General features: G+C 45.8%; 52 protein-coding genes and 1 other RNA gene (2 of these 53 running past the window's edge). 47 read left to right on the top strand and 6 right to left on the bottom strand.

The features are described 5' to 3' along the window. From QNO02_RS21095 to rnpB, 13 genes are all read left to right on the top strand, one after another. A protein-coding gene (locus QNO02_RS21095) for a diacylglycerol kinase family protein (protein WP_017687246.1) crosses the window boundary here: on the top strand, positions 1–320 show its 3' portion. The gene continues 52 nt to the left of window position 1, outside the view; only the last 320 of its 372 coding nucleotides appear in the window; the start codon falls outside the window, past its left edge; the stop codon is at positions 318–320. 302 nt (positions 321–622) lie between these two features. Next, positions 623–1,036, top strand: a complete 414-nt coding sequence (locus tag QNO02_RS21090; RefSeq protein WP_076211616.1) for a cytidine deaminase — start codon at positions 623–625, stop codon at positions 1,034–1,036. A gap of 37 nt (positions 1,037–1,073) precedes the next feature. After that, on the top strand, positions 1,074–1,973 hold the full coding sequence (era, locus tag QNO02_RS21085) for a GTPase Era (protein ID WP_062835494.1): 900 nt from the start codon (positions 1,074–1,076) through the stop codon (positions 1,971–1,973). Between the two features lie 104 nt (positions 1,974–2,077). After that, entirely contained in the window at positions 2,078–2,218 is a 141-nt protein-coding gene (locus QNO02_RS21080; RefSeq protein ID WP_074095877.1) for a YqzL family protein, read from the top strand. Between the two features lie 33 nt (positions 2,219–2,251). After that, positions 2,252–3,004, top strand: a complete 753-nt coding sequence (gene recO / locus QNO02_RS21075; RefSeq protein ID WP_091028417.1) for a DNA repair protein RecO — start codon at positions 2,252–2,254, stop codon at positions 3,002–3,004. Positions 3,005–3,414: 410 nt separating this feature from the next. Continuing rightward, the gene (gene glyQ / locus QNO02_RS21070) at positions 3,415–4,302 is read left to right on the top strand and encodes a glycine--tRNA ligase subunit alpha (protein ID WP_017687252.1); all 888 of its coding nucleotides are present in this window, start codon (positions 3,415–3,417) and stop codon (positions 4,300–4,302) included. Next, entirely contained in the window at positions 4,295–6,370 is a 2,076-nt protein-coding gene (gene glyS / locus QNO02_RS21065; RefSeq protein WP_289389887.1) for a glycine--tRNA ligase subunit beta, read from the top strand. The genes glyQ and glyS overlap by 8 nt, the downstream gene beginning before the upstream one ends. A gap of 229 nt (positions 6,371–6,599) precedes the next feature. Next, positions 6,600–7,067, top strand: coding sequence for a YaiI/YqxD family protein (locus tag QNO02_RS21060; RefSeq protein WP_017687254.1), 468 nt, complete (start codon positions 6,600–6,602; stop codon positions 7,065–7,067). A gap of 47 nt (positions 7,068–7,114) precedes the next feature. Beyond that, a complete protein-coding gene (gene dnaG / locus QNO02_RS21055; protein WP_036615029.1) occupies positions 7,115–8,935 on the top strand; it encodes a DNA primase in 1,821 nt (606 codons plus the stop codon). A 43-nt stretch (positions 8,936–8,978) separates the two neighbouring features. Then, positions 8,979–10,118: an RNA polymerase sigma factor RpoD gene (rpoD, locus tag QNO02_RS21050; protein ID WP_017687256.1), complete on the top strand. Its 1,140-nt coding sequence runs from the start codon at positions 8,979–8,981 to the stop codon at positions 10,116–10,118. Between the two features lie 184 nt (positions 10,119–10,302). Continuing rightward, the gene (locus tag QNO02_RS21045; RefSeq protein WP_289389886.1) at positions 10,303–11,061 is read left to right on the top strand and encodes a tRNA (adenine(22)-N(1))-methyltransferase; all 759 of its coding nucleotides are present in this window, start codon (positions 10,303–10,305) and stop codon (positions 11,059–11,061) included. After that, positions 11,037–12,152, top strand: a complete 1,116-nt coding sequence (locus QNO02_RS21040) for a Nif3-like dinuclear metal center hexameric protein (RefSeq protein ID WP_076328102.1) — start codon at positions 11,037–11,039, stop codon at positions 12,150–12,152. Before QNO02_RS21045 ends, QNO02_RS21040 begins: the two co-directional genes overlap by 25 nt. An 82-nt stretch (positions 12,153–12,234) precedes the next feature. Beyond that, positions 12,235–12,644: RNase P RNA component class A (gene rnpB, locus QNO02_RS21035), an RNA gene on the top strand. Between the two features lie 257 nt (positions 12,645–12,901). Here rnpB and QNO02_RS21030 read toward each other — a convergent pair. Beyond that, complete coding sequence (locus QNO02_RS21030) at positions 12,902–14,131, bottom strand: aminotransferase-like domain-containing protein (RefSeq protein ID WP_036615022.1); 1,230 nt, start codon at positions 14,129–14,131, stop codon at positions 12,902–12,904. A gap of 107 nt (positions 14,132–14,238) precedes the next feature. Here QNO02_RS21030 and pdxR point away from each other — a divergent pair, with 107 nt between their 5' ends. Both pdxR and QNO02_RS21020 read left to right on the top strand, forming a co-directional pair. Beyond that, on the top strand, positions 14,239–15,759 hold the full coding sequence (gene pdxR, locus QNO02_RS21025) for a MocR-like pyridoxine biosynthesis transcription factor PdxR (RefSeq protein ID WP_036615019.1): 1,521 nt from the start codon (positions 14,239–14,241) through the stop codon (positions 15,757–15,759). A gap of 86 nt (positions 15,760–15,845) precedes the next feature. After that, on the top strand, positions 15,846–16,103 hold the full coding sequence (locus tag QNO02_RS21020; RefSeq protein ID WP_036615016.1) for a hypothetical protein: 258 nt from the start codon (positions 15,846–15,848) through the stop codon (positions 16,101–16,103). Positions 16,104–16,205: 102 nt separating this feature from the next. Here QNO02_RS21020 and QNO02_RS21015 read toward each other — a convergent pair whose 3' ends face one another. Next, on the bottom strand, positions 16,206–18,080 hold the full coding sequence (locus tag QNO02_RS21015) for a S8 family peptidase (RefSeq protein WP_289389885.1): 1,875 nt from the start codon (positions 18,078–18,080) through the stop codon (positions 16,206–16,208). A 283-nt stretch (positions 18,081–18,363) separates the two neighbouring features. Here QNO02_RS21015 and QNO02_RS21010 point away from each other — a divergent pair, with 283 nt between their 5' ends. From QNO02_RS21010 to thiI, 6 genes are all read left to right on the top strand, one after another. Further along, entirely contained in the window at positions 18,364–18,870 is a 507-nt protein-coding gene (locus tag QNO02_RS21010; RefSeq protein WP_062835484.1) for a YpuI family protein, read from the top strand. A 165-nt stretch (positions 18,871–19,035) separates the two neighbouring features. Beyond that, positions 19,036–19,254, top strand: coding sequence for a DUF1540 domain-containing protein (locus QNO02_RS21005; protein ID WP_074095869.1), 219 nt, complete (start codon positions 19,036–19,038; stop codon positions 19,252–19,254). Positions 19,255–19,289: 35 nt separating this feature from the next. Continuing rightward, positions 19,290–19,703 (top strand): MFS transporter, encoded by a 414-nt coding sequence (locus tag QNO02_RS21000; protein ID WP_091028434.1) that lies wholly within the window; start codon positions 19,290–19,292, stop codon positions 19,701–19,703. A 190-nt stretch (positions 19,704–19,893) separates the two neighbouring features. Continuing rightward, positions 19,894–20,646, top strand: coding sequence for a lytic transglycosylase domain-containing protein (locus QNO02_RS20995; RefSeq protein ID WP_289389884.1), 753 nt, complete (start codon positions 19,894–19,896; stop codon positions 20,644–20,646). Positions 20,647–20,817: 171 nt separating this feature from the next. Beyond that, positions 20,818–21,966 carry a cysteine desulfurase family protein gene (locus tag QNO02_RS20990; RefSeq protein ID WP_289389883.1) on the top strand — a complete coding sequence of 383 codons (1,149 nt, stop codon included), beginning with the start codon at positions 20,818–20,820 and terminating at the stop codon, positions 21,964–21,966. A 5-nt stretch (positions 21,967–21,971) separates the two neighbouring features. Then, complete coding sequence (thiI, locus tag QNO02_RS20985) at positions 21,972–23,213, top strand: tRNA uracil 4-sulfurtransferase ThiI (protein WP_133386013.1); 1,242 nt, start codon at positions 21,972–21,974, stop codon at positions 23,211–23,213. 122 nt (positions 23,214–23,335) lie between these two features. On the opposite strand, the gene QNO02_RS20980 is transcribed toward thiI, so the two are convergent. Next, entirely contained in the window at positions 23,336–24,046 is a 711-nt protein-coding gene (locus tag QNO02_RS20980) for a TerC family protein (RefSeq protein ID WP_133385548.1), read from the bottom strand. Positions 24,047–24,133: 87 nt separating this feature from the next. Between QNO02_RS20980 and QNO02_RS20975 the strand changes: the two genes are divergently transcribed. From QNO02_RS20975 to QNO02_RS20950, 6 genes are all read left to right on the top strand, one after another. Continuing rightward, on the top strand, positions 24,134–24,793 hold the full coding sequence (locus QNO02_RS20975) for a TerC family protein (protein WP_133385547.1): 660 nt from the start codon (positions 24,134–24,136) through the stop codon (positions 24,791–24,793). Between the two features lie 297 nt (positions 24,794–25,090). After that, positions 25,091–25,585: a hypothetical protein gene (locus QNO02_RS20970; RefSeq protein ID WP_289389882.1), complete on the top strand. Its 495-nt coding sequence runs from the start codon at positions 25,091–25,093 to the stop codon at positions 25,583–25,585. A 176-nt stretch (positions 25,586–25,761) separates the two neighbouring features. After that, positions 25,762–27,606, top strand: coding sequence for a translational GTPase TypA (gene typA, locus QNO02_RS20965; RefSeq protein ID WP_091028450.1), 1,845 nt, complete (start codon positions 25,762–25,764; stop codon positions 27,604–27,606). Positions 27,607–27,904: 298 nt separating this feature from the next. Next, positions 27,905–28,201, top strand: coding sequence for a YlaH-like family protein (locus tag QNO02_RS20960; RefSeq protein WP_036614990.1), 297 nt, complete (start codon positions 27,905–27,907; stop codon positions 28,199–28,201). Positions 28,202–28,291: 90 nt separating this feature from the next. Further along, positions 28,292–29,353 (top strand): LCP family protein, encoded by a 1,062-nt coding sequence (locus QNO02_RS20955; RefSeq protein ID WP_289389881.1) that lies wholly within the window; start codon positions 28,292–28,294, stop codon positions 29,351–29,353. A gap of 98 nt (positions 29,354–29,451) precedes the next feature. Then, entirely contained in the window at positions 29,452–29,904 is a 453-nt protein-coding gene (locus QNO02_RS20950) for a pyridoxamine 5'-phosphate oxidase family protein (protein ID WP_289389880.1), read from the top strand. Positions 29,905–29,911: 7 nt separating this feature from the next. Here the strand turns inward: QNO02_RS20950 and QNO02_RS20945 are convergent, their stop codons facing one another. Beyond that, positions 29,912–30,607, bottom strand: coding sequence for a YhcN/YlaJ family sporulation lipoprotein (locus QNO02_RS20945; protein WP_091028458.1), 696 nt, complete (start codon positions 30,605–30,607; stop codon positions 29,912–29,914). 152 nt (positions 30,608–30,759) lie between these two features. Between QNO02_RS20945 and QNO02_RS20940 the strand changes: the two genes are divergently transcribed. Together QNO02_RS20940 and QNO02_RS20935 are read left to right on the top strand one after the other, a co-directional pair. Next, on the top strand, positions 30,760–32,094 hold the full coding sequence (locus tag QNO02_RS20940; RefSeq protein ID WP_024628438.1) for a PhoH family protein: 1,335 nt from the start codon (positions 30,760–30,762) through the stop codon (positions 32,092–32,094). Between the two features lie 221 nt (positions 32,095–32,315). Next, a complete protein-coding gene (locus QNO02_RS20935) occupies positions 32,316–33,587 on the top strand; it encodes an ABC transporter substrate-binding protein (RefSeq protein WP_289389879.1) in 1,272 nt (423 codons plus the stop codon). Positions 33,588–33,685: 98 nt separating this feature from the next. Here QNO02_RS20935 and QNO02_RS20930 read toward each other — a convergent pair whose 3' ends face one another. Together QNO02_RS20930 and QNO02_RS20925 are read right to left on the bottom strand one after the other, a co-directional pair. Beyond that, positions 33,686–34,765 carry a coiled-coil domain-containing protein gene (locus tag QNO02_RS20930; protein WP_289389878.1) on the bottom strand — a complete coding sequence of 360 codons (1,080 nt, stop codon included), beginning with the start codon at positions 34,763–34,765 and terminating at the stop codon, positions 33,686–33,688. Between the two features lie 184 nt (positions 34,766–34,949). After that, complete coding sequence (locus QNO02_RS20925) at positions 34,950–35,186, bottom strand: DUF2626 domain-containing protein (protein WP_017687281.1); 237 nt, start codon at positions 35,184–35,186, stop codon at positions 34,950–34,952. 314 nt (positions 35,187–35,500) lie between these two features. Here QNO02_RS20925 and QNO02_RS20920 point away from each other — a divergent pair, with 314 nt between their 5' ends. From QNO02_RS20920 to murD, 18 genes are all read left to right on the top strand, one after another. Next, the gene (locus QNO02_RS20920) at positions 35,501–36,151 is read left to right on the top strand and encodes an RsfA family transcriptional regulator (RefSeq protein WP_076211575.1); all 651 of its coding nucleotides are present in this window, start codon (positions 35,501–35,503) and stop codon (positions 36,149–36,151) included. Between the two features lie 150 nt (positions 36,152–36,301). After that, the gene (locus QNO02_RS20915; RefSeq protein ID WP_289389877.1) at positions 36,302–37,261 is read left to right on the top strand and encodes a ketopantoate reductase family protein; all 960 of its coding nucleotides are present in this window, start codon (positions 36,302–36,304) and stop codon (positions 37,259–37,261) included. Further along, positions 37,261–37,635: a DUF3397 domain-containing protein gene (locus QNO02_RS20910; protein ID WP_091028465.1), complete on the top strand. Its 375-nt coding sequence runs from the start codon at positions 37,261–37,263 to the stop codon at positions 37,633–37,635. The genes QNO02_RS20915 and QNO02_RS20910 overlap by 1 nt, the downstream gene beginning before the upstream one ends. A 153-nt stretch (positions 37,636–37,788) precedes the next feature. After that, positions 37,789–39,486 (top strand): peptide ABC transporter substrate-binding protein, encoded by a 1,698-nt coding sequence (locus QNO02_RS20905; RefSeq protein ID WP_091028467.1) that lies wholly within the window; start codon positions 37,789–37,791, stop codon positions 39,484–39,486. A 189-nt stretch (positions 39,487–39,675) separates the two neighbouring features. Continuing rightward, complete coding sequence (locus QNO02_RS20900; RefSeq protein WP_076211567.1) at positions 39,676–40,608, top strand: ABC transporter permease; 933 nt, start codon at positions 39,676–39,678, stop codon at positions 40,606–40,608. Positions 40,609–40,655: 47 nt separating this feature from the next. Further along, positions 40,656–41,537 (top strand): ABC transporter permease, encoded by an 882-nt coding sequence (locus QNO02_RS20895; RefSeq protein ID WP_371129057.1) that lies wholly within the window; start codon positions 40,656–40,658, stop codon positions 41,535–41,537. Positions 41,538–41,554: 17 nt separating this feature from the next. Continuing rightward, complete coding sequence (locus QNO02_RS20890; protein ID WP_124116013.1) at positions 41,555–43,324, top strand: ABC transporter ATP-binding protein; 1,770 nt, start codon at positions 41,555–41,557, stop codon at positions 43,322–43,324. A 157-nt stretch (positions 43,325–43,481) separates the two neighbouring features. After that, positions 43,482–45,113 (top strand): bacillithiol biosynthesis cysteine-adding enzyme BshC, encoded by a 1,632-nt coding sequence (bshC, locus tag QNO02_RS20885; RefSeq protein ID WP_249912152.1) that lies wholly within the window; start codon positions 43,482–43,484, stop codon positions 45,111–45,113. Positions 45,114–45,158: 45 nt separating this feature from the next. Then, positions 45,159–46,424 (top strand): adenosylhomocysteinase, encoded by a 1,266-nt coding sequence (locus tag QNO02_RS20880; RefSeq protein WP_047843755.1) that lies wholly within the window; start codon positions 45,159–45,161, stop codon positions 46,422–46,424. Between the two features lie 273 nt (positions 46,425–46,697). Next, positions 46,698–47,135, top strand: coding sequence for a division/cell wall cluster transcriptional repressor MraZ (gene mraZ, locus QNO02_RS20875; RefSeq protein WP_017687291.1), 438 nt, complete (start codon positions 46,698–46,700; stop codon positions 47,133–47,135). A gap of 18 nt (positions 47,136–47,153) precedes the next feature. Further along, positions 47,154–48,104 carry a 16S rRNA (cytosine(1402)-N(4))-methyltransferase RsmH gene (gene rsmH / locus QNO02_RS20870; RefSeq protein WP_091028473.1) on the top strand — a complete coding sequence of 317 codons (951 nt, stop codon included), beginning with the start codon at positions 47,154–47,156 and terminating at the stop codon, positions 48,102–48,104. 27 nt (positions 48,105–48,131) lie between these two features. Further along, positions 48,132–48,560: a hypothetical protein gene (locus QNO02_RS20865; RefSeq protein ID WP_076211549.1), complete on the top strand. Its 429-nt coding sequence runs from the start codon at positions 48,132–48,134 to the stop codon at positions 48,558–48,560. A 12-nt stretch (positions 48,561–48,572) separates the two neighbouring features. After that, a complete protein-coding gene (locus QNO02_RS20860; RefSeq protein WP_133385539.1) occupies positions 48,573–50,924 on the top strand; it encodes a penicillin-binding transpeptidase domain-containing protein in 2,352 nt (783 codons plus the stop codon). A gap of 94 nt (positions 50,925–51,018) precedes the next feature. Continuing rightward, on the top strand, positions 51,019–52,971 hold the full coding sequence (locus QNO02_RS20855) for a stage V sporulation protein D (protein ID WP_076211545.1): 1,953 nt from the start codon (positions 51,019–51,021) through the stop codon (positions 52,969–52,971). Between the two features lie 140 nt (positions 52,972–53,111). Then, positions 53,112–54,599, top strand: a complete 1,488-nt coding sequence (locus tag QNO02_RS20850; protein ID WP_091034802.1) for a UDP-N-acetylmuramoyl-L-alanyl-D-glutamate--2,6-diaminopimelate ligase — start codon at positions 53,112–53,114, stop codon at positions 54,597–54,599. Next, positions 54,599–56,011 (top strand): UDP-N-acetylmuramoyl-tripeptide--D-alanyl-D-alanine ligase, encoded by a 1,413-nt coding sequence (locus QNO02_RS20845; RefSeq protein ID WP_289392831.1) that lies wholly within the window; start codon positions 54,599–54,601, stop codon positions 56,009–56,011. The genes QNO02_RS20850 and QNO02_RS20845 overlap by 1 nt, the downstream gene beginning before the upstream one ends. A gap of 12 nt (positions 56,012–56,023) precedes the next feature. After that, positions 56,024–56,992 carry a phospho-N-acetylmuramoyl-pentapeptide-transferase gene (gene mraY, locus QNO02_RS20840; RefSeq protein ID WP_047843751.1) on the top strand — a complete coding sequence of 323 codons (969 nt, stop codon included), beginning with the start codon at positions 56,024–56,026 and terminating at the stop codon, positions 56,990–56,992. 3 nt (positions 56,993–56,995) lie between these two features. Beyond that, positions 56,996–57,671: the beginning of a UDP-N-acetylmuramoyl-L-alanine--D-glutamate ligase gene (gene murD, locus QNO02_RS20835; RefSeq protein WP_289389876.1), read on the top strand. It continues 746 nt past the right edge of the window; the window shows 676 of its 1,422 coding nt (coding positions 1–676); the start codon lies at positions 56,996–56,998; its stop codon lies beyond the right edge, outside the window.

Raw genomic sequence — 57,671 nt, 5'->3', positions numbered from 1 at the left:
CATATGGGTTGCGGACTCAGCGTAATGTGAGAGTTCACACGGGAGTGGCTATTTTGATGTGTGTAGCCGGCTTTTTTTTCAGAATCTCAAGAACGGATTGGATGTTTGTGCTGACCGCTGTCTTTTTGGTGCTGGTGACTGAATTGATGAACACGGCTGTAGAGGCAGCGGTTGACTTGGCACACCCCCATATCCATCCGCTGGCAAAAGCGGCAAAGGATACCGCGGCCGGGGCAGTTCTGCTGGCTGCGGTATTCGCCGTCATCATCGGTTGTATCGTTTTCATTAAGCCGGTGATGAGCTGGCTGGGTTTGTACTGATTTTGTTTTGATTTTGATTCGTTTTTTGATTTTAATACTACACAACTTTGTAAAGTTAGACCTTTTTTAAGTTGAACTTATAGACGTTACACGATAACGAAGAAGACAGAAATAAACCTGTAGAAGCGAAGCGTTCGCCTTTATCCCCGGATTTTTACTTTGAAAAAGTGGATCAAAAAATCTGGGGATAACAGCGATCGAAGGGTTATTCTGGACTCGGAGTGGCTAGTGTAAAATTGGCTTTGGTTGAACTTAATTCGTAGGTACTAACTTTATATTGCACCCTAAGGGAGAGAATAATGATGGATAACGGTTTGTTAATGCAAGAAGCAATTAAGGCACGTACGAAGGCGTATACGCCTTACTCCCATTTTGGTGTAGGCGCGGCTTTGCTTGACAGTGAAGGTCATGTGCATCATGGTTGTAATATTGAGAATGCTGCTTATACCCCAGGTAACTGTGCTGAGCGTACAGCGATGTTCAGTGCCATTGCAGGTGGGCAGAAGCCTCGCAGCTTCAAAGCGATTGCCATTGTGGGAGACACGGATGGTCCGATTGCTCCATGTGGCGTATGTCGTCAGGTCATGTACGAACTGTGTGAACCAGATATGAAAGTTATCTTGGGGAACATGAAAGGTGATCTGCAAGAGACCACCGTTGCTGAACTGTTACCTTGGGCTTTTGGGCCTTCTGATCTGAATTCTGCCAAAAAATAAACCAATATTCCAGGCCTAGGCGCCTGAGGAGGAACATATGAAAAAACAAGCATTTAAATCCGGTTTTGTAGCTATTATTGGACGTCCAAACGTAGGTAAATCCACATTGATGAACCAGGTGATCGGACAGAAAATTGCAATCATGTCGGACAAGCCACAAACCACACGTAATAAAATTCATGGTGTATATACATCCGAACATCAGCAAATCGTATTCTTGGACACACCGGGTATTCACAAACGTCAATCCAAACTTGGCGATTACATGAACCAGACTGCTCTGAACACACTTGGAGAAGTAGAAGCAGCGCTGTTCCTGATTGACGCTTCGGAAGGCATGGGTGGCGGTGACCGTTATATTGCGGAACAGTTGAAAAATATTCGTACGCCTGTCATTCTTGTCATGAATAAAATTGACAAAATTGAGCCGGAAGCGCTGCTGCCCCTTATTGAGGAGTATCGCAAACTGCATGATTTCGCTGAAATCGTGCCTGTATCAGCCATGCTCGGCAGTAATGTAAGCACACTATTGGAACAGCTCGGCAAGTATTTACCAGAAGGTCCACAGTACTATCCTGATGACCAGGTTACTGACCATCCGGAGCAGTTTGTATGTGCAGAGTTGATCCGTGAGAAAATTTTGCAGATGACTCGTGAAGAAGTGCCACACTCCATTGCTGTAACGATTGAGGATATGAAAGTGCAAGATAACGGTGTCGTTTATATCTCAGCTGTCATTTTTGTGGAACGGGATTCGCAAAAAGGAATCATTATCGGGAAGCAGGGTGCCCTTCTGAAAGAAGTGGGTAAACGAGCTCGACACGATATTCAGAACTTGCTCGGCTCCAAAATTTTCATGGACCTGTGGGTTAAAGTGAAAAAAGACTGGAGAAATCAGGATAGAGTTCTGCGTGACCTTGGCTTTGGCCGCGACTGATCGTCGGAATTGTATCCAGTAATTGCAACACATAGTTTACCTTGCAAGACTCCATCCTATTTGGTAGATGCAGACGTCATTTCCGAAGAGAGGATGAAATTCCGATGCGAGATTTTTCGTGGAAGGTTTTTGCGATGACGGGGGATGTAGAGTCCTATTTGTTATATACCGAGGCATGTAACTCGTTAGGACAGGAGTCGGATAACGCAAGGGAAGTGATTGAAGATGAAGAAGCCGAAGGATAATTGGCTGATTCGGGAATGGTTAGGTGACGAGGCATGCTATACAGGGTGGAAGGGATTGTCATCCGCAGCATGGACTACGGCGAAGGGAACAAAATCATTACGCTTTGCACCGAAAGCGGCGGGAAAGTAGGAGTACTCGTCCGCGGTGCCAAAAAGCCCAAGAGCCGACATGCTGCACTGGTGCAGCCGTTTACGTATGGTCAATATGTATATTTTCGAAATACAGGTCTAGGCACACTGAACGCTGGAGAAATTGTTGAATCTTATCATGAGTTGCGTGAAGATTTGGTCAAGGCCTCTTATGCCTCTTATGCGTGTGAACTATTGGATCGTGTGCTTCAGGATGAAGAGACGGGGACATTTTGGTTCAAACAGTTAAAGGCGTGTTTGCAGGCGTTGAAGGAAGAGAAAGATCCGGTTGTTATTACAAGTCTGTACGAAATGAAAATATTACAGGCATCTGGATATGGTCCACAGTTTGATGAGTGCATCTCCTGCAACCAGGAGCGACCAGATGAGCAGTTGTTTATGAGTCCCAGACTTGGTGGCGTCTTGTGTCGAGCATGCAAACATTTCGATCCTCCAGCGATGTCAGTAAGTCCAAAGGCTCTGAAGTTGTTGCGTTTGTTCGCGCAGTTGGATCTGCAGCGCTTGGGGAATATATCAGTGAGTGAGTCTACCCGTGATGAGATCAAAAAGTTGATGCGTGCCTTTATGGATCATCAGCTCGGTCTGAATCTTAAATCCCGTTCTTTCCTCGATCAGATGGAGAAGTACGGGATTTGAGGCGTTTTGGTGGAAGCGAAACTATATCTTGACTTCATACTAGATTTTATATATTATGAAATATAATTTCTCTTTATGAGACATGCATTGAACGAGAAAGTAAAAGACTGGATTTATTGCATTCATGGACACAAGTCGTTGTATAACACTTGGTAATCATGAATGAGCGAGCCGGGGATGGTGGGAGCCTGGCTGAATCGGTCTTTGAAACGGCACTCGGGAGCATGAATGGACACGGAAAAGTGGGCTGGAACGAACAGGATCATCCTGTTTGATCTAAGCCAAGTAGGGTGGAACCGCGGGAATAGCTCTCGTCCCTACGTCTGTACAACAGGCGTAGGACGGGGGCTATTTATTGTTGTCTTCACCGTCCTAAGCTTGCTAACAAACCATTGAAAAGGAGCATGATTATGAATTTTCAGCAGATGATTCTAACGCTGCAACAATTCTGGGCCGAGCATAACTGTATTATTGTCCAGCCATACGATACGGAAAAAGGGGCAGGTACGATGAACCCGATGACCTTTTTACGCTCGCTTGGACCCGAACCTTGGAAAGTGGCCTATGTGGAGCCTTCCCGTCGTCCTTCGGACGGACGTTATGGTGAGAACCCTAACCGGCTGTACCAGCATCATCAGTTCCAGGTCATCATCAAGCCTTCTCCGGACAATATTCAGGAAATTTACCTGGAAAGTCTGAAACGTCTTGGCATTGATCCGCTCAAACATGATATTCGGTTTGTTGAAGATAACTGGGAGAATCCTTCCCTTGGTTGTGCAGGTCTTGGTTGGGAAGTATGGTTGGACGGAATGGAAATTACGCAATTTACGTATTTCCAACAGGTTGGTGGGATCGAGACAAATCCGGTAGCTGTTGAAATTACGTACGGTATGGAGCGTTTGGCTTCTTACATTCAAGATAAAGAGAATGTGTTTGATCTGGAATGGGTGGAAGGTATCACTTATGGTGATGTATTCCGTCAGCCAGAATTCGAACACTCTAAATATACATTTGAAGTATCTGATGTCAAAATGCTGTTTACACTCTTCAACATGCATGAAGAAGAAGCAAACAAGGCCATGGCGCAGCATCTGGTATTCCCGGCATATGACTATGTGCTGAAATGTTCCCACACGTTCAACCTGTTGGATGCACGTGGAGCCATCAGTGTAACGGAACGTACGGGTTACATCACACGTGTTCGTAATCTGGCTCGCCAAGTCGCTGCAACATATATGGAAGAGCGTGAGAAGCTAGGCTTCCCGCTGATCAAGAAAGGGGGAGCCGAGCATGTCTAAGGATTTGTTGTTTGAAATCGGGCTGGAAGAAGTACCTGCACGCTTTATGCGCGCAGCAATCGCACAGCTGCAAGAGCGTCTCGTGAAATGGCTTGACGCATCCCGCATTGCTTATGGTGAAGTGAATGCATATGCTACACCACGCCGTCTGGCTGTTTTGATTCACAATGTGGCTGAAAAGCAGGAAGATATCGAGGAAGAAGTGAAAGGTCCTTCACGCAAAATTGCCCTGGACGACAGTGGCAATTGGAGCAAAGCTGCACTCGGATTCGCCCGCAGTCAAGGTGTTGAACCCGACCAGTTCACGTTCAAGGAACTGAACGGTGTGGAATATATCTATGCAACAAAGAGCAGCAAAGGTGTGGAAACAGCTTCTGTAGTTGGTGAAGGATTACTTTCTGTATTACATGCCATGACGTTCCCGAAATTCATGCGTTGGGCTTCCTATGATTTCAAATTTGTACGTCCAATCCGCTGGATTGTGGCTATGCTCGGCAGTGAGGTTATCGATCTGGAAGTGACAGGTGTTAAGTCGGGTAATGTAACTCGCGGACATCGTTTCCTCGGTAAGGAGGCTGTGATCTCCACTCCGTCTTCATACGTGGAAGTGTTGCGTTCCGAACATGTCATTGCTGATATCCAGGAACGTGAACAGATGATTGTATCCCAGATTCAGGCACTGGCTGCGGAGAAAAAATGGGATATTGCGATTAAGGAAGACTTGCTGGAGGAAGTTCTGTTCCTGGTGGAAACACCTACCGTATTGTTCGGGACATTTGACTCCTCATTCTTGAATATTCCACAAGAAGTATTGATTACTTCCATGCGTGAGCATCAGCGTTATTTCCCTGTACTGGACAATGAAGGACAATTGTTGCCATTCTTCGTGACGGTACGTAACGGTGGAAGTGATTCACTGGACGTTATTGCCAAAGGGAATGAAAAAGTTCTGCGTGCACGTCTGTCTGATGCCAAGTTCTTCTATGAGGAAGATCAGAAGCTACAGATTAAGGATGCATTGTCGAAGCTGGAAAGTATCGTCTTCCAGGAAGAATTGGGAACGGTTGGAGATAAAGTGCGTCGTATTCGCAAGATTGCCGATGGACTTGCTACCAAACTGCAAGTATCCGGTGATGTTGCTGAATCCGTTAGCCGCTCAGCAGATATCTGCAAATTCGATCTGGTGACACTGATGGTGGGAGAATTCCCGGAACTGCAAGGTGTGATGGGTGAGGATTACGCTCGTAAAGCTGGCGAAAAAGAAGAGGTGTCCAAAGCGGTATTTGAACACTATCAGCCACGTTTCGCTGGAGATCAATCTCCTGCTTCTCTTGTTGGTGCCATTGTGAGTGCTGCGGACAAAATGGATACAATCGTGGGTTGTTTCTCCATCAACATTATTCCAACGGGGTCTCAGGATCCGTATGCGCTGCGCCGTCAGGCTGCAGGTATTGTACAGATTTTGCTGGATCACAAGCTTCCGCTGACATTGTCAGATGTGTTCGGAGTGGCACTTCAAGTGCATGCCCAGATGAACCTGTTGAAACGTGCAGATGAAGAGGTTCGTAAAGATCTGCAAGACTTCTTTGGTCTTCGTGTGAAAAAATTGTTGTCCGAAACAGTTCGCTACGACGTAGTGGATGCCGTAATTTCTTCGGGATTCGATGATATCAGCGCTGTGGTTCCAAAAGGTGAAGCGTTGATGGCGGCTGTTCTGACAGGAGACGCATTCAAAACAACGGTTGAATCGTTCAACCGTGTGGGCAATCTGGCTGCCAAAGCATCCAATGCTTCCGTACATCCAGAATTGTTCACAGAAGATGGAGAACGTCAGCTCCATGAGGCATGGAGCAAAACGAATGCAGAATATCGTCAGGCGTTGACTCAGCATCATGCTGCTGAAGCACTGGCTATTGCATCTGCCTGGAAGGATGGTATTACCTCATTCTTCGATTCGGTCATGGTTATGGCCGAAGATGAGGCTGTCCGTGCGAACCGACTTGCCTTGCTCGCGGCGATTGATCGTGACTTAAAAGGATTTGCTGATTTTTCCAAGTTGGTTTGGTAATTGAGCGTATTTAATGAGTCCTTTTCCACAGACTTTGCGCAAAGCTAAAATTCAGTATTAAAGAAGGATATATGAGGGTATAAATATACGGAACGGGTTGTGAAATGTATTTTTTACAACCGCTCCGTATTTTAGCCTTTGATTTCCCTCGTTCCGGCAGAAGGATTTTGCCTGGCCGGGGTCGTATATAACAATATGCAGCTATTTTATGAAACCGGGTGGTCTGGGTTTGAGTGAGTTAAATATACGCCACATTGTTGTGGATGGTGATGCTTGCCCGGTCAAAACCGAGATTGCGCAAACCGCTCGCCTTTTCAACATCCCCGTATTGTTAGTCTCTTCATTTGATCATTTGCTTCAAGGAGGAGAAGGGGTACGAACCGTGCAAGTGGATCGCAGTGATCAGAGCGCAGACCTGTATATTGCTAATCATATTAAGCCATATGATGTGGTTATCACTCAGGACTATGGACTTGCGGCACTTGCGCTTGGCAAACGTTGTTATGTTTTGTCCTTTCGTGGTCGTGAGTTCAACGATCGTGACATTGATTTCATGTTGGATTCTCGTCATACTGCGGCCAAAGCACGAAAAAGAGGCCATTACGGGAAAGGCCCAAAGCCTTTCACAGAGCAGGATCGAGAAATGTTTCAACATAAACTGACAAAACTTTTAAAAGATTTGCAGGAGAATGTGTAAGTTTATCGAATTATATTTACGTGTTGAAGAGATGAAGGTGGCCAGAGATGAGTACCGGACAAGGCGGTATACCCGAAAGTATTATTGAATCGGTGTTACAGCAGAATGATATTGTCGATACGGTGAGCCGATTTGTGCATCTGACCAAACAGGGGAAGTATATGAAAGGCCTCTGTCCTTTTCATTCCGAGAAGACGCCTTCGTTCACCGTTACACCTGAGAAACAAATTTTCTACTGCTACGGTTGCGGCACGGGTGGAAATGCCATCAAATTCAGGATGGAAATCGAAGGGTTATCCTTTCCCGAGGCTGTCAAGACGATGGCAGAAGAAAGTCACATCTCTATGGGGGACTGGCAAGGGCGTGAATCTGCTCATGTGAATCCGGAGACAGAACGTCTGTTGGAGGCTTATGAGCTTACCGCGAAGCTGTATCATTTTTTGTTGAAAAATACAGAGCACGGCAAGTCAGCCATGGAGTATTTACGCTCAAGAGGTTTTGGCGACAAGTTGATTGACCAGTTCCAGATTGGTTTCGCACCAAATCGTTGGGACACACTGGTACAATTTCTTGAGAAACGTAACTATCCACTCGAAGAGATGGAAAAGGGTGGACTTCTGTCACCCCGAAATGAAGGTCAGGGATATGTGGATCGATTCCGAGACCGGATTATGTTCCCGATTAATGGTAGGAGCGGTAAGCCGATTGCATTTGCAGGACGCATATTGGGAGATGGGCAACCGAAGTATCTAAATTCACCGGAAACCCGGTTATTTAACAAAAGCCGTGTTCTCTATAATCTGCATCATGCCAAGAATGCAATTCGCAAACAAAGACAAGCCATTTTGTTCGAGGGATATGGTGATGTCATCTCCGCATGGGACCAGGATATCCAGAATGGTGTAGCGGCAATGGGCACTGCGTTAACCGAGAATCAGGCACTGATGCTCAAAGGGATGTGCGACGAAGTCATCATATGTTATGACGGCGACAGAGCAGGACAGGCTGCTGCACTCAAAAACTTCCCTATTCTTGAGGAAGCTGGATTGCAGGTCAAAGTGGCTCTCATTCCCGAGGGACTTGACCCGGATGATTTTATCCGGAAGCATGGTGGTGAACGGTTCCGAAACCAGATTGTGGACGGTGCCGTGACAACTACAAAATTTAAACTTATAAACTTAAAAAAAAGCCATATACTGCTAGAGGGTGGCGGACAAATCGCCTATTCGAAAGAAGCAGTAAAGTTGATTGCACCCTTACCTTCTCCAACAGAAAGGGAAGTGTATCTTCGTGAACTGGCTGCAGAAGTGGACGTATCGTTCGAAACATTGAAGCAGGAGTGTAATGAAGAACGGGAGGCGATGAAAAATAACCTCCAGTTTGGGGATAATAACCCGAAAAGGTGGAATAATGGTAGGCAACAAAATAGGCAGGTGCCTACACCCAATCTGTTGCCGGCTTATCACGCTGCCGAACGCAAACTGATTGCCTGGATGTTGCAGGATGATGAGGCTGCCCAGTACGTGAATGAGCATCTTGGTGAAGCTTTTAACTTGGATGATCATGCAGCTATTGCTGCTTATCTATATGCCTACTATGCGCAAGGCAAACCGTCGGATACAAGCCGTTTTATGTCTTCACTGCATGACGATCGTCTGGAAAAAACGGTCAGTTCAATCTCGATGATGGATGGTCCAGGTGAATGGAGTATTCAAATGCTCGATGATTGCATCAGGGAAGTGCTGAAGCATCCGCGTAAGAAAGAGTACGATTTGAAAAAAGAAGAAATGATTGCTGCAGAGCGGGCAGGTGATTCTGTACGCGCGGCACAGATTGCAATTGAAATGATTGCCCTAGAGAGACAGTGAACGTCTGATGATTAGATGTTTCTAGGGAGGAGGGAGTCGAATTATGGCGAATGATCAGCATACTGAACTAGAAACAGAATTGACACTGGATCAGGTTAAAGATCAATTGATTGAATCAGGTAAGAAAAGAGCTTCGCTGAATTACAAGGAAATTATAGAGAAACTCTCTCCTTTTGAGCAGGATGCAGAGCAAATGGATGAGTTCTATGAGCAACTGAGCGATCTGGGTATCGATGTAGTGAATGAAAATAATGAAGAGGTTACACTTCGTCCTAGTGAAGATTCCGAGAACAACACCAGAGAGGGAGAGGACGAATTCCACTTTGATGATGATCTGAGCTTGCCGCCAGGTATCAAAATCAATGACCCTGTCCGTATGTACCTCAAGGAAATTGGTCGTGTGCCACTGTTGTCGGCAGATGATGAAGTACAACTGGCTAAACGGATTGAGAACGGGGATGAAGAAGCCAAGCGTCGTCTGGCTGAAGCTAACTTACGACTCGTTGTCAGTATCGCCAAGCGTTACGTTGGACGTGGAATGTTGTTCCTTGATTTGATTCAGGAAGGTAATATGGGTCTGATCAAAGCGGTTGAGAAGTTCGACCACAAAAAAGGATACAAGTTCAGTACGTATGCAACATGGTGGATTCGCCAAGCGATCACTCGTGCTATTGCTGACCAAGCGCGTACCATTCGTATCCCTGTGCACATGGTGGAGACGATTAATAAGCTGATCCGGGTATCCCGTCAGCTGTTGCAAGAACTTGGGCGTGAACCGACACCAGAAGAAATCGCTGCTGAGATGGATCTGAGTGTAGAGAAAGTTCGTGAAATTACGAAGATTGCACAGGAACCGGTTTCTCTGGAAACACCGATTGGTGAGGAAGATGATTCCCATCTGGGTGACTTCATTGAGGATCAGGAAGCACTTGCTCCGGCGGATGCTGCTGCGTATGAGTTGCTGAAAGAACAGCTCGAAGATGTATTGGATACATTGACTGAACGTGAAGAGAACGTGCTTCGTCTACGTTTTGGTCTGGACGATGGACGGACGAGAACGCTGGAGGAAGTCGGCAAGGTATTTGGTGTTACGCGTGAGCGTATTCGTCAGATCGAAGCTAAGGCTCTTCGTAAGTTGCGTCACCCGAGTCGTAGTAAACGACTCAAGGATTTCCTCGAATAATCGAACTATGGGAGACTTTCCGCAAGACGCTTTAGCGGCGGCGGGGTCTCCTTTATTTTTAATTTAAACGTCTTGATTTCTTGGTTTTGGAAATTCATCCTTGAAATGTTTTATTGGATTTTATTTTATCGCTTTTCCTTGTTCAATGCAAATCAATAAATTAAATGAATGGTGTAGGTGCTTCATGAAACTTTCGAATCGATTACAGCGAATACATGATCAAATTCCCGATGGCAGCCGCATGGCTGATATCGGTTCAGACCACGCGTTGCTGCCAGTAGCCGCAATCCGCAGTGGGAAAGCTGCAAGTGCAGTAGCCGGGGAAGTCAATCCTGGCCCTTATGATGCTGCATGCAAACAAGTCAGTGATGCTGGCCTGAAAGAAAAAATCACGGTGCGTCGTGGAGACGGTCTTGATGTGATCTCTGCGGGTGAAGTGGATGTCATCACCATCGCAGGCATGGGCGGTGCCTTGATTGCTTCTATTTTGGACAGAGGTTTATCCAAACTGGAAGGAGTCCAGTTACTTATTTTGCAACCAAATGTGGGTGAGGATATCCTCAGACGCTGGTTACTGGAGCATCACTGGGTGGTTGTAGCAGAACAGTTGCTCGAAGAAGAGGGCAAGATTTATGAGATTATAACGGCGATGCCACAATCTGTAAGCCCGATTGCCAATGTAGAGGTGTATCGTGCACGTCCGCTTCAAGGCGGGACAGAATTGACGGAAGATTTGCTGCTACGGATGGGGCCTTATTTGGTTGATCGACCGACGGATGTATTTTTTTCCAAATGGGAAAGTGAGATCGTCAAACTGCAAGGGGTTGTTAACTCCATCTCCAAATCCGATCAGGATTCTTCCCGGGACAAGGCGGCTGAGGTAGAGCGTCTTATCGCAAACTTGAAGGAGGTTTTGGCATGTTTGCCAAAGGTCAAACTGTAATTCAACTGATGGAGCAACTCGCTCCCAAACATCTGGCTGTACCGGATGACCGCATTGGTCTCCAGCTTGGCAGTTTGCAAAAAGAAATCCGTCACGTGTTAGTAGCTTTGGACGTGACGGATGAGGTGGTGGACGAAGCGATTCGTATCGGTGCCAACCTGATTATCGCTCATCACGCGATCATTTTCCGTCCGGTTAAGTCACTGAGTACAGATACACCTATGGGTAAATTGTATGAAAAGCTGATTAAGCATGATATTGCTGTCTATATCAGTCATACAAACCTGGATGTGGCCGAGGGTGGGATGAATGACTGGATGGCCGATGCACTTGGCATCGAGAGTAAAGAATCGCTGGAAGATGTACACACAGATCATCTGTACAAGCTGGCTGTCTTTGTGCCTCGTACCCATCATGAACAGGTTCTTCAGGCCATTCTGGAAGCCGGAGCGGGGAGTATCGGTCAATACAACAAGTGCAGCTTTAACACGGAAGGTACAGGAACGTTTGTACCTGGTGAAGGGACTCAACCGTTTATCGGTACCCAAGGGCAGATGGAACGTGTGGAAGAAATGCGTATTGAGACCATCGTACCCCAAAGTCTGAGAAGTAAGGTCGTTCAGGCGATGCTTAAGGCTCATCCGTATGAGGAAGTGGCCTATGACCTCTATGCAATGGATTTAAAGGGCCGTACGCTCGGTCTGGGACGCTTGGGACCCCTTAGGGATCCTAAGACATTAGGTGAGCTAGTGGAGGTCGTGAAGACCCAATTCAATGTGCCTCATGTGCGGGTAGTAGGAGATCTGAACAAGCAGATCAAAAAAGCAGCGGTTCTTGGCGGCTCTGGCAGCCGTTACGCGCTGACTGCCCGCTTCAAAGGTGCGGATGTTATTGTGACCGGAGATATTGATTATCACACGGCTCATGATGCGTTAATGGCAGGTATGTGTATCATCGACCCGGGACATAATTCCGAGAAGATTATGAAACCAAAAACAGCGGATTGGCTTCGTTCCCGTTTGGAAGAAAAACGATATGATACGCAAGTTACAGCTTCAGAGGTAAATACGGAAGTATTCCAGTTTATCTAAAAAGATCGTTGCTGTGCAGCTCCCAGTAATATTAAGCTTGTCTGGGAACCTAAATGCCTGTATACTATGTAATGTTGTTCGGAAAGCTTGACAGACAATCGCTGGTGGCCTTTGTTGCCACGAGAGGAAAGTCCGGGCTCCACAGGGCAGGATGCTGGATAACGTCCAGTCAGCGCGAGTTGAAGGATAGTGCCACAGAAATGGACCGCCGATGGCCGGATTTTCCGGCACAGGCAAGGATGGAACCGAGGTGTAAGAGACCCCGAGGAACGCTGGTGACTTCGTTCCTGGTAAACCCCATCTGGAGCAAGACCTAATGGGACACAGCCGCCTCTTCGGAGGAGGCAACCTTAGCCCGAGGTGTGTCTAGGTTGGTCGCTTGAGCTGTGCAGCAATGTATGGCCTAGATAGATGATTGTCGCTTCTGGTGGGAGGGTAGTTCCCGTATGAACCACGAAGAGCACAGAACCCGGCTTACGGTAAGCTTTCCTAACTGCAACAACAACACTATTGCAACACAATGTAGTCCACCTATCAGTCGAGGACAACTCGTATGAATTATCCGATGGCCTGACTGATCAGAAGGACCCATGAACATCTAAAAAAACTTAACTCCTGTTGATAACAGGTTCTATAAAAATAAGGCGGCAGTTCCGATATTCTCGGGCCTGCCGCCTTATTTTTGTTTCTCATATCAAGTTATTAATCTTCATATGCTAATGGAATAGTCAAACGTTTATGACAGTTCATTACAGTGTAACAACACTGTCCGATGTTAAGGAAGCATGCCAACGTTGGATGGCGCGATCCATTCTTTCCACGGCTTCCGGAAGGAGCTCAGGGTCCGTATGAGTAAAGTTGATCCGCATGCGGTTTAACTCTGGTGTACCTGCATAGAAGGAATCACCAGGGACAATGCACACTTTCTCCTGGATTCCATAAGTGAACAGATTGCTTGCAAGCATGCCTTCAGGCAATTGCAGCCACAAGAACATGCCACCTTGAGGTGAATTCCACGAGATACCTTCCCAAGCTTTGGCTGCCATAAGAGTAGTCAGTGTTTTCATGCGTTGTTCGTAATCCTCTGAAATATGGCGGATATGCGCATCCAGATCGAAAGATTCAAGTAGTGCATGAAGCGCTCTTTGGTCAATGCTGCTGGAGTGCAAGTCAGCACCTTGTTTGGCTCGTGCTGCCATTTTGACAATATCGGGGGCAGCCAGTATCCAGCCCGTACGAAGGCCAGGTGCTACCGTTTTGGAGAATGTACTGGTGTAGATAACGTTGGAAGGGCCGTCATAGGATACTGCATCCAGTTCTGCGAGAGCAGGGACATCCAATTGCTCCGGATTAAACCGAATTTCACCATAGGGATCATCTTCCAGAATGAGTACACCATACTTGCGGCACAGATCCACAGCCTGCTGTCTTCTTTCTCGCGACCATACTTTTCCCGTAGGATTGGAGAACGTGGGATTAATATAGACAAGTTTTGGACGATGCAACTGGAGCTGTTCCTCCAGAGATTCAGGCAACATGCCGTGATCATCACAGGCTACGCCGTGAGATTCAGCCTGATAGGAATGAATGACTTGCAGAGCAGCGAGGTAGGTTGGTGATTCAACCAATACGCGGTCACCTGGGTCGAGAAGGATGCGGCAAACCAAGTCAATGGATTGCTGTGAACCCGTAGTGAGAAGCATGTGATCGGGTGAAGCGGGAATGCCCTTGGATTCAAGACGTTCGGCGATTTTGGCGCGAAGAGGACGGTAACCCTCAGTCTCCGCATATTGAAGAGCGGCTGCTCCGCTCATAAATACTTTTTCATATGCAACGCGTATGGCTTCCAGCGGGAATGAAGTCTGGGCTGGTAATCCACCGGCTAGAGAGATCATTCCAGGTGCCTGAGCGGCCTGGAGCATGTCGCGAACGACAGAGGACGGGGTGTTTTGTGCCATTTTGGACCAAGGGATACTCATGTTATTCTCATCTCCTGTTATTCACTGTTATACTGATATTATAAACTATAATAGACGGACTACACTATAACAGTAAAATGAAGATCATAACAGTTGGGGGAGCACATATGCATATTGAATTAAAGCGGGGAAGCAGTACCAAATTGTACGTGCAGATTGCGCTAACGATTGCCGATCGCATCAGATCAGGACTCATTGAACCCGGAACCCGACTTCCTTCTGTTCGCAAAATGACCGCGGATTTGGGTGTCAGCCTGGTCACTGTATCCAAAGCGTATGCTGAACTTGAAGCGATTCAATTGATCACCTGCTCCCAGGGGAAAGGTTGTTATGTGAGAGGTACATTGAACGTGGATCAGATGGAGGATGTGGACCGAACGCAACGAAACAATGCCAACAGTGAATCCAGTACGTCATGGAATTGGCAGATGGCACTGGTGGATTATTTACCGCGAGCCCAGCTCTGGAGACATTTTGATACGTCACCTCAAGTGCGGTATGAACTTCATATGTCAGCGATTCAGCCTGAACTGTTGCCTACACGAGAGATTATCGACAGCGCCTACCGACTCTCCTCTGATCATACAGAGCGTATGGCAGCTTACGGATCTTTTCAGGGGGATCGGGAGCTTAGACAGATCTTGGCCGAACACTTTGCCGAGCGTGGACTACAGGCTGCACCTGAACGCATGTTAATTACAAGTGGTGCTCAGCAGGGGATCGATCTTGTGGCACGAACTTTTGTCGGACCTGGGGATGTTGTATACATGGAGGCACCAAGCTATACCGGAGCCATTGATGTATTTACGAGTAGAGGCGCGAAGATCATTACGGTCCCGATGGATGACGAAGGCATGCGTATTGATCTGTTGACCCGATTATGTGATACCTATCCACCCAAGCTGATCTATACGATCCCGACCTATCACAATCCAACAGGTATCACGATGAGCGCAAGAAGACGAGCACAACTTCTTAATCTCGCGCAAAGTTACCACTGCCTCATTCTGGAGGACGATCCGTTTGCAGATCTTTATTTTCGGGACCCTCCCCCGGCCTCAATTAAATCGATGGATGGGACAGGTCATGTCGTATATATCAAAAGCTTCAGCAAGGTGTTGTCTCCCGGTTGCCGTATAGCCTGCGCCATCGCAGACGGAAGTGTATTGACCCGGCTTGTGGCCGCGAAATCTACGGCGGATCTGGGGAGTCCGCTGCTTACACAAAAGGCACTGCAATCTTTCATTCAGAATCAGTACGGTGCCTATGTATCCCGATTGAGGGATGAATTGTATTCTCGCTTGTGCGCAGCATCTGAAGTGCTGGAAGAGCATGCTACTATGGGCATGCAATGGCGCTTGCCAGAGGGAGGACTCAATCTGTGGCTCCAACTTCCGAGTAACTTGGATATGCGTGAGTTGCATCATCAGTCACTTGCTGCAGGGGTCTCTTTCCTCCCCGGTTCCGCCTGTTATGTAGGGGAGATGGATACACCAAGTCTGCGTATCTGCTTCACTGTAACAAACGTTGAGCTTTTGTGTGAAGGACTTCGTGTACTGTGCCAAGTCATTGACAGAGTAACACCTGGGCAGGGTGGGACAGTGGCGGACAGGCTACCGCTCATATAATTTTTCGGACTATGGACATACATCCAATCCACTTTCGATCTGTTGCAATAGGTTATAGTATCACCAGAAAGGGAGTTGGTTTTGAAATGAACCATTACTGTCCACCGCTTTGCCCGATTGTCTGTGACCCGATCCAGGTTGTTGAGGATTATTACATCCCACAAATCGTGCCTGTAATCCACCCGATTGAAGTGATCAAAAAACATCACTGTGTTCCGATTCATCACCACATGTATCCTGTTGTTGTCAAAGAAGAAGACCCTTGTTATGTATCCAGCCATAATCCGAAGAAAAAATCCGTGAAAAAATCAAGCAAAGCCCGCACAACTTCTCGCAAACGCTAATCGCAGCGGGTGCCCCGGGGAATTGGATATAAACCAAAAAGAGCAGCGTACGCCCCGGGGCGCAGCTGCTTTTGTATTTTTTACAGATTATCCTCATTACGCTTACTGCGTATACTTTTTCATCGTATTATCCATTTGTTGTCTGACATGTTGCGGCCAGAACTGCAAAGGAGCGCTGTTGCCTGATGCGGCTTGCAGTGCCTTATAGACATCGATTTGACCATAGCCGAAATACTTGTCGTGACCCGGATCACCGAGGTCAATAACACTTTGGCGCATCAAATCCATCACTTCCGTGTTGGTCAAGTCCGGGTTCAACGAACGAATCAAACCTGCAAGTGCCGCTACATGAGGGCTGGCCATGGACGTTCCAGACAAGGCCGCATACTGATTGTTTGGATAGGTACTGGCGATACTGGACCCCGGAGCCATCACATCCACATAGTCTCCGTAGTTGGAATAGGAAGCTTTGCTCATATCCGGGTCCGTAGCAGATACGGCAAATACTTCCGGATAAGCAGCAGGGTATCCTGGACGCTCTGTATTATCATTTCCCGTGGCTGCAATCAGGACGATATCCCGGTCAAAAGCGTATTTAATGGCATCATGAAGAAATTGCGCATCAGCATAATTGCCTAGACTCATGTTGATAACTTTGGCTCCATGATCGGCTGCCCAGATGATGCCTTCGGCAACGGCATACGTGGTACCAGAACCTGAGTTGTCGAGTACTTTAACGGGTAGTACCTTGTTATACCAGCTCATGCCTGCTACGCCTTCGTTATTGTTGACAATAGCGCCGATAATGCCTGCAACGTGTGTCCCATGTCCCACATCATCCATAGGTTGGCTTCCGGGCTCGACCACATTATAACCCTCAAGGAGCTTGCCCTTCAGGTCAGGGTGATTCATATCAACCCCCGTATCAACTACTGCTACGATGACATCTTTGTTTCCCTTGGTAATATTCCAACCTCTGTTTGTCTCAATCGCAGGCAGGTTCCACTGATAATCGGAGAACAAAATGTCATTGGGTATCGTTACATCTGTTTGTTCAGTTACAGTATCATTGGTTAAATACATATAGTGGGGCTCCATATAGAGTGGATTCCATTTGCTTTCGAAATAACTATGCAATTGTTTGTAACTCATGTGTTCTGACCGAAAAACATACGTGTATCCCAGCTTGCGCGCAGATTGCGCTCTCAGATCGGATTTAATAATACGCATATCCCGTTCACCGGGATCTTGGCGAAAACGGATGACGATTTCATTTTCATAAAAATGACTGGCATTGGCATTATCATGTCCAGTTTTCACTGTAATTTCGTTAAGCGTATCCGGGTGAACAGACTCAATTTTGAACTTACCCTCACGCGGATAAGGGATCATACGCAGATTTTTGCGCTGATGTTGTTCAACAGCATTTAATACGTTCTGACTGAACAAGGCAATTACAGCTCTTTTGCCATCTTTGGAGGGTTGCCCCATAACAAAATATTTTTCCTTTCCCAAAGGAAAAGAAGAGGATTCAAAACTTTGACGTTTGTTTACCGCTTTTTTGGCAAGATTGAACGAATGTTGAAGCTTCTGTTGTTCCAACTTGCTTCCTTGTGTAGAGGCCTGATCAAAGGGCTTATTAAAAGAGCCATTGGTATTCATGAGATGAATGGATCTGATATGTTCATGTGAACGTTGGAGATCATTCACATATCGGCTAACCTGCGCAGCATTCATTGTGGCGGTTTTCTCCAGCATGATACTGAGATGTTGCTTGGCATCCATACGGGTCAGAAGATCGGTTGCTTTGACATCCTGCACTTTCAGACGCTGCTTACTCGTGTGCTCTTCATGAGCAGAGTCGGACAGGGCACTTGGCTTAGGTTCTGGACGATTGGATGTTGGAAGCAAGAGCGTCAGGGCGAGTGCTCCTGCACCAGCTGCAAGGGCCCAGTTAATCCATTTCGGTCTGGACATGGTGGATGGAACCTCCTTCGTTCATTTTGGACAATCATTAACAGTGCTTCGTCGTTGTCACTGGTTATATCTATCGTTAGAAAAAGCGGATATTTTTATGCAGGCGAGTTCGAGTCTAACTGCGGATAATAGGCATGTTTAACGGCAGAAGCGGAAAGCATGATTAAGGGATACCGCTCGTCATCTTTTTATGGTAGGATTATAGCTGAGAATTCAAAGGTCAGGGGAAAACCACCGTTGGCCGACCTATATGTAAGGACTTATTTAAGGGGGAGCTACCTTTATGTCAGCAGCCAATGTACAGAAAACATGTGAGTCAACTAGGGAAAAGTTAAAACCGGCTATCGATCGGATTGAAAAATTTTTGAATGAGAATGCTTTGCCTGAACTGGATCAGAATCAGACGGAAGAATCAACAGCCTTCTACAAAGGATTTCTTTCAGATCTCCGTCATTTGCTCGTTTTTTCTGAAGTTTCTTACGAAAAACTTGGCGTTGTGCTGCGTCGTGCCAACTTTGATGTCGATTTTGCCGAAAAGGCTCTTTATAATACGTATCATCAATGCGTAAACAGCTTTTTCTATCCCAAAAATGAATGTTATTCCGAAGACGGAAGATACGCTTACACAGGACAAGATGCCATTCGTTTCCGTGACAAGCCAATCCGTGCAGTACGGGATGTCATTCTTGAGGTTTCCAAAACGTACGAAGAATTGCGCGATGATCTGGCATATTATGAAAGTGATTACCTGACTCAGCGCCGTATGCAAAATCAACGGAATCACGCCTAATTAACGTTTAAACCTTAATATGAAATTGGACGAAACCGCCCTTGTGGCGGTTTTTTTGTGTTTTTAGTGAGAATCAGACGAGGTGTGATCATGTCATCATCTGGCATTTTGACGGGGAATATCAGGTTTGTGGCGGGGAGACAATAGTAGTCGAGGTGATAAAAAATGAGCCAAGACAAACCAATTGTCAAATGCAGCGTCTCCAACTGCAACTTTTGGGGAGAAAACAACTTCTGCCACGCTGATGCCATCATGATTGACATTGACCAACATGCCACCCGTCGTCTGCATGAGGAATTTGCCGGTGAGACATTTGACTCCGATCACCATGATCACGCACGCACATCCTCTGCAACATGCTGTCACACGTTCAAACCCAAGTGAGCAGTCATCCCTATTCATAACGGAGGTGCTTCCCAATGAAAAATGATGATAATAAGTTTAATATTGAAGATCGCCCTGAAACCAAGGGTGACGGTGAAAAACAGCGTATGCGCGTCGATTATCCCAGAAAAGCACATCGGGAAGAATATGGGGCAGAGGTCGCTCCTCCGACTGTTGTAAGAACTGGAGGTACCGAACGGGCAGAGCCTGTACCTGAGAAACATGAGGCAGACCGCGTCATGGAATCAACAGGCAAGGTCGCGGGTTACATGGGACTTGCCTTCGGGATCGCGTCTTTGTTCATGTGGTCAATCGTACTTGGACCGGCCGCAGCCGTACTGGGTTACTATGCATATGTGAATGGTCGTAAGACAGCGGGAGCTTGGTCCATTGGACTGGGTATTGTAGCCACGCTGAGTTATTTTTTCATGATTCCATTTGCTCGCTAACGTGTAAAATGGTTCATTCAAAAGCCTTCTGTTCTCACCCAAATGTGGTGAATTACAGAAGGTTTTTTTCGTATATGCGCAGGTTAGGTGGGAAGATTCATATATTTTTTTGAAAACAATGGAACCTTGCTGTAAAACGATGTAGAATAAGGTCATAATACGCTTAATTATACGGGAGTGGGTATAACTCATGCAGATTGATCCAAGCGGATCGCGGCAGTTGTTGGAACTGCAATTATCCAATGTGAATAACCAAACCAGTGGATCACAATCGGATGCTGGTTCAACAGTGGATTTCGCCAATGTGATGGACGGGCTGTTAGGCACGGGTGCCAATTCGACGAGCAATACGGATTCCACCGCTACGGTCTCCAAAAGATCCAGTGATGGTTTGTTGTGGCTGCAACTCGGAAGCACGTACAATCCGGATATAAATACGGCAGGATCGTCCTCTGTCCCCAATAACATCGTTGAGTCTTTATTATCTTCATCCAATACAGGAATCGTGGATTCCGGTGCATCTGTACCTACGGATTATGAATCTTTGATTGCCGAGGCAAGTTCCAAATACGGTGTTCCTGAATCATTGATCAAGGCCGTCATTGACACAGAATCTAATTTTAACCCAAATGTGGTGTCCTCTGCCGGTGCCAAAGGGCTCATGCAATTAATGGATGGCACGGCTGCAGGGCTGGGTGTGAGTAATTCATTTGATCCTGCCCAGAACATTGATGCGGGTACGAAGTATCTTTCCCTTCAGCTCCAGCGTTTCGGTGGAGAAGTGAAGATGGCGCTTGCTGCATATAATGCAGGACCTGGCCGTGTTTCACGTCTGGGTGTGTCGAGTGATAGCGAACTGATGAGTGTACTTAACCGTCTGCCTTCCGAAACTCAGAATTATATCTCCAAGGTGGAGAAGGCACAGTCGAAGTATGTGATCTAAATTCACAGAAAGACATTTGCGATAACAATGATAGGCAAGCCAAGATCAAATGTGGGAGCAGTAGCGCTTGAAACGCCTGTTCCCGGTTGGTCTTTTTGTGTTGTACGGGTATCATGTTACAATGCTCACTGTAGGTTCATGAACGAAGAGATAAGGGAGGTCTAACCTCATTTGAAATATTTTGATTATGCTGCAACCACACCTCCCCATCCGGATGTAATTCGTACGATGGCCGAGATTATGGAAACACAATTCGGTAATCCGTCCTCCATCCATGGGTATGGAGAGCGTGCTCATCAGTTGCTGCGTCGTGCACGATCCGGCTGTGCTGCGGCTATAGGAGTTAAGCCTGAGGAGATTGTATTTACTTCCGGTGCGACCGAGAGCAATAATCTTGCGATAAAAGGTGTGGCATTACGTTATCAGTCACGGGGCAAACACATCATCACTACGGCTACCGAGCATGCCTCGGTGTATGAAAGTTTTATGCAATTGCAGCAGTGGGGATGGGAAGTGACATTACTACCTGTGAATTCCGATGGAGTGGTCAACGCTCAGCAGGTTGTAGACGTGATCAGGCCCGACACGGTGCTCGTGAGTCTGATGCATGTAAATAATGAAACAGGAGCCATCCATCCGATTGCAGAAATCGGCAAACAGCTCAAAAAGAAAGCACCACGAGTGCTTTTCCATGTGGATGGTGTTCAAGGCTTTGGAAAAATGAAGGCTACACCTGTCGCTTGGGGTGCAGATCTGTACAGTCTGTCTGCTCACAAGATTCGTGGACCGAAGGGAGCAGGTCTCCTGTATGTGCGAAGTGGAGTGGAACTTACGCCACTATTGTCAGGAGGATCACAGGAGCAGGGCCTAAGAGCAGGCACAGAAAACGTGGCCTTGCTGGTAGGCATGGCAAAGGCCATGCGGATGGCAGCAGAAGGGCAGGTTGATTTTGCCCGACGTACAACGGTGCTCCGTGATCGACTGATGGAAACGATACGTGCCATTCCTGAATTTGAATTGAACAGTCGCACAGAGGGTGCACCTCATATTGTACACTTCTCCTATCCCGGGATGAAGGCAGAAGTGGCGCTGCACACCTTGGAGCAACTTGGTGTAACCATATCGACCCAATCTGCCTGTTCTTCGCGTTCGGCTGAACCGAGTCGGGCTCTAATTGCGATGGGCAGAGATGCAGCTTGTGCTGGTGGCGGATTGCGTATTAGTCTTGGAGATGAACATACAGAAGAAGATGTAGCCTTGCTTGAACAGGCTTTACATCAGATGGTGGCGCAGTTGCGGCCCCTCGAAAGGCGGATGTAATGGATATGAAATATGATATGCTGCTTCTCCGTTTCGGAGAGTTTATGTTAAAAGGGAAAAATCGTGCCCGATTTGAAAAAACGATCATTACACAGGTGAAAGCTTTGCTTAAACCTTATCCAGGAGCGAGCCTTCGCAAAGAATATGGCCGTGTCTATGTGGATCTTGGCGGTGAATCACATACTGAACTGATTAAGGTGCTGAAGCGGGTATTCGGTGTGATGTCAATTAGTCCAGTTAAAGTTACACCATCAGAGCTTGATGAGATTGTGAAAACAGCAGTTGCGTTTATGGACGAAAGGGAAGACGAATTCAAAGAAGGCACCACATTTAAGGTAAATGTAAGGCGGGTATGGAAGGAGTTCCCGAACTCTTCCCATGAAATGAACCATTTGGTCGGTTCCCCGATCCTTCGGAAGTTCCAGCAATTGAGTGTTGATGTTCGCCAACCTGATATTGAGCTGAGAGTGGAAATTCGGGATCAGGGCACCTATATTTTCAACGAAACCATTCCGGCAGTAGGTGGGTTTCCGCTGGGTACAAATGGCAAAGCGATGGTACTGCTATCAGGTGGGATAGACAGCCCGGTGGCAGCCTGGTCTTCCATGCGCCGTGGACTGGAAGTGGAATGTGTACATTTTTACAGTTACCCGTTCACAAGCCAACGTGCCAAAGAGAAAGTCATTGATTTGGCGCGTGCCCTTGCTGATCATGCAGGAACAATCAAGCTGCATCTGGTTCCATTTACGGAGATCCAAACGGCATTTACCCAGCTGGGTCAGGACAACCTGATTATTACCCTGATGAGACGTTCAATGCTGCGAATTGCCTCCAAACTTGCCGAGCGTGAGCGGGCACTCGCACTGATCACCGGGGATAGCCTGGGCCAAGTAGCGAGTCAGACTCTTCCGAGTATGAATGTCATTGGTCGTGCGACAGATCTGCCACTTTTGCGACCACTGGTTATGATGGATAAACAGGAGATCATAACCCTGTCCAAACAGATCGGAACGTATGACATATCTATTTTGCCATATGAGGATTGCTGTACTCTCTTTGTGCCAAAGTCACCTTCAACCAATCCAAATCTTCGAATTGTGGATAAAATTGAATCAACAATGAGCCATCTGTCAGAATGGGTGGATCAAGCGGTGGAACAAACTGAAACGATCACACTGCACGCGGGTGAAACTTCTGTGGTAACGAATCAGACGGGCGACAATGGCATGAAGGATGACTGGTTCTAAACTCAATAAAAATTAGCATGGCTGACATAATAAGGGCTATGTTAACTGCAAAAAAGGACTGTCCGATGAAATATCGTTCAGTCCTTTGCTGTATTCAGATGAAATTTTTAGTTTGAATTAGCCTACGAATAGGAGCGTTGCTGTTCCCCGCCAGATCCCTTGTGGCTGGAACTGCTGGAGCGTTTGCGATAACCTGCAAAGACTACGCCTGCAATAACGACAACGATGAAGAGAATGCGCAATGCCGGATGTTCAGTAAAGTAAGGCAAGAGTCGCCGTTCCTCAGTGATCATATTAGAAGCCGTATACCCCAAAACAATGGCTCCGACATAGATGATCCAAGGAAAATGATTAATTAGCTTGATAAACAGGGTACTGCCCCAGACGATAATCGGTACACTAATCAGGAGTCCAAGGATGACAAGCACGAGATGCTGCTGCGCTGCTCCAGCAACTGCAATCACGTTATCTAATCCCATGGCTGCATCTGCGATCACGATGGTACGAATAGCGGTCCACAAGGAAGTTCCCGCCTGAACATCATTGTGTTCATCTCCCTGATCCGCCAATAATTTATAGGCAATCCAGATCAGAAGTATGCCTCCCACAAGCAAGAGCCACGGAACTTTAAGCAACCATAAAACAACAACTGTTGCTAAAATTCGAATCAAAAGTGCGCCGCCAGTTCCATATAGAATCGCCTTTTTCTGCACGGAAGGGTGCAAATTTCGAGCTGCGAGACCAATGACGATGGCATTATCCCCAGCCAGAATTAGATCAATAAAGACAACGTTCAGCAAAGCCAGCCAGAATGTGGGACTAAATAGCTCCATGAGATATGTCACTCCTTATATACGGTTCAATCATTAAGAATAGCATGGACAACTCTGACATACAAGTTAATGTGGGGGGATGAGGACATGGATACGCTATGGCTGTTAACTGAAATTTTAATGATCAATCTGGTATTGAGTGGAGATAATGCGGTTGTTATTGCGCTTGCCAGCAAGGATCTTCCACCAATACAACGTAAAAAGGCGGTATGGTGGGGGGCTTTTGGTGCGGTAGTGTTACGCTGCGTATTAACCTTTGTAGCGGTATTATTGCTGGGAATTCCCTTTATCCAAGCAGCAGGTGGGCTGTTGCTACTCTGGATTGCAGTAAAGCTGCTGCTTCAAAATGATGATGAAGTACATATTCGAGAAGTTTCTACGACCTGGAAAGCCATTCAAACCATTCTGATTGCCGATTTTGTAATGAGTCTGGATAACGTTTTGGCCATAGCGGCTTTGGCAGATGGAGATTTGGCTTTAATTGTCATTGGTATTGCAATCAGTATCCCCATCGTCGTATGGGGGAGCGGGTTAATTGTTGGTTTGTTGAAGCGATTTCCGATTCTTGTATTCGCCGGAGCAGGCATCTTAGCCTTCACAGCAGGTGAGATGGTGATGAAAGACCCCAAGTTAGGAGAATGGCTGGGAGGTATGGCATCAGAGGTGCATACGCTGCTACCCGTAGCAATGGCTTGTCTTGTGGTTGCGATTGGAGGCGCACATAAATTTGTGCGGAAGAACGCATAGTTTAATTTTGGATAAAAGCTTGAACATATGACCGTCTGAACCGTCGGGTTTAGGCGGTTTTGTGTTGAGAGAATACGCTTGTAAATACAACAACCATTGGGCTGGTCATAAGTTGCACATTTTAGGGTAATACAGGTAAAGGACACACGCAGAGTGCGACATAAAGTATAGTTTTTTGCCGAAACATCGGATACACTAGAAGCAGGATTACAGGTTTGAAAATCAACAGTCAGCATGGAATGCGTATCGTTTATGAAGAAATAAAGTACATAGCCATAGTATAAGAGGTGATTGCAGATGAGGATGAGAAATGAAAAAGCGATTGGACTATTTATTGTAGCTGCGGGAATGATTATTCTGCTTGGCAAGTTTGGCGTGTTTGGATTTATTGGTCGCAATTTCTGGCCTTTGCTGATCCTGCTGCCAGGCATCGCCCTTCATGCGTTATATTATGCGCGCATTTCACCATCATGGTCACTCGTTCCTGCCGGCATACTAACGGTGTATGGTGTTTTATTCAGTATTACGAATACATGGGGCGCTGGACTTATGAGCAGGCTGTGGCCAGCATTCTTGCTTGGGATCGCCATAGGGCTACTCGAATATGGAATGGCTGAACGGCGAAGACCGGAATATGTGTTACCTGCAGCTTTGATCCTTGGTGCGGTGTCCATCCTATTATTCGGATTTACCTTGCTGCAAACGGGAATAATCTATGTACTTGCTGTCCTTTTGATCTTGGCCGGAGTCTGGTTATTGCTTGGGCGAGGACGTCAAGGGAGAGGCTGGTAACATTCCCAGTGGTCTTTTCGTGCGAAATATCTTGATTTTTACCTATAATAAACTATAATATAAGGGATATAGACATGCGTCGGGATATCACCGACGCTTATTTTGTGAGTAACCTGCGAAATTGCGGGAAGTTTAGTAGATAAGAATTGAAATTGGAAAGGATATGGATACAAACCATGCATTCAAGAGAACACATTCGCAATATTGCGATTATTGCCCACGTCGACCACGGGAAAACTACGCTCGTCGACAAGTTGCTCCAGCAATCCGGTACTTTCCGTGATCACGAAACGGTACAGGAGCGCGCAATGGACTCCAACGATTTGGAGCGTGAACGCGGTATTACGATTTTGGCCAAAAACACGGCTATAACTTATAAAGATTACCTGATTAACATTGTGGATACACCAGGACACGCCGACTTCGGTGGTGAAGTGGAACGTATCATGAAAATGGTTGACGGCGTATTGCTCGTTGTTGATGCATATGAAGGCTGTATGCCACAAACGAAGTTTGTGCTTCGTAAAGCTCTGGAGCATAACCTGACACCAATCGTTGTTGTTAACAAAATTGACCGTCCAGCGGCTCGCCCCACTGAGGTTATTGATGAAGTATTGGACCTGTTCATTGAACTGGGTGCCAACGATCAACAACTTGAATTCCCTGTTGTATATGCTTCCGCATTGAACGGAACATCCAGCATGGATAATGATCCTGCAAAACAGGATGACAACATGATGGCGATTTACAATACCATCGTTAGTCATATCCCACACCCTACCGAAAATGTTGAAGAACCACTTCAATTCCTCGTTACTTTGATGGACTACAATGAATACCTTGGCCGTATTGCCATTGGTCGTGTTAACCGCGGTGTGATCCGTCAAGGACAATCGGTAACGGTTATTATGCGTGATGGTAAGAGCAAAACTGCACGTATCGAGAAACTGTTCGGTTTCCAGGGTCTCAAACGTATTGAGACGGAAGAAGCAGGAGCAGGCGACATCGTTGCCATTGCAGGAATCAAGGACATCAACATTGGTGAAACCATCGCTGATCCAAATAATCCAGAAGCACTTCCAGTTTTGAAAATTGATGAGCCTACACTGCAAATGACGTTCCTCGTGAACAACAGTCCATTCGCAGGTCGTGAAGGTAAATGGGTAACTTCCCGTAAACTTCGTGAGCGTTTGTTAAAAGAATTGGAAACAGACGTTTCCCTTCGTGTTGACGAAACGGATAGCCCGGATGCATTTGTCGTTTCCGGACGTGGTGAGCTTCACTTAGGTATCCTGATTGAGAATATGCGTCGTGAAGGATATGAGCTTCAAGTATCCAAACCAGAAGTTATCGTTAAAGAAGTAGACGGTAAGAAAATGGAACCTCTTGAGCGCTTGTTGATTGATATCCCTGAAGAAAGCATGGGTTCCGTAATGGAGAGCCTGGGCGCACGTAAAGCAGAGATGGTTAACATGGTCAACACAGGTAGTGGTCAAGTTCGTCTGGAGTTCCTAATTCCAGCACGTGGTTTGATCGGATATAGCACCAACTTCCTGACATTGACTCGTGGTTACGGTGTAATGAACCATGCATTTGACAGCTACGCTCCAGTAGTATCCGGTCAAGTGGGTGGACGTCACCAAGGCGTGCTGATCTCCACTGAAACGGGTACATCTACGTTCTACGGAATGATGGGCGTTGAGGATCGCGGTACGCTCTTCTTGGAGCCAGGTACTGAGATCTACGAAGGTATGATTGTTGGTGAACATACACGTGACAATGATATCGTTGTTAACATCTGCAAAGAAAAACAACTGACTAACGTTCGTTCTTCCGGTAAAGATGATACGGTTAAAATTAAAACTCCGATTATCTTCTCTTTGGAACAGGCGCTTGAATATCTGAATGAAGATGAATATTGTGAAATTACACCAAAATCTATTCGTCTTCGTAAGAAAATCCTGAACAAATCCGAGCGTGAACGTGCAGAAAAACAACGCAAAATGGCTTCGAAAGCCTAATAACAACAAAATAATATATATAAGTTAGCATTTGATGGAACACAGAAGTTAACGATGTTACGCACAGTGGAAGTAGTGAAGGGATCGGAATCGATTCTGCAGAAGCGAAGCGTTCGCCTTTATCCCCGGATTTTACCATTGAAAAATGGATCAAAAAAATCTGGGGATAACAGCGATCAAAAGAACGATCCGATACCGGAACGGTCACCTCCGATGTGTGTTTTATTCAGAGTTATCGAAAGGGTTTCACAATAGTTAACTTATATCCTAGCATGAACACGAAAGGAGCTGGCTGTGCATGCAAGCATGGTTCGCATCACACCCGATCGTAGCCTACATCGTCATCTTTGTATTGATTACTTACGTATATAACAAGGTGTTTCGGGTACGTCAGAAATTGCCACTTGGTAAGGAAATCGTTCTCTATATTTTGATGGCGATGGGCACATTCATGCTTCTTATTTTTCAGATTGACAAGCTGCCCATCATTCAATGTTTGTTGGTCGCGGTTGGTTTGATGTTGTTAGTGAGAGTGCGTTATTTTATTGAAGGTCGTCAAAAGAAAAAAGCGGAAGCTGCCGCTCGAAACTCATAAATCCTGTCTTGTACAGACCATCCGTTTTCCTTAGGGAAAGCGGTTGTCTTTTATTTAGACAAAAACAGATGTGATAAAGGTGTTGAAGATATGAACTCAAATTCGAACGGACTGCCTCCACGGAGACAGGCACCAACGCAATCCGGTGCTTCTGGATCGAAGAATGGCAAGGGCAAGCAGCCTAAGAAGAAAAAGAGAATGAATGCTTTTGGCAGAATCCTTTTAAGTCTATTGGTTATTGCCATTGTGGTAGGCGGTGGATATGCGTACTGGGTATACAATCAAGTCGTGGATACAGGTATCGATAAACCGGTACCTCCCGGGATGTCAGCCACAACCAAACCGATCACGATGCTGTTATTAGGCACAGATAACCGTCCTGAAACTGGCACATATCTCTCGGATGTTGTTATGGTGGCTTCGTTGAATCCGGAGACCAAGACGGCAACCATTGTATCTTTGCCTCGAGACACGCGTATTCAATTGGATGGGTACAAATCCAACAAGCTGAATTCCTATTATCCAAGATTCAAAGCACAGGAAAAAACCACTGGCAAAAATGCAGAGGATCAGATGAAAGAAATGATGGGCAAGTATTTGGATGTAGATATTAATTATACAACCGTCCTGAATTTTCAGGCATTCCGTGATGCTGTCAATGCCGTGGGTGGCGTGGATGTGACTGTGGATAAAAATATGTGTTATAGAGATACAGCCGATGGTACAGATATCAATCTGGTCGCAGGCGCGCAACATCTCGATGGTAAAGCAGCACTAGATTTTGTTCGTTACCGCAAATCCAATTGTAATCCAAAGACTGATGAATCCAATGACTTTGATCGTAACAAACGTCAAAACCAAGTGCTGAACTCCATGCTGGATCAGATGAAATCTCTTGGGGGCATTACAAAGATCAGCAAAGTAATTGGTGCAGTTGACAAGAACATGACGACAGATGTGGAATCGGAACAAATGAAAAACTTTATCTCGACGTATTGGAACATTTCGACCTCGGATGTGCATTATACTCCGGTTACCGGAGAGTGGAGAAGTCCATATGTGTATATTAATGAGACGGAACTCGCCAATGCCAAGCAGGCTTTACAAGATACTCTTTCAGGTAAAGTAATGGCTTCACCTTCAGGCGAATAACCTTCATTCTTTTGGGATTGGAAGCACGTTAATCGGTATGCTATAATAACATAAACCAAGTACAAGAATTGCATAAAGAAGGTTAGGGGGCTGGTTGAATGTCCGAAGCCGTCACACAATTAACTGAATCTCTTTTACAGCAATTCAAGAATGAGACCTTTGTGCTTCTGAGCACAGTGGATGTAGAATCCGGAGGTCCGACTTCAACTGCCATCTCCTGGATTTATGCGGAGAATGCTTCTACTTTTCGTGTAGCGATCGATCATCGTTCACGTTTAGTGAATAACATGATTACTAATCCGCTCATTACGGTGACTGTCTTTGGAGAAGAGACGGTGTACGCAGTGAACGGACGTGCTGCGGTACGACAAGATCCGCTGCAGGACGTTCCATTTAATATGTGCTGTTTCGACATTACAATTGAAGCGGTGAGGAATGCTCTGTTTTACGGCGCTCAATTGTCCTCTGTGCCTCAATACGTCAAAATATATGATCAGCGTGCCGCTGAGAAATTAGATGAGCAGGTTTTTGCTGCCATGAAAAAAGCCTAGTGAGAGATCACTGGGCTTTTTGTTGTCTTTTGTCAGATGAATGCAGCTGCTGCATTTGTTGTTTTTGATTCACGTTTTCATCCGGATTTTGACGGACTTTGACGTCTTTCGGGAGTTGAGGGATAATTCGTCCCACCATGTCAGCAAGTTCTGAAGCAAAACCGGAGATGGGGTGCCCTTGACGAATATGTTCACCGATTTCTTTAATTCGTTCAGTGACATCTGCATCAGCAGTAACGATGGAATCTACACCTTCGGGGTCTTTGCGAAGTGCCTCGGCAACAGCGTACTTAATGGTACCAACCCGAGCACGTTCCAGTTCACCATCAACATCGATGCCAACTACGGCTGTATTACCGAGTATGACGCAGTTCGCATCTTCAACACCTTCCACTTGCTTGGCAAGGGCTTTAAGGTGATTGATTCGTTTTTCATTGGGCATCCGGCCACTCTGTGCATCATCCGCAATGTTGGTATCATGGACTTCACCTGTATTCTCATTGAGGCGGTCCAAACGTGAAGGATTCATCCGATCTTCCTGTGCATTGAGCATGTGAGATCCTTTCCCTTGATCTTGCTGAGTTGTTACATTTCCTCCGTAACCTTTCGCATGTGACCCTTGATTCGGCGAAGCGCTGCGTGTGGAACTGTTGCAACCTGTAAGTATAAAGATCAGAAGCAGCGTGCAAACCCATATTTTCATAAATGTTCATCCTTTCTCGGAGTTTTTCAGAATGGTTGACAATTATTTTGCCCTAGTCGAATACATTTATGTATGGGATCATGATTGTCCATGCCGCTGCTGAAAGATCACACTATCCATGCCTTTAACGACGCCGCTTTGGAGGGGATTGAATGAAAAAGATTTTTGTATTGGATACCAACGTGCTTCTGCATGACCCCAATGCCATATTTGCCTTTGAGGAACATGAGGTAATCATTCCCGCGGTTGTACTGGAGGAGATCGACTCCAAAAAAAGAAATGCCGATGAAATTGGGCGTAATGCCCGTAATGTATCCAGACTGTTAGACGGATTACGTGAGCTGGGTCACTTGCACAGTGGGGTACCTTTGGCTAATGGAGGTAACCTGAAAGTAGAGCTGAATCATCGGAGTTTCGTGAAAGTTCAGGAAATGTTTGGTGAAGTGTCCAACGATAATCGCATTTTGGCTGTCGCACTGAATTATCAGATTGAGGAGAATGAAAAGGAAGTAGTCGAACGTCAGGTCGTGCTTGTCAGTAAAGATGTACTTGTGCGTATCAAAGCGGATGTACTTGGTCTGTTCACACAGGATTACTTATCAGATCGGACGGCAGGACTCAGTGAGTTATATCCAGGTTATACGGCCCTAAAAGTTCATCCGTCAGTGATTGATGAGTTTTACACATATCGTTTTTTACCAATCAAACCGTTACAATTGTCTTATTCGTTGTATCCGAATGAATTTGTCATTCTCAAGGATGAGATGGGAACCAATAAATCGGCTTTGCTTAAAGTGAACACAGAGGGAACCAAGCTGGAGCCGCTTTTCCTCAGTAATGACAATGTCTGGGGCATTAGCGCACGTAACGCACAACAACGCATGGCACTCGAACTGCTTTTGAATGATGACATCCCGCTTGTTACCATCACCGGTAAAGCTGGAACAGGGAAAACCTTGCTTGCACTTGCAGCAGGTCTGCTTAAGGTAGAGGATGATCATAAATACAAAAAACTGTTGATCGCTCGCCCTGTTGTTCCCATGGGGAAAGATATCGGTTACTTGCCTGGTGAGAAGGAAGAAAAACTTCGTCCATGGATGCAGCCGATTTATGATAATCTGGAGTTTTTGTTTGACACCAAAAAAGCTGGAGATATCGATAAAATTCTAATGGGGCTTGGCAGTATTCAGGTGGAGGCTTTAACGTATATTCGTGGAAGATCGATACCTGGACAGTTTATCATAATTGATGAAGCCCAGAATCTCTCCCGCCATGAAGTGAAGACCATTGTATCAAGGGTCGGTGAAGGCAGTAAGATTATTTTGATGGGAGACCCTGAGCAGATAGACCATCCGTATCTTGATTCTGCCAGTAACGGCCTGACGTATATCGTGGAACGGTTCAAGCAAGAGGGAATCAGCGGACACATCATGCTCGAAAAAGGAGAACGGTCCAAGCTGGCACAGCTTGCAGCTGATTTATTGTAAAATTAAGGGGATTTATTTCCCGGAAAATGTTGTTATTGAAGCCGGCTCCTGGAGCCGGCTTTTTGCTGAAAAAATAAGTAAGCGTTATTACACAGAACTCGATATGCTCGTATTATGCAAAAATCCGAAAAAGTGTTTTTCGGCAGGGTAGGACAAGAGTACTACTTATTTGTTACAATAATTGCTGCAGGAAAAAACTAGGTGAACAGGGAGGGAAGTTAATGAAGCGTAGACATCAGGTTGTTTTGTTCGCGGTATTGCTGCTTTCGTTAACGATCTTGTCACCGAGTTTTGACTTTAGAGGTTCACAGCTCAATCAGGAACGCGACCAGGAGAAGGATACCTTTCCGGGTTCGTTGTCCCGTAATGAAGATGCTCAAGCTCCGCTGGAGATTGTAGTGGCCATGTCGGATGAAGAGTTTCAAGCCTTTCAAAAAATAGCTAAAGAAGTTGCTGCTTCCCAGCTGGTAGAAATTAATCTTCGGAATGAGAAGCCGGATACATATAAGCATGTTTTGGATCTTGAATTTTCACTGGGGGAGAACGGTGATGTTGTTCTACTTGATAGTGAGGAAGTGCAATACTATGCCCAAAAAGGGTACCTGTATCCGTTAAACGGAACAACATTATCGAAGTCGCTAGGAGATACGGTAGTTGGGTTACGGGGAATGACAGAGTGGAATGGTTATCAGTGGGGAATGCCTTTTGATTTTGATCCGTACATTCTGGCTGCACAATCTTCATTTCTGAAGAGAGCTGGTCTGGAGTCATTACCTCGAAATAAAGATCAGTGGGTCAAACTTACTCAACAAGCCATTACGGAAGGCATCCCTTTAATTACAATGAACATCAATGATATGTACGGGACAAATGCGTGGCTGAATCATTTGGAACCGAGAATGGCACCAGATCAAGTTAAACGAACACAAATAGATTCGCAAACGGGGGATCTTCAGCAGGGGATTCAGTTGATGAATCAGATTCAGCCCCTTATTAGGCTTGAGTCTACCAATCCAGGGTTCTTTCCAACTGCTGACCAAAACGACACACCGATGGTTGTATCATTGTTATCTCAATTATTGAATGCGGATCAAGCGAGTACAGTTGATAAAGATTCTTTGGAGCGGATTTCTTTGGAAACCTTGGAAACTGTAAACTCCAGAAGCCTTGTCATTACTGCGGGTTCGGTTGAGGCTGAGGAGGCCAGTAGATGGATTGAAGGAATGACCTCTGCTACGACACAGCTGAAATGGTACCAACAGGTCAACCGGTTGCCCGCAAAGCAACAGGAGCTGGATTTGGAGTCTGAGAAACTCGTTGGACCTTATGACATGACAAAGGGACAATCCTGGTTCTCAACCACCCAAGATGTCCCCGCTGCAACGACCAAAAGTCATGCTCTAATAACTCGTTTTCATAAAAAAGTACAACAATTCCTAAAGGGAGAAATTACAGCGAATCAATACGTAGACAGTATTAGAACGACGAACTAACTTTAAGTTCGTGTTCAAAAAGTCTGGTTTTCAACTTCGATGCTGGTGATGCCAATAGGCATCCTTCGTAATCAAAAGCGGACTTTTTGAACAACTCTTTAAAAGGATATAGCTAGTTTTACTTCCAGTATGCCTTCACTTGTTGAAACATCGGTTGCTTTGACAAACGACAGGATTTTCTGTGGATAGAAGCCAAGGTCAAATTCTCTTTCCAGCATTCGGCGAGTAGTGTCTGGTAGTTCAAGCTGGTTGAATACAAGTTTGTCCACATGAAAACGAATGGAGTTTTGGGGTTCATTTTCTACCGTATAATGTCCTTCAATGCTTAATTGCAATTGATCCCGCTGACCGGAAGCTATAATCTTATCCTGGTTAAACTGAAAGGCAAAGTCTTCAAAGATTGGATTTTGGGAACGCAGAAATGCATTAAGCTCATCCTGCCCAATTCGAATCGTATACGTTGTTCCAGTCGTGGATATACCTCCGTTTTGTTTTTGGATAAAATCGGGCAGGTTCTGCATGGCAGATGACAATGCTTTGAAATATCGTTTCACCTCATAGATGCCGATATTCTCCCAATAAAGGGTCAGTTCATCCATCAGTTTCTGAATCGCTGCCGCATCTCCGCTGGTGGCTATTTGGGCATCCATTTCTTTTTGCAAGGTGACTACACGTTCCCGCTGGTTTTGAAGATTAGTCTTCATTTCGGTTAATTCTGTTGTAGTCTGATGAATCTGAGTGGAAGTCTGTTGCAGGGTGTGATAACGGTCCTGATACTTGTCCAGCACAGCTTGATCCCGTCCGATAATAATCTGGTAATAATCATACAGTACAAACAGGTCTTTGAATGACCTGGCTCCCAGGACCGTCATGAGGAGGCTGTCGCGTTCTCCTGTGTAGTAAGACCTTACTACAGCTCCGGCCCGATCTTGCTGAATATGTATCTGTTCTTCCTGTTCCTGAAGCTGGACGGATAATGTCTCGTATTGTTGAGCCAGCTGCTTCTGCCTTTCGGCGATGCGTTCGATTTCGTGATCGATTTCAACGATGGATAGACTTTTTTGCAATATCTCACGTGTATCCTCAGGTGAAGACTCTCCATAGGCATGGGCTAAAGGTAGCTGGAGGAATAAAATGATGCATAATATAAAGGCGGCAATGCCGTATTGACGTTTCACCGATCCATTCTCCTTTCCACTTCTTAAATGACAATCGTACAGGCTTGTTGTCTTCCAGACAATATATGAAACAAATACGTGAAATATCCTTAGTGGTTACATAACACCACGAACAATCATTTAGTCTGAACACAACAAAAAAGCAACCCGACAGATATCGGATCACTTTGATGCTGCAGGTGGATTAGAGCGGCAACCCCATTTCGAATACGGTCCAGTAGCTGAACCCCGTGAATGTTACGATCATATAACCCCAGAAGAGCAATATGTACGTTCGCTCGGTAAATTTCAAGTATCCCAAAATGACAAAAAACGCAGTCTGCAGGAAAAAAAGCAAAGCCATTTCGACCAGATCTCCCGCAAAAGCCATCAGGCCAATTGCAAGCGTGAAGAACCCGAGTACCCGAAACATGCGTGCCACGGTAAATCCTCCTCTCCTAAGTACGTTCATAGATTGTCTACACAACATTATACCGGGAAAGGAAAAACGTGTAAACAAATTTGGATATGAAAGCGAATTCTTTTTTTGCTCAATGTAAGTATAGAGGGATATGTTTTACGTATGTCACGTATGAGCAAGCCTGAATGTGGAAATACATTTTAGTATGAAATCAATTCTATGAACTCTATGAGAGGCATAAGAATGAATGAAGCAGCTTTTATACCTAATTCACATACCGGGCTTCCGGTAATGCGGACGGTTATTTTAGGATGTTGTTAGGAGGGTATTATAGCATGACTGCAGTGAGACAGGATGCTTGGAGTACAGAGGACGATTTGATATTGGCTGAGGTTACTTTGCGTCATATTCGGGAAGGCAGTACACAATTGGCCGCTTTTGAAGAGGTGGGCGAAAAAATAGGCAGAACATCTGCCGCATGCGGTTTTCGCTGGAACAGTTGTGTACGTAAAAAGTATGATTCTGCCATCAGTAACGCCAAGGCGCAACGACAAAAACGAAGTTATCTCAGAAAGCAACCAGCTATGCTCGGACCGCAGGTTGCAGCATTGTCTACACTGGACACTGAAGAACATCTGTACAAATCAGATGGGATCTCAGACGATTCATTATCGATGGATGCAGTAATCCGCTTCCTGCGGCAATGGAAGGGAACAGTGCAGGAGAGTAATCGTCAACTCAAGATGCTGGAGAAGGAGCTTCGCGAGAAAGAAGATGAATTGCTTGAACTACGTCTTGAGAATGACCGTCTCTCCAAGGAAGTGAATGAAGTACAGACGGATTACCGTGTGGTGAATGACGACTACAAAGCTTTGATTCAGATTATGGATCGGGCTCGCAGACTCGCATTTTTGTCCGAAGAAGAAGAGGAACTTAAGACACGTTTCAAGATGGATGCCAACGGGAATCTGGAACGAATTGAATAACAAGTTCAGACGTTTGATTTGTGAAAGTCAGGTATGAACCCGCCACACCTCCGTTACACAACGGCAGGTATGACGGGTTTTTAGTTTGGTGTTTTTGTTCTATTATAGATAATAGAAGAGCAACTACTGAAGCGGAGAGGAGTGCATCATATGATCATTGACATCGTAGGAGCGGGGGCACTGGGTCTTTTGTATGGCGGGAAACTGCTGGCGTCAGGTAACCAGGTCAGATTTTGGACGAGAACAACAGCTCAGGCTGACCTCCTCAGCCATAATGGAGTAACCATTGTGGAACGTGGCGAGGAGATACATATTCTACCGGATCAAATACAGGCGAAACCTATAAGTGAGCTGGCTGACACATGGAAGAACACACCAGGAGAATGGTTGCTGCTCATGATTAAGCAGACAAGCATTGATGATTTCATTCATGAGATTAGTCCATTACAAGATCATGTGCTGAATATCGCTTGTTTCCAAAATGGGATGGGCCATCTGGCAAAACTTCAAGCAGCTTTGCCAAAGTCGCTTCTGTGTAGTGCGGTTACAACAGAAGGTGCGAAGCGCACACAAAGTCAGGTAACTCGTGCAGGTACAGGTGAAACCAGGCTGGGGAGGTACAACATACATATAGTAGCTTCTGCCTCTATAGAGAAGGAGAGAACATTTACTCTGTCGGGATCGTTGCAGCAGGCAGGATTTGACTGTACAGTGTCGAATGAAATCGATAAGCTGATATACAGGAAACTATTGATTAATTCAGTCATTAACCCGCTTACGGCACTATGGCGAATCCCTAATGGAGAACTGATCGTCAAGGAAGAACGAAAGAGGCTAATGCGCCAGTTATATGATGAAGTATTGTTAATCTACTCTGCAAGTGGAATATGTTTGGGTCAGGATATGTGGGATCAACTTATATCGGTCTGTCGTTCTACTGCCACGAATACTTCCTCCATGCTTGCAGATGTTCTCGCTGGACGTGTTACAGAAGTGAGGTCAATTAACGGTCATATTGTAAGAATGGCACAGAAGTTGGACCTTGTTGCACCTACACATGAAATACTGCTTCATCTGATTGAAGGAATGCAACCGGAAGGAGTGAATTAATGGGACTTTTTATTGTGTTGAGCATATTGCCCTTTTTTCCGTTCTTTCTTGTTTATTGGGGAATGTACGTATGGAAAAAAGACAAACGGAACGCCATGCGGATGGCAATGGATGTAACCACTTTTTTTCTTGTTTTTTCAGTATCGGCGTTATTCAACTTAACATTTGATTCGAATTTTGGTTTTTATCTGACACTATTACTCATACTACTAGCACTTGGATTCATCGGAGGTGCGCAAAATCGACTAAAGGGGAAGGTCGATGGGGGGAGAATGTTCCGGGCCGTATGGCGCATGGCCTTCATCATTATGAGTTTCGGGTATGTTTTGTTTACTTTATTTGGATTAATTAGATACTTCATGCAACAGATGTGAGGTTACATAACGCAAAAGGGCTAAAAAATGTGTCGATTTTGTCGAAAACTGAAAAAAACATTACTTTCTGAAAAAGTAATGTAGATTTTTTTGACCGGTGGTTGTATAATCTATAAACATATAAACCATATCAATTTAGGGGGAACGTGTTAGATGAAAAGGAAAAGTCTATTAGTCCTTTTGACGCTGATTTTGGCGTTCGGTACCGTACTTGCAGCGTGCGGATCGAAAAACGAAGGCACAGGTAACACCGATACTGGTTCTGCAAGCGAAGGAAATGGTCTTGCTAAAGATCAAATTCTGAAAATCAACCTGTCAGCTGAACCTCCTACGTTGGACCCGGCTCAAGCAAAAGACAGCCAAACCAACACAGTTTTGAAATTCTTGTATGAAGGTCTTGTACGCATCGATGCTGATGGTAAAGAACAAGCGGGCGTAGCTAAAGACTGGACAATCTCCGAAGATGGTTTGAAATATGTTTTCAACCTGAACCCGGATGCTAAATGGAGCAACGGTGATGCAATCACTGCCGAAGACTTTGTTCGTTCTTGGGAACGTGCTTTGAAACCGGAAACAGCTTCTCCATATGCATACCAATTGTACTATATTAAAGGCGCTGAAGGTTACAACCTCAGCAAAGATGAAACATACAAAGGTACTAAAGTCACAGATTTCTCACAAGTAGGCGTTAAAGCTACTGATGAGCACACATTGGAAGTAACGTTGGAAAACCCAACACCTTACTTCTTGGGTCTGACAGCATTCTACACGTACTACCCAGTACATGCATCTGCTGACACAAATGACAAATTCTTCACAGACTACAAAAACATGATCGTTAACGGACCATTTGTAATGGATCAATACTCCAAAGGTCAAAAAATTGTTGTGAAGAAAAACGATGGTTACCATGCAGCTGCCGATATTAAATTGGCTGAAATCGATATGTCTCTGACGAACAGCAGTGCTTCCGAACTGCAAGCTTACAAATCAGGACAATTGGACTACACTGGTGCACCTAACGGTGAAATTCCATCCGACCAAATTCCTTCTGTAAAAGCGGAATTGCCGGACGAGTTCAAAGCTACTGGTATTGCAAGTACGTACTACTATCAGTTCAACGTAAACGAAGCACCATTTAACAACGTTAAAATCCGTAAAGCATTTGCAATGGCAATTCAACGTCAGCTGATTGTTGACAAAGTTACACAAGGTGGACAAATTCCAGCATTCGGCTTTGTACCTCCAGGTATCCGTGGTGAAAACGGCGAATTCCGTGATGAGCACAAAGACGATTACTTCACAGAAAATGTGGAAGAAGCTAAAGCATTGCTTGCTGAAGGTATGAAAGAAGAAGGTTACACAACATTGCCAGCTGTTACGTTGATCTACAACACTAGTGATGGTCACGCGAAAATCGCTTTGGCGGTTGCTGACATGTGGAAACAAAATCTTGGTGTTGATGTGAAAACAGAAAACCAAGAGTGGGGCGTATTCCTTGAGAACCGTCAAAACCAAAACTTCCAAGTAGCTCGTGCAGGTTGGTCTGCTGACTACAACGATCCATACAACTTCTTGGAAATGTGGACTACTGGAAACACAAACAATGATTCCAAATTCAGCAACGAACAGTATGACAAAGATGTTAAAGACACTGTAAAATCTGCTGATCCAGCTGCACGTATGGCTGCATTTGCTGACGCTGAGAAAATCCTGATTCAAGATGAAATGGGCGTTATGCCAATCTATTACTACACTAACGTATCTTTGACCAAGCCTTACCTGAAAGGCGTACAACTTGATTTCAGTGGAGCTATTGACTTCACACGTGCATATCTGGAAGAGAAATAAGTTGTTCTGAAGTCTAATATGAATACTTCGGGATATATATGTGGAATTCCATATATATCCCGATTTTTTGTATGTGCACCGATTTTCCTTATAATTCTTGAAATTTCCGATAAATGGATTGGACTTTATTTCTGTCTAATTCTACAATCGATTTGTATACAAAATATTGTTTGTGGAGGTGTGCAAGGGTTGGTTAAGTATGTGTTGAAAAAACTATTATTTATGCTGCTATCGCTTTTCATACTCGCATCTGCAACCTTCTTCCTGATGAAGGCTATTCCGGGTGACCCTTTTACATCCGAGAAAAAAGTATCGCCTGAAATTCGGGTTTTGCTGGAACAGAAGTATGGATTGGACAAACCGATGTATGAACAATACCTGAAGTATATGGGTGGAATCCTTAAGGGAGATTTCGGAGTCTCAATGAAATATCTCAATCGAGATGTAGCCGGAATGATCGGCGAAACATTCACCGCTTCGCTGAAGCTTGGAGTGTTTGCAATTGTTATCTCCATTATCGTGGGTGTTTTGCTGGGGCTTATTGCTGCAGTTTACCATCGTAAACTCATTGATGATATCACGATGATCCTCGCTGTTATAGGTATAGCTGTTCCGAGCTTCTTGCTTGCGTCACTATTGCAGTATCTCTTTGCTACTAAATTAGGCTGGTTTAACGTTATGGGCTTTGATGGTCCATTGGATTACGTTCTTCCGGTTGCAGCGCTATCTGCATCTCCGATTGCTTTTATCGCTCGTTTGACGCGTTCGAGCATGCTTGAAGTCTTACATGCAGATTATATCAAAACAGCTAAAGCCAAAGGTCTGAAATGGCCTGCAATTATGTTTAAACACGTTGTAAGAAACGGTATTCTACCAGTAGTAACTTATGTTGGTCCAATGACAGCGAATATCATCACAGGTTCCGTTGTAATTGAACAGATCTTTAACATCGGGGGAATTGGTAAAGTATTCGTAGAGAGTATCACAAACCGTGATTACACTATGATCATGGGGATTACAATTTTCTATGGTATCCTCCTGATGTTGGCTCGTTTCTTTACGGATATCGCTTACGTGCTGATTGATCCTAGAATTAAGCTGGAAAGCCGGAAGGGGGCATAACGTTGTCTGGCACGAATAATAAAAAGAATGAAACGGCGAACACGAACCTGACTAGTCAGGCAGCGGTAAAACCGCAAGAAAGTGTATCCCTTTTTAAAGATGCCATGTACAGACTTGCAACCAATAAGGCTGCTATGATAAGTCTGGGTGTATTGGTTCTTGTCGTGATTTTCTCTTTGATTGGTCCAACTTCTTTGTTTACAAGTTATAATTATTATTCCAATGATTTGTTGAATGCCAATGCAGCGCCGAGTGCGGAGCACTGGTTCGGTACGGACGAGCTTGGTCGTGACGTGTGGGTAAGAACTTGGGTAGGAGCACGTGTATCCCTTACTGTAGGTTTGGCCGCAGCCTTGATTGACCTTGTTATCGGGGTTATTTATGGAGCGATCATGGGTTTCTACGGTGGACGTGTAGATGGAATTATGAACAAGTTTTCCGAAATCCTCTACTCCTTGCCGTACATGCTTGTTGTAATTTTGTTGCTGGTTGTACTGGAACCAAGTCTGACAACGATTATCATTGCCCTCACCATCACAGGCTGGATCAGCATGTCATGGATTGTGCGTGGTGAGATTATGCAACTCAAAAACAGAGACTTTATTCTTGCTGCAAGGTCCATGGGAGCAAGCACAGGGCGTCAATTGTTCCGTCATTTGCTGCCCAATGCAATAGGACCGATTCTTGTAACATTGACATTGTCTATTCCAAATGCAATCTTTGCTGAAGCGTTCCTGAGCTTCCTTGGATTGGGTGTTTCAGCACCAAGATCTTCACTTGGTTCTATGATCAATGATGCACTTACAGGCTGGACGCTATTCCCGTGGCGGATGTGGTTCCCAGCAGGTCTAATGGTTCTTACAATGCTTGCATTTAACTTGCTCGGAGACGGTCTGCGTGACGCACTCGATCCGAAATTACGTAAATAGAAACAGGAGGTGGGATTATGGAGCCGATTTTAACTGTCAAAGACCTGAGTGTGTCGTTCTCAACACGTTCTGGTGAATTTGATGCCGTTAAACATGTGAGTTTTGAACTTGGCAAAGGAGAGACGCTGGGGATCGTAGGTGAATCGGGTAGTGGTAAGAGTGTTACCGCCCAAACCATCATGAAATTGATTCCCTCCCCGCCTTCGAAGGTCAAAAGCGGAGAAATTACTTTTCACGGGCAAGACCTGCTGAATAAGACAGACAAACAAATGGAAGCGATTCGTGGTAAAGATATCGGTATGATCTTCCAAGATCCAATGACTTCTTTGAATCCTACCATTAAAATTGGTAAACAAATTACCGAAGTATTGCGCAAGCATCAGAACATGTCCAAACAAGCGGCGAATAAAGCGGCTTTGGAGATGCTGGAACTTGTAGGTATTAAAAATGCGGCTATTCGCATGAATCATTATCCTCACCAATTCTCTGGTGGTATGCGTCAGCGTGCCATGATTGCGATCGCGCTTGCATGTCGTCCATCCCTTCTGATTGCGGATGAGCCGACAACTGCACTTGACGTTACAATTCAGGCTCAAATTCTGGATGTCATGAAAGACATGCAGCAAAAGCTGGGAACATCGATCATGCTGATTACGCATGACCTTGGTGTCGTAGCGGGTATGTGTGACCGTGTTGTTGTTATGAAGGAAGGCGAAGTTGTTGAAACAGGAACAACTGCTGAAATCTTTAGTAACCCTCAACATCCATACACCATTAAATTGCTGAATGCTTTGCCTCGTCTGGACGAGCCCAAAAAGGAAAAACCAGCTCCTGCTGGTATTATCAAAGGCAGCAATAAGCCTCTGGTACAAGTGAAAAACTTGAAACAGTACTTTAATTTGGGTAAAGGTAACATTCTCAAAGCGGTCAATGACGTAAGCTTTGATATCTTTGAAGGTGAAACACTTGGCGTTGTAGGCGAGTCTGGCTGTGGTAAATCCACAACAGGTCGTACCATTCTGCGTCTGTATGAGCCAACTGGCGGAAATGTTAACTTTAACGGAACGGATATCTACAAGTTGTCCCCGCGTAAAATGAAAGAAATGCGTAAAGATATGCAGATGATCTTCCAAGATCCATATGCATCTCTTAACCCGCGTTTCAATGTTATGGATATTATCGGGGAGTCCCTCGATATTCATGGTCTGGCTTCCAGCTCTAAAGAGCGTAAGAGACGAGTGGAGGAACTGCTTGATCTGGTAGGTTTGAATCCAAGTCATGCTCTTCGTTATCCGCATGAATTCTCCGGTGGTCAAAGACAACGGATCGGGATTGCACGTGCACTTGCTGTAGACCCTAAATTCATCATCTGTGATGAGCCATTGTCTGCACTGGATGTATCCATTCAGGCGCAGGTCGTTAAATTGCTTGAAGAACTTCAGCAACGTCTCGGCTTGACATACCTGTTTATCGCGCATGACTTGTCGATGGTTAAACATATCAGTGACCGTGTCGCTGTAATGTACATGGGTAAAGTGGTTGAGCTCGCAGAAAGTGAAGAACTGTATGCGAACCCTGTCCACCCTTATACCAAAACATTGCTCTCAGCAATCCCTGTACCTGATCCGGAAGTGGAAGCGAACAAACGTCGCATCTTGCTGCCGGAAGAGCATATGAGCCCGATTCAGAATGGATCTGGTGGTCCTGCAAATGACCCCTACAACCTGGAAAATGCTCAATTGATTGAGGTTTCCAAAGGTCACTGGGTTGCAGAACCTTACGTATAATAGGAATATTAAAGCGATATGCTATTATTGATGTATTAAGAGCCGCCGACTCGTTCGGCGGTTTTTTTTGTATTTTAATCACTTTCTTTTGACGAAGCGGCCTTGAATTCGGTACAATCAAGAAAGGCTCTTTGAAGCAGAATAGGAGGCAGACCTCATGAACGGTATTACCGAGGCACTCCGCAGCGGATCAAGACTTGCAGAAGATTATATCTGTTCAAGAGATGCTGCGCGTGGCCTTTACGAGTATGACATTCGCTGGGAATCAGGACTTCAGGCGCGTGCCGAGTGGCTGGACCAATCGGAAAACACACGTATTGATCGTCGTGATCTGGCAGAGTATTTACGTATATATAATAAGCGGGTGAACGACCATGGAGAGGTTCATGCGTCCATCACACGTCTTGCAGAACAAGATGCACTAGTGGTTACAGGAGGACAGCAGAGCGGTCTGCTCACCGGACCACTGTTCGTCATATACAAAGCCGCCAGTGTAGTGGCAGCTGCGCGTGAAGCGGAAGAAAGACTTCAACGCCCGGTAGTCCCAGTATTTTGGATTGCCGGTGAAGACCATGACTGGGATGAGGTTAACCACACATATCTACCTGATCATCAGGGAGACATGAAGAAGGTCAAGTTACAAGGACGATTCGCAGGAAGGGATTCTGTGAGTAATGTTCATGTGGATACACAGCAGTGGGTGAATGTACTCGAACAGGTGGAACATCTGTTACCTGATACGATACATAAACCAGGACTGATGAAATGCATCACAGAGATCCATCAATCCAGTTCAAATCTGAGTGATGCATTTGCCCGCATGATATCTGCCTTGTTTGCCAGCAGTGGACTTGTTCTAATGGATGCATCGGATCCAGATTTACGCAGGTTGGAACAGCCCGTGTTTGAGCGGTTGATACGCAAAAATGAAGTGCTGCGCAACGCATACACACAAGGTGCTGCGCAGGTACAACAAGCTGGTTATGCTATGCCTGCCGAAGTAGCGGAGGATGGAGCCAATCTGTTCTACATTCATGAAGGTACGCGTTTGCTCTTGTTGTTGAAGGACGGCTTATATAGTGATCGCAAAGGTTTGGTTTCTTTCACAGAGGAACGTTTGCTACAGGAACTGGGAGAACATCCGGAGCGCTTCAGTAACAACGTATTGACACGACCATTAATGCAAGATTCCGTGCTGCCTGTAGCCGCTGTTATTTTGGGGCAAGGTGAAATTGCATATTGGGGTTTGACTCGGGAAGCATTCCGTCAGTTCGGACTGCAAATGCCCATTTTGTTGCCGCGGTTGTCTTTCACCATTATGGAAGATATTCATCACAAACATATGAAACAATATGGACTTTCTTTTCAGGATGTTCAATATCATATGGAAGAAAAGAAGGAGCAGTGGCTCGCACAACAGGAGACGTTCCAGGTAGATGAACAGTTTGACAAGGTTCAGGAAGCGTTTCTTCAACTGTACGGACCTTTGCTAGATGAGATCGCGGAGATTCATCCGGGACTGGAACGAATTGGCGATACCAATTTGAGTAAAATCAACGAGCAAATGCAGTATCTGAAACAGCAGACTCACAAAGCTATCGAAGATAAACATAATGTGAGTCTAAGGCACTGGAACGGCATTCAGAACTCCTTATTCCCAACGGGCAAACCACAGGAACGAGTACATAATGCACTCTTTTACCTGAATCGTTATGGCACCGAGTGGATCGATGAACTGATTAAGGCCTCAAGTGAATTCCTTGGAGAGCACAAGGTCATTGCACTGTAGAGCCCTTTATAATAGAAGAAACACATAAACTAGGAGGATTATGAAATGACTACACCTGCATTGCAAAACAGTATTGTTAAAGATATGGGACTCGCTTCAGAGGGTCACCTGAAAATTGATTGGGTAGAAGCGCATATGCCGGTACTGAACCGCATTCGTCGCCAGTTCGAACAGGATCTGCCCTTCAAAGGTTTGAAGGTTGCCATTTGTCTTCATCTGGAGGCGAAAACAGCTTATTTGGCAAAAGTGATCCAAGCGGGTGGTGCAGAAGTAACAATTACGCATAGCAATCCATTGTCTACACAAGATGATGTTTGCGCAGCATTGGTGGAAGACGGCGTTACGGTGTATGCGAAGTACAATCCGGAACCTGCGGAATTCAAATCACTGCAACTGCGTGCGCTTGAGGTGAAGCCTGATCTCATTATTGATGATGGTGGAGACTTTGCAACCATTATTGCATCAGAGCGCCCGGACCTAGCAGCAACAATTCGCGGAGGAGCAGAAGAAACGACAACGGGTATTATTCGTTTGAAAGCATTGGCGAAAGAAGGCCAATTGAAGTTTCCGATGGTTGCGGTTAATGACGCATACTGCAAGTATCTGTTTGACAATCGCTACGGCACTGGACAATCTGCATTCGACGGGATTATTCGTACAACTAACTTGGTTATCGCTGGTAAAAACGTAGTGGTAGCAGGTTATGGCTGGTGTGGTAAAGGGGTAGCAATGCGCGCCAAAGGTCTTGGTGCGAATGTGATCGTAACCGAGATCGATCCAATCAAAGCGGTAGAAGCACACATGGACGGATTCCGGGTCATGACGATGGTGGAAGCCGCCAAATTGGGCGATTTCTTTATCGCAGTTACAGGCAATAAGGATGTTATCACGGGTGAGCATTACGATGTAATGAAGGACGGAGCGATCCTGAGTAATGCAGGTCACTTTGATGTTGAAGTGAATAAACCTGAACTGGCCAAACGTTCGGAATCGATTCGTACAGTTCGTCGCAACATTGAGGAATATCGTTTCAAAGATGGTCGTAAAATGTACCTTCTTGCAGAAGGTCGTCTTGTGAACCTGGGTGCAGCAGATGGTCACCCTGCCGAAATCATGGATACGACATTTGCTCTACAGGCGCTTGGTCTGCGTTATGTAAGTGAGAATTATGAAAACTTGGGTAAAAACGTTGTTAATGTACCTTATGATATTGACCAGCAGGTTGCCAGCTATAAACTTGAAAGTCTGAATATTGGCATCGACTCCTTGTCAGCTGAGCAAGAGAAATACCTAGATAGCTGGAAATTTTAAGCACTATCCAATAATTACAAGCTGATGAAATGATTCAATAGGTATAGAATGGTTTATTGATGATATGGCTCATGTGCGGGTAGACATACGATTGCCCGTTTAAGGGAAGCGTCTTTGATCCTGAGTGACAGGATCAAGGACGTTTTTTTATGCTGAAAAATTAAAAAATCAAGTCATGCAAGAAGGGTTTTGATTTTTTTGTGCGAATCTATTATGCTTAGGTGGTGGAAAGTGGGGCAAAGTGGGAGAAACGGGTGAGGAGTGAGTGGGCCAATGTTTATGGGGGAGTTCCAACATAGCATTGATGATAAGGGTCGGGTTATCATTCCGGCTAAATTCCGCGAATCTCTGGGACCGTCTTTCGTTGTCACACGGGGTTTGGACCAGTGTCTTTTCGTATACCCCATGGAGGAGTGGGGGGTCATGGAACAGAAGCTCAAAGCACTGCCATTGATGAAATCTGATGCACGTGCGTTTACCCGGTTTTTTTTCTCGGGTGCAACCGAATGTGAACTGGACAAACAGGGCAGGGTAAATCTGCCGGGCAATTTAAGAGAGTATGCCAAGCTGGACAAGGATTGTGTTGTTCTTGGCGTGTCGAACCGGGTGGAGATTTGGAGCAAAGGCATATGGGAGAGTTATTTCAATCAATCCGAAGAAGCATTCAACGACATTGCCGAAAAGCTGGTCGATTTTAATTTTGATTTATAAAGTCAGGAGGGGTGCAGGTTGTTTCACCACATAACCGTACTCAAAGAAGAGGCAACAGAGGGATTAAACATCAAGCAGGACGGTATATACGTGGACTGCACTTTAGGCGGTGGCGGACATAGCTCCGTGATTGCTTCCAAGCTCGGTCCAGGGGGACGTCTGATCGCACTTGATCAGGATGATTGGGCTTTGGATAATGCTCGCGAGAAGCTCGCTGCTTATGGAGAACGTGTAACATTGGTGAAAACCAATTTTCGAGATCTGGAACAGGTACTCAAGGATCTGGATGTACCAATGAAGGATGGTGCACCACAGGTCGACGGTATTTTGTACGACTTGGGTGTGTCATCTCCGCAATTTGATGAAGGAGAACGTGGATTCAGTTACAATCACGATGCTCCGCTCGATATGCGAATGGACCAGGATGCAATGCTGACGGCCAAAGAGATTGTGAATGAGTGGCCAGAAGAAGAGATTGCTCGAATTTTGTATCGCTATGGTGAAGAGAAGTTTTCGAGAAGAATTGCCCGTGTTATCGTCGGAAAACGAGCGCAGTCTACCATTGAGACGACAGGTGAACTCGTGGAACTGATCAAGGAAGGCATCCCGGCGGCAGCTCGACGTACTGGTGGACATCCTGCCAAACGCAGCTTCCAGGCACTACGCATTGCCGTCAACGATGAGTTGGGCGCGTTTGAAGAAGGCTTGCATCAGGCTGTTCGTTGTCTGGCACCAGGAGGACGTGTATCTGTTATTACCTTCCACTCCCTTGAGGATCGGATATGTAAACAGATTTTCAGCAGTTATCTGGAAAAATGTACATGTCCACCCGATTTTCCGTTGTGTGTATGCGGCGGCAAGGGGGCCCTGCGTTTAGTTAACAGAAAACCGTTGATTCCAACGGAAACGGAATTGACCGAAAATTCACGTGCTCGTTCAGCCAAGCTGCGCGTAGCCGAGAAATTGTAGATCAAGAGTGGAGGAGAGAATCGGAGTATGGCATATACACGTGGTAATCTCGCTGTAAAAGAAAAAGCGTCCCAGGAACGTGTGACCCAGCAACGATACAAAGAAACCACCAAAGTGGTGACCCGTCGTACGGGTCTTCCGGCACGCGAGAAGATTTTGTATCTGATTACCGTGGTTGCAGTTATCCTTGTTGGTGGAGCCTTAATGTCTCGTTATGCTCATATCTATGATCTGAACAAACAGGCACAGTCTACTATTTCGGATATCAAGGGGTATGAAAAGACGATTGCAGACCTGCAGGTGGAAAAAGAAACATTGAACAACCAGGTCATCGAAAATGCAAAACAACTTGGTTACGTTGAAGCTTCCGGTAAAGATGTCATTTATGTACCTCGTTCAACAAGTACGAAATCAACTGGTACTGAGTCGTCCTCCAATACAGCAAGCAGTAAGTAAAGAGGTGTTCCGATGATAAAAAGAATAAAGATGCGCACGTTGCTTATAGGGGGATGTATTACCCTCTTTTTTCTTGTACTCGTAACCCGAATCTTTTTCATTCAAGTTGTGAATGGCGGTGTATGGCAGGAACGGGCGGCCGGTTTGGTAGAGCGGGAACAGACGATTAAGGCTGCACGTGGAACGATTACGGATCGAAATGGTAACATTTTGGCTACCGATTCCCCTGCGTATACGGTTTCTGTTAATCCGTTATTAATTAATGAACTCGGAATTCAGGATGTTGTTACGGAGAAGCTCTCTTCCCTTCTTGGAAAAAATGAGAGTGAAATGCGTGCTCTGGTCACAGCCAAAAAGGAAGATGGCAAGTTCTATCAGCAACGTGAAGTACGCAGTGAAGGATATAAGATAAGTCCTGAGCTTGCGGAAAAAGTCAACGAACTGCGTGAGGAATTACAAGAAGAATACAAGGCTCGTAATGCAATTGTCATGGCTCAAGAGTCGAAGCGTTTTTACCCTGAAGAAACACTTGCTTCTCATCTCTTGGGATATATGAGCCGTGATGGGAAAGCTGTAAATGGACTTGAAGTCTCATATGATGAAGCACTGACAGGTACAGATGGATATCTGAATTATCAGAAGGATGCCAAAGGCATTAAACTTCCGGATTCACAGGATAACTATCTGCCACCTCAGAACGGTAAGAACCTAACGCTGACCATCGATGATACGATCCAGTTCTACATTGAGGATGCAATGAAAGAAGCGGTTGCCAAGTATAATCCACTGAGCATGACGGTCATTGCAGCGGACCCAAACACAATGGAGATTCTGGGGATGGCGAACTGGCCAACCTTTAACCCGAATACGTATGGAAGTACACCTGATCAAAAGAATTTTATCAACCATGCTACTCAATCCATCTATGAGCCAGGTAGTACATTTAAAATAGTTACGCTAGCAGGGGCTGTAGAAGAAAAACTCTTTGATCCCAATGCAAGTTTTGAATCCAAACGCATGTATATTGGTGGTTTCCCAATTAGTGATAATGGTCATGCCTATGGTTGGATCTCGTATCTCGAAGGTGTCAAACGGTCAAGTAACATTGCTTTTGTTAACTTGGGTTACAACATGCTTGGCGGTGAACGTCTGCGTCATTACATAGACGAATTCGGTTTCGGCAAAAAGACGGGTATTGATTTGCCAAATGAGGCAGCGTCCCCGATCAAGCCACTGGTTTACAAATCCGAGATTGCCACGGCAGCCTATGGTCATGGTCTTGTACAGGTAACACCAATTCAACAGGTCGCAGCCATCTCTGCGATTGCCAACGGCGGCAAATTGCTGGAGCCACATCTGGTGAAGGAGATCAAGAACCCGAATGATGGGACAACGGAAGTGATCAAACCCAAAGTTGTTCGTCAGGTGATTTCCAAGGAATCTTCCAAACTGGTGAGCGGTTATCTGGAACAAGTAGTTGCAGACCAAACGATTGGTACCGGTCGTAACGCCTATATTGAAGGTTACCGTGTAGCTGGTAAGACAGGTACGGCAAGAAAGGTTGTTAACGGAGCATACAGCAAGTCGAAAGACGTTGTATCGTTTATTGGATTCGCGCCCGTGAATAATCCGAAGATTGCTATACTTGTTGTCATTGACCAACCGGATGGAACCAACATTGGGGGAGGAACCGCAGCTGCCCCGGTGTTCAAAAAGATTGTCAGCCAGACTCTTCAATACATGGGAATACCCAAAGATACAGCCAAAACTCCTGACAAAAAGTCAAAAGAAGTCTCTGTCGTGCAAGCCAAGGCGCCTGACTTGAGTGGCAAGACAGCCAAACAGGCCAGAAGCCAGCTTCTAAGCGCGGGTATTGCTTATGTGACACTTGGTCAAGGTGATAATGTAATTCGGCAGTATCCGGTTGCTGGCGCCTCTATGAATCCAGGCCAACGAATCTATCTGCTAACGGAAGAAAGCAGCAAGATGAAGATTCCCGATCTAACAGGTGAATCTCTCCGTGATGCCCTTGAAGTACTTTCTCTCATGAAGGTGGGGGTTACGGTCAAGGGTGAGGGTTATGTCGTGAAGCAAACCGAGCAGGTCGCAGGTGAGCAGAGAACTGTACAGTTGAACTTGCAAACTGCCAAAGCTGCAGTGACAGGTATAGCAGATGAGGCTCCAATCTCATCTGATCCGTCGTCAGAAGCTGAAGTGAAGGAACAAGAGCCTTCGGGCGGAGAAGGTAAAACCGACGGAACAGACGAAACAGATGAAACAGATGAAACAGATAACAACAAGGCTTCTGCCAATGAATCCGAATCTTCTGATGATCCAGCCACAAACGGAGCTTCGCTTCCTTAGGGAGCTCTGACAGCTTGTTCTAACCCCCGGTTGTCCTGAATATTCATGAATGGAACGAATGTCATGATTTTGGGACGAGTGGGGGGATCTTTTCGTGAAGGGATCAAGCGTAAATCTGCGGCGCAGGTTGCTATGGAGTTTAATGATTTTAGTTTTGTTATTTTCGGCCCTGATGATCAGGCTTGCTTATGTACAGCTCGGGGAAGGCCCTGAATTGTCAGCAAAAGCAGAAGAATCCTGGCGGCGTAATATTCCTTACTCCGCCAAGCGGGGGGAGATCCTGGATCGAAATGGAACCTCTCTGGCCTATAATGTGACAACACCGACCATTATGGCCATTCCGGCTCAGGTTAAAGAAGCTGAAACGACAGCTAAAGCGTTGGCCCCATTGCTTGGGATGACGGAAGAAAAAGTGCTTGCAACCATCAAGAAACGAGAACTCATTGTAAGACTACAACCCGGCGGCCGCAAAATTACGATGGAGAAAGCTCAGCGCATCCGTGATTTGAAGCTTCCGGGTATCGTTGTTGCTGAGGACAATAAACGTTTTTATCCTTATGATGATTTGGCTGCCCATATTCTTGGTTTTACGGGCATTGATAATCAGGGCTTAACGGGTGTCGAGAAGAAGTATGATGATAAGCTGAATGGTTTGAATGGCAGTGTGTCCTACTTGTCCGATGCGGCCGGAAGGCTAATGCCGGGCTCATCCGAGAAGTATGTGGAACCGAAGGACGGCCTTAACCTCAAGCTGACCATTGATAAATCCATTCAGTCCATCATGGAGAGAGAACTGGATCAGGCCATGGTGAAGTTCCAGGCGAACTCAGCATTGGCCATAGCGATGAATCCCAAAACGGGTGAAATTTTGGGGATGTCCAGCAGGCCGGGATACGAACCTGCCGATTATCAGCAATATCCCGCGGAGATATACAATCGGAATTTACCGATCTGGATGACCTACGAGCCGGGCTCCACATTTAAGATTATTACCTTGGCAGCAGCGCTTGAAGAGAAAAAGGTCAATCTGCAACAGGATCAATTTTTTGATCCCGGATATGTTGAGGTTGGTGGAGCTCGTCTGCGTTGCTGGAAAAAGGGCGGCCACGGAAGTCAGACCTTCTTACAAGTTGTGGAGAACTCATGTAACCCGGGCTTTGTGGCTTTGGGGCAGAGGCTGGGCAAAGAATCGCTCTTCTCCTATATTAAAGACTTTGGCTTCGGTACCAAAACAGGGATCGACCTCAGTGGAGAAGCCAGTGGGATTCTGTTCAAACTGTCCAGAGTGGGGCCTGTCGAGCTTGCAACGACTGCTTTTGGTCAAGGTGTATCCGTAACACCCATTCAGCAAGTAGCAGCTGTGTCAGCCGCCATCAATGGGGGTAAACTTTACAAGCCTTATGTTACGAAGGCGTGGGTCCATCCGGTCACCGGAGAAGTCATGGAAGAAGCCAAACCGGAACTGGTTCGTCAGGTGATCTCGGAGAATACATCCAAACAAGTACGTGAAGCCCTCGAGAGTGTTGTCGCAAAAGGTACCGGGCGTCCGGCATTCATTGATGGATACCGGGTCGGTGGCAAAACAGGTACAGCCCAGAAGGTTATCAATGGACGTTATTCCTCAACAGAGCATATCGTATCCTTTATCGGATTTGCACCGGCAGATGACCCACAGATTGTGGTCTATACCGCTGTTGATAATCCCAAAGGAATTCAGTTCGGAGGTGTGGTTGCCGCCCCGATTGTGCAGAACATCCTTGAAGATGCTTTGCATTATATGAATGTACCTGTTCGGAAGGATCAGGTCGCCAAAGAATACAAGTATGGTGAAACCAAAATCGTGACAGTTCCAGACCTGACAGGAGCTACTGTTGAAGATCTGTACGAAGACCTGAACATGAATTTTATGCTGGCGAAGTCTGGCAGTGGTAAATACGTGATTAATCAGGCACCCAAACCTGGGGCGAGGGTAGATCAGGGATCAACCATCCGCATTTATATGGGGGATGTACTGAATGATGCACATGATCACACAAAGGATGAATAACAGGGCTTAGGGGTAGTTTGAGGCTTCTAGCGCAACAAAATTCATCCAAGTGCGTTTCATTATTGGGTTGTATTGACGATATTAATAAATACAGACATATGTTAAAACAGAAGTATATTTGGAAAAGTGAGGTTATTCATGTGCTTTTAAAACAATTTGCATCGATGCTGACCACCGCCCGCCTCGTGGGCGAATCAAATACAGAATGCCAAAACCTTCAGACAGATTCCCGGCAGGTAAAACCGGGTGATCTGTTTATCTGTCTTCCGGGACATACGGTAGATGGTCATGATTATGCAGAAAAAGCTGTAAATGCTGGTGCAGTTGCATTGGTGGTTGAACGGCAGCTGGATCTTCCTGTGCCACAATTGCTGGTGAAGGATAGCCGATTTGCGATGGCTGTTCTGGCAGATTTCTTTTTTGACTCGCCAAGCCAGAAGATGAATATGATTGGTGTAACGGGAACGAACGGAAAAACAACGACCACCTATTTGATTGAAAAAATCATGAGTGATTACGGACGCAAGACGGGATTGATCGGTACTATTCAAATGCGGTATGACGGTCGCACCTACCCGATGTCAGGAACGACACCAGAGGCGCTTGATCTGCAGCGTAGTCTGCATGATATGGTTCAGAAGGGTACGGACTGTTGTGTTATGGAAGTTTCTTCTCACGCATTGGAACAAGGGCGAGTAAAGGGAACAAATTTCCGTACTGCGGTATTTACTAACCTGACGCAAGATCATCTGGACTACCACCATTCCATGGAGGAATATCGCGGGGCCAAAGGATTGTTCTTTGCACGTCTGGGTAACGGTTATACAGAAGATGTTTCACAGCGTAAATTCGCTGTCATCAATGCAGATGATCCGGCTGCGGCTTATTTCATCTCTGTGACGGCGGCTGAAGTGATTACATATGGCATGGGTGAAAAGGCGGATGTACGCGCATCCCAAATCTCAATCACGTCTCAGGGAACTTCTTTCCACGTGGATACATTTGCAGGCAGCGTGGATATTCGATTGCGCATGGTAGGCAAATTCAATGTGTACAATGCAATGGCAGCAATCTCTGCAGCGCTGGTGGAAGGTATTCCGCTGGAAGAGATCAAGCGCAGTCTGGAGACGGTTCCGGGCGTGGATGGACGTGTTGAAGGAGTGGACGAAGGACAGCCATTTGCTGTTATTGTCGATTATGCCCATACACCGGATGGACTGGAGAATGTGCTGCGGACGGTGAAAGAATTTGCCGAAGGACGTGTAATTTGCGTGTTTGGCTGTGGTGGTGACAGGGACCGTACCAAACGCCCTCTCATGGGGAAAATTGCTGCGAATTATAGTGATTTTGTACTGGTTACTTCCGATAATCCACGGACAGAAGATCCGGATCTGATTCTCAAAGACATTGAACAGGGCCTGATTGAAGAATCCGTTCCTGCTGAACGTTATACGATGATTGTGGATCGACGCCAGGCGATTCATGAAGCTATTGAAATGGCAAGCCCAGCCGATGTAGTATTGATTGCGGGCAAGGGTCACGAGACCTATCAGATTATCGGCACAACCAAAACCGATTTTGATGACCGAATCATAGCCAAAGAAGCGATAAGGGGCAAATCCAATTGATAAAAAGAACATTGGCACAATTGGCCGAGATGTGTGGAGGAACATTAAGTGACGTTGCCGCTCATGGCAATGTAATGGTTGAAGGGGTGTTTACCGATTCGCGTAAACCTCTGGAAGGCAGTTTGTTTATCCCGCTAGTGGGTGAAAGGTTTGACGGACACGAATTCGTGCAAGCCTGTCTAGAGAAGAGGGCAGCAGGCGCGATCTGGCAAAAGGATCATGGTATTCCGCCACAAGGAGCTGTCATTGTTGTTGACGACACACTTGTCGCACTGCAAGCACTCGCATCTGCTTATCTCACGGAGAATAAAGCGGCTGTAGTCGGCATTACAGGCAGCAACGGCAAGACAACAACAAAGGACATCGTTGATGCCATTCTCTCAACGACTTTTAAAGTGCATAAGACGCAAGGCAACTTCAATAATCACATTGGTTTACCGCTGACTGTACTAAGCATGGACCCGGATACCGAGATTATCATTTTGGAGATGGGTATGAGTGGTCGCGGGGAAATTAACGATTTGTCAGTTATTGCTCAGCCAGATGTAGCGATTATAACCAATATTGGTGAATCTCATCTGCTTCAGCTGGGGTCCAGATTGGAGATTGCCAGAGCCAAAGCCGAGATTGCCGCGGGATTGAAGCCTGGCGGGTTACTGATCTACAACGGAGACGAGCCTTTAATTGCACAAGTCCTTGAAGAGCCCGCAACGAAACAACCCGATGGATTGCAGCGGTTTACATTTGGTCTGCAAACCGATAATGATGACTATCCTACTGGACTTATGAATGCGCAGAACGGCGTAGTTTTCACCACCAAACAGTTTGGAGAACATGCATTTACGCTACCTCTGCTGGGAACGCATAATGTCGTTAACTGTCTGGCTGCTTTGGCTGTAGCCCGTCATTTCAAAGTGACGACAGAGCAGATTGCCGCGGGATTGTCTAGCTTGAAACTGACAGGCATGCGTATTGAGGTTACTCAAGGCGTTAGTGGTCTAACCCTGCTGAATGATGCATACAATGCAAGTCCAACCTCCATGAAGGCCGCAATCGATGTACTAGAAGGTCTGAAAGGATACCGCATGAAAGTGGCTGTGCTTGGTGATATGCTTGAACTCGGTCCTCAGGAGCAGGATCTGCATCTTGGAATTGGTGAGTATATTACATCTGCCAAAATGGACATGGTGCTCGTATATGGCCCGCTATCAGCACATATTGCTGAAGGAGCAAGAAAGCATATGCCGGCAGAGGCTGTGCATGCTTTTATAGATAAAGAAGAAATGACCCGTTATCTACTGGAGAAACTACATCCCAGAGACGTTATCTTGTTCAAAGCCTCAAGAGGCATGAAGCTGGAGGACGTGGTCGAAGCATTACAAATAGCACCATTACAGAATCGAGTAGACTAGAGGGGTGAACCCATGGATTTTCAGGTATTACTGTTAACAATCGGTGTTTCATTTATTCTGGCGGTGATTGCCGCACCGCTCCTGATTCCGCTGTTACGTCGAATGAAATTCGGACAGCAGGTTAGGGAAGATGGGCCTCAGAGCCATTTGAAAAAAAGCGGAACACCTACAATGGGTGGAGTCGTCATTTTAGTTGCGTTCACATTGGCCTTTTTGAAATTTTCGGCAGTCAAGAATACAGACTTTTATGTCTTGCTCGTGGCTACGCTGGGATTCGGGCTTATAGGTTTCCTTGATGATTACATCAAAATTGTGTTCAAACGTTCGCTGGGACTGACGGCCAGACAAAAAATGCTGGGCCAATTGTTCTTCAGTGCAGTGATGTGTTTCTTGCTGATCCAGAATGGACACAGCACAGCCATCTCTATTCCGGGTACGTCATTCTCGTTTGACTGGACCGGATGGTTCTATTATCCGTTTGTTGTATTCATGATGCTTGCCATTACCAATGCGGTTAACTTTACCGACGGTCTGGATGGTTTGCTGTCAGGGGTAAGTGCTATTGCCTTTGGCGCGTTTGCCATTGTGGCGATGCAAGCCACGTCGATGCCGGCAGCCGTGTGTGCAGCAGCGATGATCGGAGCCGTACTCGGTTTTCTGGTATACAATGCACATCCGGCCAAAGTGTTTATGGGAGACACCGGTTCTCTGGGTATTGGCGGTGCGATTGGTGCGGTAGCCATTGTAACCAAAACAGAGCTTCTTTTTGTCATCATTGGTGGTATTTTTGTTATCGAGATCTTGTCTGTCATCATTCAAGTGGTATCTTTCAAGACTCGCGGCAAGCGTGTATTCAAAATGAGCCCCATTCACCATCACTTTGAATTAAGTGGTTGGTCAGAATGGCGGGTTGTTATTACCTTTTGGGCGGTAGGCGCAATTCTGGCCGCTCTTGGACTTTATCTCAACAAGGGGTTGTAGATCATGAATCATCCTGAATCATATCGCGGACAACAAGTAGTCGTGCTCGGATTGGCCAAAAGCGGCGTACAGGTCGCCAAAGTGCTGGATCGCGCCGGAGCGAAGGTTACAGTAAATGATAAAAAAGAGAGAGATCAATGTCCCGAAGCTTCCGAATTGGAGGCTTTGGGAATTTCTGTTGTATGCGGAGGACATCCGGATGATCTGATTCACAGTGGTGTGAAGCTGGTTGTCAAAAACCCGGGTATCCCATACCATGCAGCTCCTGTGCAGCAAGCTCTGGCATTGGGCATTGAAGTGGTGACCGAAGTAGAGGTTGCTTATCATCTATGTGCTGCACCCATGATCGGGATTACGGGCTCCAACGGTAAAACAACAACCACCACTTGGGTGGGGGAAATGTTGGAACATGCCGGCCTCAACCCGATCGTTGCCGGTAATATCGGAACACCTCTCTGTGAAGCGGCAGAGCAAGCTTCTCCAGATAACTGGATGGTTGTTGAGCTTAGCAGTTTCCAGCTCAAAGGAACGGTTGATTTCCGTCCCCGGATTGCCAGCTTGCTTAACGTTGCAGAGACACATCTGGACTATCACGGGAACATGGATGATTATGTGGCTTCCAAAGCCAAACTGTTCGCCAATCAGCAGCCTGACGACGTAGCCATTCTAAATTGGGATG

This window comes from Paenibacillus sp. PK1-4R, assembly GCF_030369595.1.
Taxonomy (GTDB): domain Bacteria; phylum Bacillota; class Bacilli; order Paenibacillales; family Paenibacillaceae; genus Paenibacillus.
The sequence above is the reverse complement of the archived record's forward strand: the minus strand, read 5'-3'. Positions and strand labels throughout refer to the sequence as shown.

What these genes read in the sequence shown, in the direction of transcription:
- QNO02_RS21005 (WP_074095869.1), top strand. Translation starts at nt 19,036, where the DNA reads ATGAGCCAAGACAAACCAATTGTCAAATGCAGCGTCTCCAACTGCAAC.
- QNO02_RS21090 (WP_076211616.1), top strand. Translation starts at nt 623, where the DNA reads ATGGATAACGGTTTGTTAATGCAAGAAGCAATTAAGGCACGTACGAAG.
- QNO02_RS21015 (WP_289389885.1), bottom strand. Translation starts at nt 18,080, where the DNA reads ATGTCCAGACCGAAATGGATTAACTGGGCCCTTGCAGCTGGTGCAGGA.
- QNO02_RS20950 (WP_289389880.1), top strand. Translation starts at nt 29,452, where the DNA reads ATGTCCGAAGCCGTCACACAATTAACTGAATCTCTTTTACAGCAATTC.
- QNO02_RS21030 (WP_036615022.1), bottom strand. Translation starts at nt 14,131, where the DNA reads ATGAGTATCCCTTGGTCCAAAATGGCACAAAACACCCCGTCCTCTGTC.
- QNO02_RS21020 (WP_036615016.1), top strand. Translation starts at nt 15,846, where the DNA reads ATGAACCATTACTGTCCACCGCTTTGCCCGATTGTCTGTGACCCGATC.
- QNO02_RS20860 (WP_133385539.1), top strand. Translation starts at nt 48,573, where the DNA reads ATGATAAAAAGAATAAAGATGCGCACGTTGCTTATAGGGGGATGTATT.
- bshC (WP_249912152.1), top strand. Translation starts at nt 43,482, where the DNA reads ATGAACGGTATTACCGAGGCACTCCGCAGCGGATCAAGACTTGCAGAA.
- QNO02_RS21000 (WP_091028434.1), top strand. Translation starts at nt 19,290, where the DNA reads ATGAAAAATGATGATAATAAGTTTAATATTGAAGATCGCCCTGAAACC.
- QNO02_RS21045 (WP_289389886.1), top strand. Translation starts at nt 10,303, where the DNA reads ATGAAACTTTCGAATCGATTACAGCGAATACATGATCAAATTCCCGAT.
- QNO02_RS20975 (WP_133385547.1), top strand. Translation starts at nt 24,134, where the DNA reads ATGGATACGCTATGGCTGTTAACTGAAATTTTAATGATCAATCTGGTA.
- QNO02_RS20940 (WP_024628438.1), top strand. Translation starts at nt 30,760, where the DNA reads ATGAAAAAGATTTTTGTATTGGATACCAACGTGCTTCTGCATGACCCC.
- recO (WP_091028417.1), top strand. Translation starts at nt 2,252, where the DNA reads ATGCTATACAGGGTGGAAGGGATTGTCATCCGCAGCATGGACTACGGC.
- rpoD (WP_017687256.1), top strand. Translation starts at nt 8,979, where the DNA reads ATGGCGAATGATCAGCATACTGAACTAGAAACAGAATTGACACTGGAT.
- QNO02_RS20910 (WP_091028465.1), top strand. Translation starts at nt 37,261, where the DNA reads ATGGGACTTTTTATTGTGTTGAGCATATTGCCCTTTTTTCCGTTCTTT.
- mraZ (WP_017687291.1), top strand. Translation starts at nt 46,698, where the DNA reads ATGTTTATGGGGGAGTTCCAACATAGCATTGATGATAAGGGTCGGGTT.
- QNO02_RS20920 (WP_076211575.1), top strand. Translation starts at nt 35,501, where the DNA reads ATGACTGCAGTGAGACAGGATGCTTGGAGTACAGAGGACGATTTGATA.
- QNO02_RS21010 (WP_062835484.1), top strand. Translation starts at nt 18,364, where the DNA reads ATGTCAGCAGCCAATGTACAGAAAACATGTGAGTCAACTAGGGAAAAG.
- QNO02_RS20970 (WP_289389882.1), top strand. Translation starts at nt 25,091, where the DNA reads ATGAGGATGAGAAATGAAAAAGCGATTGGACTATTTATTGTAGCTGCG.
- mraY (WP_047843751.1), top strand. Translation starts at nt 56,024, where the DNA reads ATGGATTTTCAGGTATTACTGTTAACAATCGGTGTTTCATTTATTCTG.
- pdxR (WP_036615019.1), top strand. Translation starts at nt 14,239, where the DNA reads ATGCATATTGAATTAAAGCGGGGAAGCAGTACCAAATTGTACGTGCAG.
- glyS (WP_289389887.1), top strand. Translation starts at nt 4,295, where the DNA reads ATGTCTAAGGATTTGTTGTTTGAAATCGGGCTGGAAGAAGTACCTGCA.
- QNO02_RS20890 (WP_124116013.1), top strand. Translation starts at nt 41,555, where the DNA reads ATGGAGCCGATTTTAACTGTCAAAGACCTGAGTGTGTCGTTCTCAACA.
- QNO02_RS21080 (WP_074095877.1), top strand. Translation starts at nt 2,078, where the DNA reads ATGCGAGATTTTTCGTGGAAGGTTTTTGCGATGACGGGGGATGTAGAG.
- QNO02_RS20945 (WP_091028458.1), bottom strand. Translation starts at nt 30,607, where the DNA reads ATGAAAATATGGGTTTGCACGCTGCTTCTGATCTTTATACTTACAGGT.
- QNO02_RS20980 (WP_133385548.1), bottom strand. Translation starts at nt 24,046, where the DNA reads ATGGAGCTATTTAGTCCCACATTCTGGCTGGCTTTGCTGAACGTTGTC.
- QNO02_RS20865 (WP_076211549.1), top strand. Translation starts at nt 48,132, where the DNA reads ATGGCATATACACGTGGTAATCTCGCTGTAAAAGAAAAAGCGTCCCAG.
- QNO02_RS20880 (WP_047843755.1), top strand. Translation starts at nt 45,159, where the DNA reads ATGACTACACCTGCATTGCAAAACAGTATTGTTAAAGATATGGGACTC.
- dnaG (WP_036615029.1), top strand. Translation starts at nt 7,115, where the DNA reads ATGAGTACCGGACAAGGCGGTATACCCGAAAGTATTATTGAATCGGTG.
- QNO02_RS20915 (WP_289389877.1), top strand. Translation starts at nt 36,302, where the DNA reads ATGATCATTGACATCGTAGGAGCGGGGGCACTGGGTCTTTTGTATGGC.
- QNO02_RS21040 (WP_076328102.1), top strand. Translation starts at nt 11,037, where the DNA reads ATGTTTGCCAAAGGTCAAACTGTAATTCAACTGATGGAGCAACTCGCT.
- QNO02_RS20960 (WP_036614990.1), top strand. Translation starts at nt 27,905, where the DNA reads ATGCAAGCATGGTTCGCATCACACCCGATCGTAGCCTACATCGTCATC.
- QNO02_RS20905 (WP_091028467.1), top strand. Translation starts at nt 37,789, where the DNA reads ATGAAAAGGAAAAGTCTATTAGTCCTTTTGACGCTGATTTTGGCGTTC.
- thiI (WP_133386013.1), top strand. Translation starts at nt 21,972, where the DNA reads ATGAAATATGATATGCTGCTTCTCCGTTTCGGAGAGTTTATGTTAAAA.
- typA (WP_091028450.1), top strand. Translation starts at nt 25,762, where the DNA reads ATGCATTCAAGAGAACACATTCGCAATATTGCGATTATTGCCCACGTC.
- QNO02_RS20935 (WP_289389879.1), top strand. Translation starts at nt 32,316, where the DNA reads ATGAAGCGTAGACATCAGGTTGTTTTGTTCGCGGTATTGCTGCTTTCG.
- QNO02_RS20955 (WP_289389881.1), top strand. Translation starts at nt 28,292, where the DNA reads ATGAACTCAAATTCGAACGGACTGCCTCCACGGAGACAGGCACCAACG.
- glyQ (WP_017687252.1), top strand. Translation starts at nt 3,415, where the DNA reads ATGAATTTTCAGCAGATGATTCTAACGCTGCAACAATTCTGGGCCGAG.
- QNO02_RS20995 (WP_289389884.1), top strand. Translation starts at nt 19,894, where the DNA reads ATGCAGATTGATCCAAGCGGATCGCGGCAGTTGTTGGAACTGCAATTA.
- era (WP_062835494.1), top strand. Translation starts at nt 1,074, where the DNA reads ATGAAAAAACAAGCATTTAAATCCGGTTTTGTAGCTATTATTGGACGT.